The following is a 55,185-nucleotide window of genomic DNA, read 5'->3' as shown; positions in this document are numbered from 1 at the left end:
GCCAGGTGGGCGGGCGCGTGCTGGCCGAGCAGCCGCTGATGCAGAACGTGCTGGCCGACCTCGCCCTGGAAAGCGAAGCCGCGCTGGCCCTGACCATGCGCATGGGCCGCGCCCTGGACCGCCCGCACGACGAGCAGGAAGACAAGTTCGCCCGCCTGGTTACCGCCGTGGGCAAGTACTGGATCTGCAAGCGCGCCCCCGCGATGATCAACGAGGCCGCCGAATGCCTGGGCGGTGCCGGCTACGTCGAGGACACCATCCTCCCGCGCCTGTACCGCGAGGCACCGGTCAACTCCACCTGGGAAGGCTCGGGCAACGTGCAGTGCCTGGACGTGTTGCGCGCGCTGTCGAAGGAGCCCGGCGTGCTCGACGCACTGTTCGCCGAGCTGGGCGATGGCCACGGCGATGCGCGACTCGCTTCCTTTATTGGCAACCTCAAGGCGTCCTTCGCCGACACCCACGACATCCAGTACCGCGCCCGCCAGCTCACCGAAAACGTGGCGGTCGCTCTGCAGGCCAAGCTGCTGCTGGAGGCGGGCAACGCGACGGTGTCAGATGCCTTCATCGCCAGCCGCCTGAGCGACGGCGGCCGCGTCTACGGCACCCTGCCGCGCGGGGTGGATGTGGAAGCGCTGGTGGCGCGGGCGACGCCGCATCTGGCGTGAGGAAAAATCCCCGCACAGGCGGGGATGGCTCGCACAGGCGTATCAGTTGCGTCAGTTCTTCAAATTGACCAGAATAAAGACCGGTTTGGAGACTGATTTCATGCAAAATATCCTCGCCAATGTTGCCGTCAGCGTCTCGGAGCTGAAGAAGAACCCGTCCGCCGTACTCAGTGGCGCGGAGGGGGAGGCGGTAGCCGTGCTCAACCACAACCGGGTGATGGGTTACATGGTCCCTGCTGAGCGTTACGAGGCCATGCTCGACTACATCGAAGATCTGGAGATGGCCAAGCTGGCTCGCGAGCGTATCGAGGCTGGCGAACCCACCATCAAGGCGCGAATCGAAGGTGACGACATCGTATTCGAGGATTCGGATGCCTGAGTTCCGCCTGGAGTTCGAGACTTCAGCTCAGCGCGAGTGGAAGAAGCTCGACCAGGACATTCGCCGTCAGTTCACTCGCAAGCTGGCTGAACGTCTGGTGCACCCTCGCGTTCAGGCCGACAAGCTGCATGGCATGAAGGACTGCTACAAGATCAAGTTGAGTTCGGCGGGCTATCGGCTTGTTTATCGGGTCGAGGATGATCGGGTGGTAGTACTCGTCCTGGCCGTTGGTAAACGCGAGCGCTCCGCCGTATATGAGACCGCGAAAAAGCGTTGAGCGCTTTTAGCGCTCGGCTGCTACGCGCGTTGTATGCGCCGGTGGCCGCTCCGGGGATGTCCGGGATGCCGATGGCCGTTTCATGGTCGCCCCACTCGATGGCGCCTGGGCAACCAGGCACCGCCGGCAGCTTGGGACGCCCCGTCACGCGATATACGAGAGCGGAACAGGCATCGGTTCATTGGCGCTGCCATCCGCACTCACGGTCGCGGATTCTGTCATAAGGTTGATTCCACCTTTCCGCTCATCCTGCCGGTAGGGAATCTGTCATCCCTTTCTGTGACGGAAGCAGGCAAGATGGAGCTGATCGTTTAGACAGGATGCCCACCATGAGTCTTTCGACTGGCGACGAATGCTTCGTCGCCCAGACCGCCGAAGAGGCCGTCGATCAACTGGCCGTGCTCCACGAGCGTGCCACCGGCGCCCTGAACCAGGCGCTCAAGCGCTACCTGAAGGAGCGCACGGTGCCTGACGCCGAGCAGCGCAGCCTGTTCCGCTACCCGGAGTTGCGAGTGGTCTACCTCTGCCAGGGCGAGGTGCCGTCTACCACCCGCGCCTATGCCAAGGTCCAGGTGCCGGGCACCTACGCGGTGACCATTACCCAGCCCAAGGCCTTCCGCAAATACCTGCTGGAGCAGCTGCGCCCGCTGATGGAGGACTTCACCGTGCGGGTGGAAGTCGGTGTCAGCGACCAGAACATTCCCTACCCCTACGTGGTGGAGCAGGGCGATGAGCTGGGCGGCTCGGGCGTGACCGCCGCCGAGCTGGCGCGGGTGTTCCCCAGCACGGACCTGTCCGCCACCTCCGATGGCATCGCCGACGGCCTCTATGAATGGGAGAACGCCGACCCGATGCCGCTGTCGCTGTTCCACGCCGCGCGCACCGACTTCTCCCTGCGCCGCCTGGTGCACTACACCGGCAGCGACTGGCGCCATGTGCAGCCGTGGATCCTGCTGACCAACTACCACCGCTACGTCGACCAGTTCATCCACCTGGGCATCGAGCGCCTGCGCGACGACCCGCGCTTCGTGCGCATGGTGTTGCCGGGCAACGTGATCATCGAGCGAGGCATGGACGAGGGCGAGGCCAACGCTATCGTCGCCAGCGTCGAGTGGCACCGCTTCCAGATGCCGGCCTACCACCTGATCGCCGAGGACGGCGACGGCGTGACCCTGGTGAACATCGGCGTCGGCCCGTCCAACGCGAAGAACATCACCGACCACCTGGCCGTGCTGCGTCCGCACTGCTGGTTGATGGTCGGCCACTGCGGCGGCCTGCGCCAGTCGCAAACCATCGGCGACTACGTGCTGGCCCACGCCTATATGCGCCGCGACGGCATCCTCGACCGCGTGCTGCCGCCGCACATCCCGATCCCGGCGCTGGCCGAGGTGCAGGTGGCGCTGCAGGAGGCCGCGGCGCTGGTGACCGGCGAACGCGGCGAGCAGCTCAAGCGTCGCCTGCGCACCGGCACCGTGCTGACCTACGACGACCGCAACTGGGAGCTGCACTGGGCCCAGGAGCGCCCGCTGATCAACCTGGCGCGGGCCATTGCGGTGGACATGGAGAGTGGCACCATCGCCGCCCAGGGCTACCGCCTGCGGGTGCCCTACGGCACGCTGCTGTGCGTCTCGGACAAGCCGCTGCACAGCGAGATCAAGCTGCCCGGCGCGGCCACGGCCTTCTACCAGCGTGCGGTGAGCCAGCACCTGTCGATCGGCATCGCCGCCGTCGACCTGCTGCGCACCCAGCTCAATTCGCTGCACTCGCGCAAGCTGCGCAGCTTCGACGAGCCGCCGTTCCGCTGATCCCAAAGCGCGGCGGGGCACCGGCTGCCCCGTCGCCAGCCGCAGGAGGTGGCTACCGATGACCGATCCCCGCAAGATCCCGGCGGGCCGTGTGCTCGCCCTGTTGGACCTGACCTCGCTGAACGCTGGCGATGATCTGCAAAGCACCGTCGATCTCTGCCGGCGGGCGTTGACGCCCTACGGCGAAGTGGCGGCGGTGTGCGTCTGGCCGAAGCTGGCGCATGTTGCCCGGCGCACGCTCAATACCCTGGGCGGACGCGGTGTGAAGGTCGCCAGCGTGTGCAACTTCCCCGCCGGCAACGCGCCGCAGGCCGACGTGACGGAGGAGGTGCGCAAGACCCTGGCAGAAGGCGCCGACGAGATCGACCTGGTCTACCCGTGGCGCCGGCTCAAGGCGGGCAATCCGACCGGTGCGGTGGAGCTGATCCGCGCCTGCAAGGCGCTGTGCGGTCCCTATCACCGCCTCAAGGTCATCCTCGAAACCGGCGAGCTGGATGATCCGGAGCTGATCCGTATGGCCTGCCGCGAAGCCATCGCCGGTGGCGCGGACTTCCTCAAGACCAGCACCGGCAAGGCCTCGGTCAACGCGACCCCGGAAGCGGTGCGGGTGATGCTCGAATGCATCGAGGAGGACGGCGGCAAGGTTGGCTTGAAGGTGTCCGGCGGCCTGCGCACCCTGGCCGACGCGCTGGGTTACCGGGCGCTGGTAGAAGAGCGCTTCGGCGCTGGCTGGATCACCCCGGAGCACCTGCGCTTCGGGGCTTCGTCACTGCTGGATGATCTGCTGCGCGAGCTGGGTGTGGATGCGCAGCCGGTGTCCACTCGCGACTACTGATTGTTTGGTGGTCAATCGCGGACAGAGTCCGCTCCTACGCCGGATGAACCTGTAGGAGCGGGCCATGCCCGCGATTCGCGAGCAAGCTCGCTCCTACAAGGTCACCCACGACAGTGGTGCGATGTGCCACTGGTCCCCCGGCTTGGGCGCCCGGAAGCGCTGCGGCTCGACACCGTGCTGCTCCAGCGCCCGGGCCAGGTCGCTGACCGGCGTGAACTGCCCTTCGTCGCTCAGGCGGAAGGTGCCGAAGTGAATCGCCATGCTGCACTGCGAGTCCAGCTGCTGGTGCGCCTGCACGGCGTCGTCCGGGTTCATGTGGTGATGGCGCATGAACCAGCGCGGCTCGTAGGCGCCGATGGGCAGGGCGGCGAAACGCATCGGGCCGAAGCGCTGGTGCATCAGCTTGAATTCCTCGCCCAGGCCGGTATCGCCGGGGAACAGCACCGGGCCGTCCGGTGACTCCAGTACGAAGCCCAGCCAGAGCGTGCGGTTGGTATCGCGCCGCGAGCGCGCCGACCAGTGCTGTGCCGGCACGCCGGTGAGCAGCATGCCTTCGGGCAGCGGCAGGCTCTGCCACCAGTCCAGTTCCGCCACGTCGGTGAAGCCGCAGGCGCGGATCAGCTCGCCGTTGCCCAGTCCGGTCACCACCTTGGCTTCCGGGAAGCACCGCGCCAGTTCGCGCAGGCTGCCGATGTCCAGATGGTCGTAGTGATTGTGGCTGACCAGGATCAGGTTGATCGGCGGCAGCTCGTCCAGCGCCAGTCCCGGCGGATGATGGCGACGCGGGCCGAGGAAGCTGAACGGGCTGGTGCGCTCGCACCACAGCGGGTCGGTGAGAATGTTCAGCCCGCGATGCTGGATCAGCAGGGTGGCGTGGTTGATGTAGGTGACGCGCAGTTCCTGGCCGCTGACCTGGGCTGCCACGTCCGGGCGTATGGCTGGACCCGGTTGGTCGACCCAGGGCGTCTGCCGGCCGCGCTCGCGCTGCCACTTGAGGAAGGCGCGCAGGCCGTTGTGCGGCTGGCGGTCGAGGTTATGGAAGCGTTGGCCGTCGAAGTTCGCGGTCTGCGGGCCACGGTAGCGGGCACCGAGGCGGCCGCTGAGGTTGCGCAGGGTGATCAGCCAGGTGGGGGGGCTCATGGGTGTGCTCTTGCAGGGAGGGCTCGGCACAACCTAGCATGCCGGGCATTCGCTTCACCCCCATCTCCGGTTACCAGTCTTTTCGCCATGTCCCGTCCGCCTCGTTCCGCTTCACGTCGTCCCGCCTCCCGTCCTGCGCCACGCCGCGTGGCCAAGGCGCCGCCGGCACAGCCGCGGCTGATCCTGCTGAACAAGCCGTTCGACGTGCTGACTCAATTCAACGATAGCGAGGGCCGGGCGACCCTGAAGGATTTCGTCGAGGTGACGGGCGTCTATCCCGCCGGACGGCTGGACCGCGACAGCGAAGGCCTGTTGCTGCTGACCAACGACGGTCGCCTGCAGGCGCGTATCGCCGATCCCAGGCACAAGTTGCCGAAGACCTATTGGGTACAGGTGGAAGGGGAGCCCAGCGACGAGCAGCTCGAACAGCTGCGCAAGGGCGTGCAGCTCAATGATGGCCCGACCCTGCCGGCCGAGGCGCGACGGCTGGACGAGCCGCAGCTGTGGGAGCGCAACCCGCCGGTGCGCTTCCGCAAGTCGGTGCCGACGGCCTGGCTCGAACTGGTGATTCGCGAGGGCCGCAACCGCCAGGTGCGGCGGATGACGGCGGCCGTCGGCCTGCCGACCCTGCGCCTGGTGCGCGTGCGGATCGGGCCGTGGAGCCTGGACGGTTTGCAGCCGGGGCAGTGGCGGGACGTCAGCCCCGACCTCTGAGAGCCGGGGCGGGCGCGGGAGAGGGCGTCAGAAGCCGCCTTCGAGCCCCGCGACGACGACGGACTTGATCAGGAACCCGAGTACGCCCAGGCCCAGGGCGAAGAACAGCACCATGGTACCCATGCGGCCGGCCTTGGACTTCTTCGCCAGATCCCAGACGATGAAGGCCATGAACAGGATCAGGCCGCTGACCAGGCCGTACATCATCCAGTCTTCGAAACTTTCGTTCATTGCTGCTCCTGCCCGGTGCGGAGGTTGTCCGAGGGACGCCGGGGCTGAAGGTGGTGGTGGAGAAGGCGCGCATTATACGCATCTGGATGATTACTGATCAGTGGTGTTCATAAATTGATCAGTTGTTGTCGTAATGGAGGCGAATGGCCGGGGAAGTTCGCGTTGCGGGGCGGTTGGTGGGGAAATTTCCGGGTTCGGATGCGGCGGGCGTGATGGTAGGTGCGCTGCTATGTCGCAGGGGCCTGGTCCTGCTTGCGAGTTGCGGCTGATCGCGGACGGAGTGCGTTCCTGCGTCGGCGCATACCACAGGTGTTCACAGAGAGAACGGAGCTATCCGCGATGGATTTCGCGGACAAGGTCCGCTCCTACGAAAGCATACGCACCGCATAGCCCTGGCTCTGGATTTAATGACTTCCAGAGAGACCTCCGCACGCACCGGAGCGCCCCTTCAGGAGGCCGAGTGGAATCGGAGTTTCAGGGGTTGAGCGACATGGATGTCGCGAGAGCCGCGATGGGCCAGGGATGGCCCTTCGCGGCGGGCCCCTGAAACTTCGATGTAGCGAGGGAACCCCGGCGAAGCCGGGGCCGGATGATGGGGCAAAGACCTTTGGTTACTTTCTGTCGTTTGAGAAAGTAACTCGCCCGAGGGGGCGAAACAAAAGCTCTCAGCACACGCCGAAGCGGCGCAGAAACGCCTAACTAGACGGCGGATAACGCCTTAGGCGTTATGCGCCCTACTAAGCACTTGCGAACAAAGTTCCCTGCCTACATCGGCGTTGGGCGGTTCGCGAGCAAGCTCGCTCCTACGAACAGCAAAAATCAAACCCGCAAGTGATCCAACGGCAGCTCGGTACTGGCCAGCACGTTGCGCAGCACGAAGCTCGACCGCACGCTGGTCACCCCCTCGATGCGGGTCAGGGTGCCCAGCAGGAAGTGCTGGTAGCGCTCCATGTCCGGCACCATCACCTTGAGCTGGTAGTCCGCGTCCATCCCGGTCACCAGGCTGCATTCCAGTACTTCCGGGCACTTGCCGATGATCTGCTGGAAGTGCTCGAAGCGCTCCGGGGTGTGGCGGTCCATGCCGATCAGGACGAAGGCGGTCAGGCTCAGGCCGAGCTTCTTGCTGTCCAGCAGGGCGACCTGGCGGACGATGTAGCCGTCGTCTTCCAGCTGTTTGACCCGCCGCGAGCAGGGGGAGGGCGACAGGCCGATGCGTTCGGCCAGCTCCTGGTTGGAGATGCGCGCGTCGCGCTGCAGTTCGGCGAGAATGCGCAGGTCGTAACGGTCCAGCTTGTCCATGAAAGCCTCGTATTTCTATTGAATTGCGCTTGTGGCTTAATTTTTAGTTATTTGTTGCTGTAGTGATGCCTATGTGAGCAATATTAGCAATCATTTCCTCGCTCTGTCGCCGTAGTATTTCTTCCAGATTCACAGCCCGGACATCACGTCCCCTGCGATCCGCCCAATCAGGCGTTTCGTGGCCCGCCGACCCAACAGGATCGCGCCGGCCACCGGGCTACGCACTGCCCAGAAGGCGGAGCGAGGTGAGCCGGCGCCAACAGCGACGAGCAGGACGAGATTCCGGAAGGGAGGCTGACGAGCCTCCCTTTTTTCTTGCCCGCGATTTCTCTGCCATCTTTACCCTGACTTTACTCAGCGCCTTGCAATACGCGGTCTGCACCGTGGTCTATGGCAATGTCACATCACTGTTTCGGCCCAGGCCGAAGTGAGGAGTCCATGAAGTCGGGCATCTGGCCGTTCGCCGGGGTTGCCGTGCTCTCCCTGGCCATTGCCGCCCAGGCCTTGGCGGCCGAGCCACCGGACCTGTCCGGTCCGTCCCAGGGGCGACCCGCCGCCAGCCAGGGCAACACTGCCGGCGGCGGGCGGACGCCGATGTCCCACGAAGGGCCGGCCCGCCCCATGGGCAACTGGCAGCAGCGTCCGGTGCAGGAGACCGGCGGGCAATGGCAGGGGCATCCCCAAGGCAACGCCAATGGCCAGTGGCAGGGCCGTCCGCAATGGAACGGCAATGGTCAGTGGCAAGGTCATCCTCAGGGGAACGGCAACGGTCAATGGCAAGGCCACCCGCAAGGTAACGGCAACGGCCAGTGGCAAGGCCATCCTCAGGGAAATACCAACGGCCAGTGGCAGGGGCGCCCACCCGCCAACAATGGTGGGCAATGGCAGGGCAATCCAGGGCGCGATCACGACTGGCATGGCAACCCACCGGGCAACAACGGTGGGCAATGGTCGGGGCGTCCTCCGGCCAATAACGCCAATCCGGGGATTCCCCCGCCCAGCGGCAACGACCAGTGGAAAGGCCGTCCCATCGGTGCCGGCACCACCCAGTGGCAGGGCGAGCATTCCGACCGGCCAGGCTGGCAAGGCGGCTCGCGCCCGCCGCCCGGTGGCTGGCAGGGGCGTCCGCCGCCGTACCACGGCAACTGGGGGCCGCACCCGTCGTACTGGCGTCCGGGCTATGTGGTGAGCAGCGTGCCGGCAGGGCATTACCGGGTGCCGTATCGCGGTGCCGATTACTACTTCGATGACGGCTACTGGTACCGCCCCTATGGCTCGCGCTACGTGGTGGTGACGCCGCCCTATGGCGTTCGGGTGCGCTACCTGCCGTCCTACGCCGAGCAGGTGTGGATCGGCAGCATCGGTTACTTCCTGGTGGCGGGGACCTACTACCTGTGGCAGGCCAGTTCGCAGGACTACGAGGTGGTGGCGCCGCCGATGGAGCAACCGCTGGTGGCGCAGTCGTCCTACGACGTGATTGCCTCCCCGCTGTATGGCCAGGGGCAGGATCAGCAGGCTCGCGACCGCTATGAATGCCATCAGTGGGCCGCCAGCCAGAGCGGCTTCGACCCGGCTTCGGCCAGCTATGCGCCGCCGGCCTATGTCGCCGACAACTATCGCCGCGCCCTGGGCGCCTGCCTGAGCGGACGCGGCTACAGCGTCAACTGATGCTCTTCAACTGATGGTCTCTTTGCCCACTACTTCCTGTGGGTCGGCGTGCACCAGCACCTCGGCCCGCGGGAACTCCTTGTGGATCGCCAGCACCGCCTCGTCGCATAGCAGATGGGCCTTGGACAGCGTCAGTTCGCCGGGGAGCTCCAGGTGCAGCTGGACGAACCAGTGGGTGCCGGAAATCCGCGTGCGCAGGTCATGGGCGCCGAGCACGCCGGGCACCTCGCGCACCAGTTCGAGCATGCGCGTACTGACGTCCGGCGGCAGCTCCTCGTCCATCAGCACGGCCACGGATTCGCGGGCGATCTGGAAGGAACTCCAGAGGATGTACAGGGCGATGCCCAGGCCGAAGATCGCGTCCATCTGCTGCCAGCCGAACTGCGCCAGCAGCAGGGCGACCAGGATGCTGCCGTTGAGCAGCAGGTCCGAGCGGTAGTGCAGCGAGTCCGCGCGGATGGCGTTGGAGCCGGTGATCTTCACCACGTGCCCCTGCACCATCAGCAGGGCGGCGGTGAGCGCCAGGGACAGCACCATCACCGCGATGCCCCAGCCGGCGGCTTCCACCGGTTGCGGATGCTGCAGGCGGTCGATGGCCTGGGTGCCGACCAGCAGCGCACTCACCGCGATGAACAGCGCCTGGGCCAGTCCCGAGAGCGATTCGGCCTTGCCGTGGCCGTAGCGGTGGTCGTCGTCCGCCGGGCGGATGGCGTAGTGCACCGCCAGCAGATTGAGGAAGGAGGCGGCGCCGTCGAGCAGCGAGTCGGTCAGGCCGGCAAGCAGGCTGACCGAGCCGCTGAACCACCAGGCGATGGCCTTGGCCACCACCAGGGTGATGGCCACGCCGAGCGACGCGAAGGTCGCCAGCCGCATGAGGTGGGAGTGGCTGGCGTATTTGAGCATCAGGTGTCCAGGCGGTTGGGCAGGAAGTAGATGTAATCCAGCAGCGGTGCCTTCTGGCCCATAGCGGTCAGCGCCGCGCTCATCTGGCCACGGTGGTGGGTGCCGTGGTTGACCAGGTGCTGGACGATATTGGCCAGGCTCTGGCGATGTTCCTGCCCGGCCATGTTGCGGTAATCCAGCTGGGCGCCGAGGGTGGCATCGCTCTGCTTGCTCAGCCACAGCCGCCAGGCGTCGCCGCCGTCCTTGAGGAAGGCGGCGAGGCTGGCGCGGTCGGGCGCTGCTTCGGCGTCAAGACGTTCGAACTGCCAGGGCTCTCGCTGCACACGGGCGAACCAGATGCGATCGACCACCGCCAGGTGGTTGAGGGTGCCGTGCAGGCTGTCGAAGAACAGCCCGCGCGGCGCGCGGTAGGCCGCCTCGTCCAGGGGCGCGACGGCCTCCAGGATGCGGTCGTAGGCCCACTGGTGGTACGCCAGGAGTTGCTGAAGGTGTGAAGCGAGAGCGCCGTGCATATCAAGCCTCCGGGTGCAGACCCAGGCTGGCGAGTTGTTGGAGGCTGCCGCTGCGCTGGATCAGACGCGGGTCGTCCAGCGGCAGGCTGCGGCCGGTTTCGTGCTCGATGATCGCCTTGAGTTTAGCCTTGTCGACGGTACCGTCTTCACTCACTGCATCCTTGAGCTTTTCCGGCGCGACCGAGTACTTGGCATCGGGCAGGTAGATCGCGCCGGTGGCGAAGTCTACGCCGAAGGCGATCAGGCCCGGGATGATGTAGAACAACAGACCGATGGCATCGAACACCGCGATGGCCGGGTCGATGCGGCCGTCGATCTGGCCGCGGCGGTCGGGGTAGAAAATCGTGCCGCAGGCCGTCAGTTGGCTGAACAGGGTGGCGCAAAGAACCGCGCAGGACACACGGGTAGCGAGACGCATGGAGAACCTCCGGGAGGATGATGCCGGTAACTATATCAACGAGCCCGCTTCCACTGCTGGCGTATTCGCACTATGTGGCGAGCTCGTTGCTTCTAAGACTGCCGAGTTGACCTTGCGGTTCGCCCGGTATAATCGCCGCCCTCCCGCGTAAGCCGGGTTACCGCCTTGTGAAGTTTGATTCTTACGGAGCCGGCATGAACGCCCTTCCCATCGACAGCGTCCTTCCTGCCCTGCGCCAGGCCCTGGCCGCGCGCCATGAAGTGGTGCTGGAAGCGCCGCCCGGCGCCGGCAAGACCACCCGCGTGCCGCTGGCGCTGTTCGATGAGCCCTGGCTGGCCGGGCAATCGATCCTGATGCTGGAGCCACGTCGCCTGGCCGCCCGCGCCGCTGCCGAGCGCCTGGCCGCCGAGCTGGGCGAGAAGGTCGGCGAAACCGTCGGCTACCGCATCCGCCTGGACAGCAGGGTCGGCCCGAAGACGCGTATCGAAGTGGTCACCGAGGGCATCCTCGCCCGCCGCCTGCAGGATGACCCGGCGCTGGACGGCGTCGGCCTGGTGATCTTCGACGAATTCCACGAGAGGTCGCTGGATGCCGACCTCGCCCTGGCGCTGACCCTCAACGGCCGCGCGCTGCTGCGCGACGAGCCGCCGCTGAAGGTGCTGGTGATGTCCGCGACCCTGGAGGGCGAGCGCCTGTCCGCGCTGCTCGACGACGCGCCGGTGGTGCGCAGCGAGGGGCGCATGTTCCCGGTGGATATTCGCTGGGGCCGCCCCTGGCAGGCCGGCGAGTTCATCGAACCGCGCGTGGTGCAGACGGTGCAGCAGGCGCTGGCCGACGAGTCCGGCAGCCTGCTGGTGTTCCTGCCCGGCCAGGCGGAGATTCGCCGGGTCGCCGAACAGTTGGGCGAAGCCCTGGCCGGTCGTCCGGAAATCCTCATCTGCCCCCTGCACGGCGAGCTCGATCTCGACGCCCAGCGCGCCGCCATCGAGCCGGCGCCGGCGGGCAAGCGCAAGGTGGTGCTGGCGACCAACATTGCCGAGACCAGCCTGACCATCGACGGCGTGCGTGTGGTGGTGGACGCAGGTCTTGCGCGGGTGCCGCGCTTCGATCCGGGCAGCGGCATGACCCGCCTGGACACCCAGCGCATCTCCCGTGCCTCAGCCACCCAGCGCGCGGGCCGTGCCGGGCGCCTGGAGCCGGGTGCCTGCTACCGACTGTGGTCGGAGGCGCAGCACGACCAGTTGCCGGCCTATGGCACGGCGGAAATCCTCCAGGCCGATCTGGCCGGTCTCGCCCTGCAGCTGGCGCGCTGGGGCGTTGCCCCGCAGGAGCTGGCTTGGCTCGACCTGCCGCCCGCCGCCGCATACGCACAGGCCCTCGATCTGCTGGAGCGCCTCGGCGCCCTGGCGTCCCGCACTGGCGGCGGCAGCCTGACGCCCCACGGCCAGGCGATGGCCGAGCTGCCGGCGCATCCGCGCATTGCCCATCTGCTGCTGCGCGGCCATGCCCTGGGCCTGGGGCCGCTGGCCTGCGACCTCGCCGCGCTGCTGGGGGAGCGGGACATCCTGCGCGGCAGCGACGCCGACCTGCACCACCGCATCGCCCTGCTGGCCGGCGAGCAGAACGCCCCGCGCGCCAGCCGTGGCGCGGTGCAGCGGGTGCGGCAGCTGTCGCGGCAATTCAAGGGTTACTTGCGCGGTCCGGCCCGCGAGCCGGTGAGCGATCCGGATCATCCGCGCTGGCTCGGCGGGTTGCTGGCCTTCGCTTACCCGGACCGCATCGCCCGCCAGCGTCGTGCCGGTGGTGGCGAATATCGACTGGCCAACGGTCGTGCCGCGTTGTTCGGCGAGCCGGATGCGCTGATGAAGGAGCCCTGGCTGGTGATCGCCGACCTGGGCAGCCGCCAGGGCCAGCGCGAGGAACGCATCTATCTGGCGGCGGCGCTGGAGCCGGCGTTGTTCGAGTCGATCCTCGCCGAGCAGGTCAGCGTCCACGACGAGCTGGACTGGGACGAGCGCGAAGGCGTGCTGCGTGCCGAGCGCCAGCGCAAGGTCGGCGAGCTGGTGCTGGCCACCGAAGCCTTGCCGTCGCTCGACGAGGAAGCGCGCAGTCGCGCGCTGCTCGGGCTGGTGCGACGCAAGGGCCTGGAGTTGCTGCCGTGGACCCCGGAGTTGCGCCAGTGGCAGGCGCGGGTCGCTTTGCTGCGTCGGCTGGACCTGGAAAGCAAGGGCGAGAGCGAATGGCCGGACGTCAGCGATACCGCCTTGCTGGATTCGCTGGAGGATTGGCTGCTGCCGTACCTGGGCAAGGTTTCGCGGCTGGCGCACTTCGCCAACCTGGAACTGGCCGGGATTCTACACAACGTGCTGCCCTGGCCGCTGCCGCAGCGCCTTGACGAGCTGGCGCCACGCACACTGCAGGTGCCGTCCGGGTCGAACATCCGCCTGGACTACACCGAATTCCCGCCAGTGCTCGCGGTGCGCCTGCAGGAGCTGTTCGGCCTGGCCGACACCCCTCGCATCGCTGGCGGGCGGCTGGCGGTGAAGCTGCACCTGCTGTCGCCGGCGCAGCGGCCGGTGCAGGTGACCCAGGATCTGGCGAACTTCTGGCGCAGTACCTATGCCGAGGTGAAGAAGGACTTGAAGGGGCGCTATCCCAAGCACTATTGGCCGGATGATCCGCTGATCGCCGAGCCGACGGCGCGGGCGAAGCCGCGCGGGACGTGACCGCTGTGCTCACTGTAGGAGCGGGCCATGCCCGCGATCGCGCCCATGGGGCGCTCCTGCAGGTTGAGCGCCAACTCATCCGTGAAGTTCGGGCACGGTGCGGGGCAATCGCGGACGGAGTCCGCTCCTACGCAATGCCCGCCTTCCCAGTTCAGGGCAACTCCATCTCATAGCCTTCCGCCTTCAACGCGTCGTAGGCGTTATCCAGCTGTTCGCGCAGTCGTTCGGCATCGGGCGCGCGGCGGGAGACGATCAGCTTGGTCGGCACGCTGTACAGCCGGTCGAAGGCCAGCGGCGCCATCCCCAGTTCGCGGCGGGCCTGCTCCACCGGCGCCTGGTAGTCGATCAGGTAGTCGCCACGCTGCAGGCCGAGCATCTGCAAGGCCGCCACATGGGTGCTGGTGCGGTGCAGTTCCAGTTGCAGGTGCGGATCGTCCAGCAGGTCGGTGACCGGCTTCCAGTAGCTGTAGCCGCTGATCAGGATGATCCGGGCGCCGCTCAGGCCCTGCGGCAGTTGAGGCGCTGCGCGAGACGCCAGGCGGTAGAGGTTGAGGTCGACGTGGCCGAGCGTGCGCTCGCACTCCAGGGTGCTGCCGGCCAGTTCAGGCTTGCCGGGCGCGCCGGCCCACAGTTGCACGCTGCCGTCCTGCAGGCCGAGGTACAGGCGCGCGCTGGGCAGCGAGCGGAAGCGGGCGCGGTAGCCGGCCTTGCGCAGGATGTGCCGGACCATCTCGGCGCCGCTGCCACGGGTGCTGCCGTCGGAAGCAGTGTAGGTATAGGGCGGGAATTCGTAGTAACCCACCTCCAGTACCGGCAGCGGGCGCGGCAGGCGGTCGGCCAGGCTCGGAGTGCCACTGGCATGGGCGTGTAGGCAGAACAGCATGGCGAACAGCCAGGCGATACGGCGAAAAAGCATGGCTACCTGCGGGGAGTCTTGTCGTTATTGTGCGCGGCGGGCGCAGCATGCGTCGATGCCGGCGTGCTTGTCCAGCGCCGGCCGGCGAGGGCGTGCCGCAGCCCTCAGTGCGGCAGCAGGAAGCGCCCGTTGAGCGGCAGGTGGTTGGAGATGCGCAGGGTGTCGTCGCGTCGCACTCCGGCATCGAGGCGGCTCAGGCGGGGGCTGTAGATCAGGTAGTCGAGGGTGCGATCGGGGGCGTGCACGCGCGGGTCGTTGGGGAAGTGGGTGTACCACTGCGCCTGCTCGGCGCCGCTGGACTCCTGCACCGCCGGGATCACCGGGAAGCGGGCCGCCAGCAGGTTCAGCTCGCTGTTGGCGCGGTAGGGCGCACGCAGTACCTCGGGCAGGTAAGGATACTGACCCAGCGGCAGCAGGCCGAGGTCGCCGCCCAGCAGCCAGGAGCGGCCGGCGGCCTCCAAGGTGCTCAGGTGGGCTTCCAGCGCTTCGACCTGGCGCTGCGGGGTGTCGTCGCCGTTGGGACGCTCCAGGCGCGTGTTGATCACGCTGAGCTGGCCGCCGCCGCGGATCGGCAGGTCGCTCTGCAGCAGTGCCGGCTGCGGGGCGAACAGGCGCAGCAACGGAATCGATGAGCGCTGCGGCAGGGCGATGCGCTCGCCGCTGGCGATCTGGAAGCGACTGAAGGTCACCAGCTTGCGTCCGGCGCTGCCGAACACGTGGGGATTGGGATCGAAGCGCGCCTTCCAGTCGAAGGCGGCGGTGGAGCAGGGGTAGAGGTCGGTCAGGCGGTCGCCGATCAGCGCCTGCTGGTCCTGCTTGCCGGTGGCCGCCGCGCCGTCGTCGACTTCCTGCAGCAGCACGATGTCCGGCGCTTCTTCGCGGATCACCCGCACCACTTCATCGAGGCTGTAGGCGATGTCCTCGGCGCTGGGCTTGTCGTCCGGGCCGGTGGTGTCGGGCAGGTCGTCCCAGAAGATGTAGCGCTTGCCGGCCAGGTACTGGACGTTCCAGGTCATCACCTTGAGCGTCTGCCCCGGTTGCAGTACGGGGGCCGGTGCGCGGCACTGCGCGGCTACCGCCTCACGGTCGGCGGGGTGCCAGGCCGTCAGCCAGGCGCCGGCGGTGGCGGCGAGCAGCAGGACGATGAGCAGCAGGAACAGGATGCGGCGCGGCAACGAGAGGTTCATTCAGCTTAGGGACTATCCTTGATGTGCGAGAGGATAGTGTCTGTGACCGCGCATTTCACCTGTGCGTTTCCTTTGGCGAGTCATTCTGCACCTTGAGGCGCGACGGCGCCGGGAGGTTCATCCCATGACCGAGGCGCTGATCGCCCAGCGTGGGCCCTTTGCGGTGGAGGTCCATGCCGGCGAAGACTATTTCTGGTGTCGCTGCGGCCGTAGCGCCAACCAGCCGTTCTGCGACGGCTCGCACAAGGGCACCGGCCTGTTTCCGCTGAAGTACCACGCCCCACGCGACGAGCTGCTGTTCTTCTGCGGCTGCAAGCACACCCACACGCCGCCGTGCTGCGACGGGACCCACGCATCCCTCTGAGGACGAGCCCATGCCGCGCAAGCTCTTCACCCACCAGGCCTATCGGCACAAGGTGGTGCTGGTCACCGGCGGCTGCTCGGGGATCGGCCGCGCCCTGGCGTTGCGCTTTGCCCAGGCCGGCTCGCACCTGGTGATCCTCGACCTCGACCAGGCGGCGCTGGACAGCCTGGTGCAGCACCTGCGCGAGCACCACAACGTCGAGGCGCTCGGCCTGCGCTGCGACATCGCCGAACCCGAGGCCGTAAGCCGCGCCGTGGCGCTGGCCATCGAGCGCTTCGGCGGTATCGACGTACTGGTGAACAATGCCGGCATCACCCACCGCAGCCTGTTCGCCGACACCGATCTGGCGGTGTTCCAGCGAGTCATGGCGGTGAACTTCTACGGCGCGCTGCACTGCACCCAGGCGGCGCTGCCGAGCCTGCTGGCGCGGCGCGGGCAGATCGTCGTGCTCAGTTCGCTGACCGGCTTCGCGCCGCTGCTCTACCGCAGCGCCTACAACGCCAGCAAACATGCGCTGCATGGGCTGTTCGACACGCTGCGCATGGAGCTGGACGGCACGGGCGTGGCGATCACCCTGGCGTGCCCGGGTTTCACCGCCACCGACCTGCGCAAGAACGCCCTGGTCGGCGACGGCTCGGTGATCCGCCAGCCGGCGGTGGTACTGGGCGCCGAAGTGGCCTCGCCGCGCGACGTGGCCGAGGCGATCTATCAGGGCGCGCTGCGCCGCAAGCGCTTGCTGGTGCTGTCCAACGTCAACTGGCGCGCGCGTGTCCTGGCGCGGTTTTTCCCGCGGCTGTTCGAGAAGCTGCTGGTGCCGAAGATGTCCGGGCTCAAGCCGGGGCATTAGCTCTTTGTAGGAGCGAGCTTGCTCGCGAAGCTTTTGGAGCGCCAGTTGGCGCTGTTCGCGAGCAAGCTCGCTCCTACAGGTAGGGCTGCTCAGTGCGCGTGCGAGTCGTGGGCGTTGCCCGCCAGTTCCATGTCCCAGAACGCCGCCTCGATCTTGTGCCCGTCCAGGTCGCGGATGAAGCAGCCGTAGTATGGGTCGCCGTACAGCGGGCGCGGACCGGGCGCCCCTTCACTGCTGGCGCCAGCGGCCAGCGCGGCCTGGTAGAAGGCGTCCACCGCCTCGCGGGTGTTGGCGATGAAGCCGAAGTGGGTGCCGTTGCCGACGCTGGCGGGGTGGCCGTCGATCGGTGTCTGTACCCAGAATTCCGGGAATTCGCGGCCATAGGCCACGGCGCCGGGGTGCTCCATGATCGTCCGGCAGCCCAGGGTGGGCAGCACTGCGTCGTAGAACGCCCTGGCGCGGGCGTAGTCGTTGGTGCCGATGGAAATGTGCGAAAGGCAGCTGGGCGGATAGCTCGGTTGGTCGCTCACGGGGAACCTCCAGTCAAAAGGCGGGAGGCTCCAGCGTAGAAGGCGAACGAACCGTTCGCCGTGGGGAAGTGTTGCCGATTGCTGCGGGCCTCAGGCCTCGCGCCCTTCGTTTTCCTCGCGCCCGGGGCCGAGGATGAAGATGCGGTAGGCCGCCACCGTCACCAGCAGCTGGAAGAAGCCGCTGAGCGAGTGCAGCAGCACGCCCAGGCCGGGCGAGTCCTGGGCGACCTGGGTGATCCAGCCCTCCGCCATCCAGACCGGCGCAAGGATCACCAGGGTGGTGGTGAGCAGCAGGAAGAAGTGACCGGTGGTCAGGCGGAAGCTCTCGCGCATGGCGTCGATGGGCGAGTTGCCGCGCTGCACCAGGAGGAACTCGGAAAAGGTCATCTTGACCATGAAGAACAGCCCCGGCAGCACGTAGAGCGCGAGGCCCACCAGGATCAGCAGCGAACTCAGCGCCGAGAGCAGGGCGAAGGCCGGCCACAGCCGCAGCGCCGCATTCCACAGCTCGCGCACCCCGCGCTCGCGCCCCTCGCCGGCGTCGATCATGAAGAGGATCAAGCTGGCGGTGTACATCGGGTAGAACACCAGCCCGGCGGCCATGCCCCAGGGGGCGAAGTTCTGCGAGTCGACGGCGACGTCGATCTGCTGCTGGACCAGCGTTTCCACGATGATCCACGGCAGGCACAGCGGTAGCAGCGTGCCGATGTGACGGGTGAAGAAGAACCAGGTATCGCGCAGGACTGAGATGGGATTCATCGGCATGGGAGACGGATCGACGGGCCTCGACTCTAACTTAAGCAAACCTTCAGTTGAAGGTAGGACATTTCAGTCGGCGGAACTTGTTTTTTGCCGTCCCGATCCAATCTTCTGTTCCATACCCCGCTCACTCGAGGCCTGCCATGAATTCCGAAGAGCAATCCCTGATCGATGGTCTGTTCGCCCGCCTGCGCGATGCCGAGGCGCAGACCGCGCCGCGCGATGCCCAGGCCGAGGCGCAGATCAACCGGCACCTGGTGCAGCAGCCGGCGGCGCCGTACTACATGGCCCAGGCGATGCTGATCCAGGAAGCGGCGATCAAGCGCCTGGACCAGCGGGTCAAGGAACTCGAAGCCCAGGTCCAGCAGAATCGCCCCAGCAGCGGCGGCTTCCTCGCCGGGCTGTTCGGCGGCGGCCAGGGCCAGGAACCGCGCCCCGCGCAAGCGCAGCAGCGCCCGGACGGCTGGGGCCAGACACGTTTCTCCCAGCCCGGTGGCAATGCGAGTTACGCCAGCAACCCCAATGATTTCCGTCCTGCTTCCGCGCCCGCCCAGACTGCCCCACAGGGCGGCGGCTTCATGCGCGGCGCGCTGCAGACCGCGGCCGGCGTGGCCGGTGGCGTGATGGTGGCGGACCTGCTGACCAGCATGTTCCACCACAACCAGCCGCAGGAAATCGTCGAAGTGATCCAGGAGCAGCCGGTGCAGCCGGAACCCTCGAACTTCGATGACTCGCTGGGTGGCGGCGATCGCTACGCCGACAATGGCGGCAACTACGACGATGGCGGCGATTCCGGCTTCTTCGACGACGACGGCGACATGTTCAGCTGATCCCGCCCGCCGGGACTGGCGGGGGCCGCGCGCTGTGCCGATAATGCGCCCCCGCTGTTCGTGTCCCGGAGTCATCGTTGAAGACCATCGCCCTGTTCGCTGACGTGCAGAACCTCTACTACACCGTGCGTCAGGCCTACGGCTGCCACTTCAACTACGCCGCGCTGTGGGCCGAGCTGAGCGCCCAGGGCAGCATCGTCCAGGCCTACGCCTACGCCATCGACCGGGGCGACGCGAAGCAGCAGCAGTTCCAGCAGATCCTGCGCAAGCTCGGCTTCACCGTGAAGCTCAAGCCCTACATCCAGCGCGCCGACGGCTCGGCCAAGGGTGACTGGGACGTGGGCATCACCATCGACATCCTCGACGCCGCGCCCAAGGTCGACGAGATCGTCCTGGCCTCCGGCGACGGCGATTTCGACCTGCTGCTCGACCGCGTCCGCGCTGGTGGCACCGACGCCACCGCCTACGGCGTGCCGGGCCTCACCGCCCAGGCGCTGATCCGCGCCGCCAGCCGCTACGTGCCCATCGAAGGCTCGCTGCTGCTGCGTTCCTGACCCTTGCGGCTACAATGCCGCCCATTCCGAATCGTTTCTGCGAGCGCTCCATGACCTTCGCCAACCTTGGCCTGATCGACCCCCTCCTGCGCGCCCTCGACGGGCTCGGCTACCAGAACCCGACGGCGGTGCAGGCCCAGGCCATCCCGGCCGTGCTCAAGGGACGCGACCTGCTCGCCGCCGCCCAGACCGGCACCGGCAAGACCGCCGGTTTCGCCCTGCCGCTGCTGCAGAAGCTGCTGCAGGAAGGCCCGCAGGTGGCCGCCAACTCGATTCGCGTGCTGGTGCTGGTGCCGACCCGCGAGCTGGCCGAGCAGGTGCACGAGAGCTTCCGCGCCTACGGCCAGCACGTACCGCTGCGCACCTCCGTGGCCTACGGCGGCGTGAGCATCAACCCGCAGATGATGAAGCTGCGCAAGGGCGTCGACGTGCTGGTTGCCACCCCTGGCCGCCTGCTCGACCTGTACCGGCAGAACGCCCTGAAATTCACCCAGCTGCAGGCCCTGGTGCTGGACGAGGCTGACCGCATGCTCGACCTCGGTTTCGCCCGTGAGCTGGACGAAGTCTTCGCCGCGCTGCCCAGGCGCCGGCAGACCCTGCTGTTCTCCGCGACCTTCTCCGATGCCATCCGCCAGATGGCCCGCACCCTGCTGCGCGACCCGTTGACCATCGACGTGGCGCCGCGCAACACGGCGGCGAAAACGGTGAAGCAGCACCTGCTCACCGTGGACAAGAAACGCAAGGCCGAGCTGTTCCTGCACCTGCTGCGCGAGCAGGGCTGGCGCCAGGCGCTGGTGTTCGCCAAGACCCGCAAGGGCGTTGAAGAGCTGGTCGGCCTGCTGCAGGAGGAGGGCATCCGCGCCGATTCCATCCATGGCGATAAGCCGCAGCCGGCACGCCTGCGCGCCCTGGCGCGGTTCAAGGCCGGCGAAGTGGACTTCCTCATCGCCACCGATGTCGCTGCACGCGGCCTGGATATCGAGGAGATGCCGCTGGTGGTCAACTTCGACCTGCCCATCGTCCCCGAAGACTACGTGCACCGCATCGGCCGTACCGGCCGCGCCGGCGCCAGCGGCCAGGCGATCTCGCTGGTGTGCGCCGACGAAGTGCAGCAGCTGGCGGCCATCGAGACGCTGATCGGCCAGACCCTGCAGCGCAAGGAAGAAGACGGTTTCGAGGCGGAGCACCGGGTGCCCGTCACCGCACCCGGCGGCCAGGTCATGAAGAAGCCGAAGAAGCCCAAGCAACCCAAGGTGCCGGAAGGCAAGCCGGGCAAGGTGCACCTCGGTTCGCTGCTGGACGACAAGCCGCAGGTCAAGGCGGTGCGCAAGGCGCCGGGTTTCGGTCTCGGTGGCAAGCCTGCCGGTGGCAAGTCGTCCTCTGGCAAGCCGGGCGGCAAGGGCGGTCGTCGCCCCTGAGCCGACAAGGCGCGCGCCTGCCTCATCGCGGTGCGCGCCGGAGGCTGAATCTGCTGCTGTCGCCAGGCGTGGCGGGGCTTTGCGGGGTGTGGCGCAAAAGCTGCATTTCCGTGTGGAATCCCGAACGCCTATAGTGTGCCCATCGCGCACACAACAAGAACGACAGCCCATGCGCCACAAGGAACTCAAAGCCTGGACCGGCGGAGTCGCCCATCTGCTCCCGCTGGCCCCCGGTCGTCCGCGTCTGCTCGGTCTCAGCCAGTGGCTGCAGCAGGTCTGCACGGTGGATAACTTCGTGCTCTTCGTCTACGAGGGCAACCACCGGCCGCTGGACCTGTTCGACACTTTCCCGGCCGATGTCCGTCATGTCTATGTCGAGGACTACCAGGTCGGCCCCTACCTGCTCGATCCCTTTTACCTCGCCTGCACCCGCCAGCAGGCGCCGGGGCTGTGGCGCCTGCGCCAGTTCGCGCCGGACCACTTCTACCTGGGCGAGTACTACCAGACGTATTACCAGCAGACCGGCCTGACCGAGGAGATCGCCTTCTTCATCGACCTCGCCGATGGCGCCACCGCCGTGCTCTCGCTGATGCGCAAGACTTCCAGTCCGGCCTTCAGCCGCGACGAGATGCAACTGCTGGAGTGCGCGCGGCCGGTCGTGGAGCAGGTGGTGCGCGAGGCCTGGGAACTGCGCCGCGCGCAACCGCGCCCGGAGCAGGACCTGGACTACCAGATCCGCGAGGCCTTCGACCAGTTCGGCGCGCAGGTGCTCACCGCCCGCGAGCAGGAGATCGTCCAGCTGCTGCTGCGCGGCCACTCCAGCGCCTCGGTGGCCGAGCAACTGGACATCAGCCCCGGCACGGTGAAGATCCACCGCAAGAACATCTACGCCAAGCTCGGCATCGGCAGCCAGTCGGAACTGCTCGGGCTGTTCATCCGCGAACTGGCGGGGCGCGATGCGGCGGGTGGGATGCGGGCGGTGGGCTGACGGTAGGGCGAATAACCGTTCACGGTTATCCGCCGTTGCCTCTGGTTGCGTCGCTCGCGGCGGATAACGCCTGGGGCGTTATGCGCCCTACGTGACCGCTCAGCGCCGGAGCTGCCGGAGGATCTCTTTTGCAGGAGCGAGCAAGCTCGCTCCTACAGTTACCCTCAGCTCGGGGTGCCCGTTGTAGGAGCGGGCCATGCCCGCGATCGCGCGCATGGCGCGCTCCTACAGGGAGAGCCCATTGCACGAGTGCGTAGCGAGGAGCCCAATCCCGCCATCTATCCCCCGAGGGATATATACACTCCGAAACCCCCATTGCTAGCGTGAGCCCCAACAAGAACAAAGTGGGAGCGCGGTGATGGAGAGCGGTCAGGACTTCGATATCGAATTCCGTAACGTGGTCAAGCGCTACGGCAGCGTGCCGGCGGTCAACGGGCTGAGCTTCCGGGTGAAGCGCGGCGCCTTCCATTCCTTCCTCGGCAGTTCCGGCTGCGGCAAGACCACCACCCTGCGGATGATCGCCGGCTTCGAGCAGCCCAGCGAAGGCGAAGTGCTGCTGGCTGGCCAGTCGGTGGCCGGGGTGCCGGCGCACCAGCGCCCGGTGAACATGGTGTTCCAGCATTACGCGCTGTTCCCGCACCTGACGGTGGCCGAGAACATCGCCTATGGCCTGCGCTACCGCACACCGCGTCCGGACCGCGCGCAGCAGCGCCGCATGGCCGACGAGGCGCTGGAGATGGTGCGCCTTTCCGGCTTCGGCACACGCAAGCCGCACGAGCTTTCCGGCGGCCAGCAGCAACGCGTGGCGCTGGCCCGCGCGCTGGTGAACAAGCCCACCGTGCTGCTGCTCGACGAGCCGCTGGCGGCGCTGGACCGCAAGCTGCGCAAGGAGATGCAGTCGGAACTGCTGCGCCTGCAACGCGAGGTCGGCATCACCTTCGTGCTGGTTACCCACGACCAGGAAGAAGCGCTGTCGATGAGCGACAGCATCAGCATCATGAAGGACGGCCTGATCATCCAGACCGCCACCCCCGAAGCGCTCTACGAAACCCCGGCGAGCCGCTACGTGGCCGACTTCATCGGCGAGTCCAACCTGTTCTCCGGCACTGTGCGCCGCCTCGATTCCGGCCGCGTGGTGCTCGGCACCCCGGCCGGGCTGGAACTGAGCAGCCCGGCGACGCCCACCGGCCCCTCGCTCGCACCCCAGGCCGAGGGCTGCATCGCGGTGCGCCCGGAGCTGGTCGGCATCGCCGCCGCCGACTCCGAGTTGCAGCGCGACGTGCGCCTGAAGGGCCGCGTCGAAGACCGCATCTACCTGGGCAACCTCACCGAATACCGCGTGCGCACCGACGCCTTCGGCATCGTCTGCGTGCGCGTGCCGCGCAAGGCGGGCGGCGAGGCGGAAGCCTTCGAGCATGGCGCGCCGGTGCAGGTCGGCTGGAACCAGGCGAGCGCCCTGGCGATGGCGCTCTGAGAACGATCCAACCCTAACGACGAATAATCAGCAGACAGGCGGGGAGTGACGATGGACAAGAAGAGTTTCATCAAGACGATGCGCAGCTGGGAAAACGGCTCCATCACGCGGCGCGAGTTTCTCGGCAGGACCGGCCTCGGGCTGGCGATGGCGGTGGTCGCTGCCAACACCCCCGGTCTGCTGAGCGGCAAGGCCTACGCGGCCGAGGGCAGCAACATCGGTGACCGCCTGGCCCTGGCCACCTGGCCGAACTACCACAGCCAGGAGAACTTCGATGCCTTCGCCAAGGCCACCGGCGCGCGGGTGCAGATGAACGTGTTCGGCTCCAACGAGGAGATGCTCGCCAAGCTGCAGGCCGGCGGCAGCGGCTGGGACGTCTTCGTGCCGACCAACTACACCATCAGCACCTACGTGCAGCTCGGCCTGATCGAACCGCTGGACCTCTCGCGCATTCCCAACTTCGACCCCAAGGCCTTCGAGGAACGCTTCATGGCCCAGGGCACGGTGGACGGCAAGGTCTACGCGGTGCCGAAGAACTGGGGCACCACCGGCATCGTCTATGACGCCAGCCACGTGAAGGGCAACCCGGATTCCTGGAAGCAGTTCTGGGACCTGACCCTGACCAGCGCCTCGGGCCGCACCATCGTCCACGACTACCAGCTCACCGCCATCGGCAATGCGCTCAAGTACTACGGCTACAGCTTCAACTCGCTGGACCCGAAGGAGCTGGCCGAGGCCGAGAAGCTGCTGATCCAGGCCAAGCCGCACCTGTTCGCGATCAACTCCGACATCCAGCCCTCGCTGCGCAACGGTGACGCCTGGATGGCCATGGCCTGGACCGGCGATGCCTCCCAGCTGCACCGCGACAACCCGGAGATGACCTTCGTGCTGGGCAAGGAAGGCGGCGAGATCTGGAGCGACTTCTTCGCCATTCCCAAGAGCGCCGAGCACCGCGATGCCGCCTACGCGTTCATCAACTACCTGCTCGACCCGCAGCACAACAAGCTGGAGGTGCTCTCCCACGGCTACCCGAGCGGCGACAAGCGCGTCGATGCGCTGCTCTCGAAGGAGATGCTCGACGACCCGATCATGTACCCGGCGGCCGAGCGCCTGGCGCCGCTGGAGTTCGGCGCCGCGGCGACCCTCACCAGCCCGGCGCGCGCCGAACTGATGGCGCGGTTCAAGGCGGCCTGATCGGCTCTTCGTAGGAGCGAGCTTGCTCGCGAACCTGCCCAGCACCTGAGCTGCCGGGAGACTCGTTCGCGAGCAAGCTCGCTCCTACAAAAAAGGTCCGTGCAATCCCATGCGTAGGGAATCGAACATGAACATCGCTGTCAGCGCACCGTTGCCGCAGACCCGGGCGACGCCCCCGGTCTCGCGCGCGAAAAGCCTCGGCCGGCGCGTCACGCTCCTGCTGCTGTTGCCGTCCACCCTGTGGTTCCTGCTGCTGCTCCTGATGCCGCTGGTGATCATCCTGGTCTTCAGCGTCGGCGAGCGCAGCGCCGTGGGCGGCTATGGCGGCGGGCTGACGCTGGAGAACTACCTGAACCTCGGCTCCCGCGCCCAGGCCTTCTGGAACACCCTGACCCTGGCGCCGCTGGGCACCCTGGCGTGCCTGCTGGCGGCCTACCCGCTGGCCTACTTCTTGGCGGTGAAGGTGCGGCGCAACAAGTCGCTGCTGCTCACGCTGGTCATCGTGCCGTTCTGGACCAGCTTCCTGATCCGCACCTACGCCTGGATCTTCCTGCTCAGCGGCCGCGGCATCCCGGCCCTGCTGGAGACCTTCGGCATTGCCGACGTGCGCCTGATCAACACGCCCTACGCGGTGCTGATCGGCATCGTCTACGGCTACCTGCCGCTGATGGTGTTCCCCATCTACGTGACCCTGGAGAAGCTCGACAAGCGCCTGCTGGAAGCCTCCGGCGACCTCGGCGCGAGCGCCTTCGAGACCTTCCGCCGGATCACCCTGCCGCTGTCCGCGCCTGGGGTGATCACCGGGGTGATGCTGGTGTTCATCCTGCTCATGGGCGAGTTCCTGATCCCGGCCATTCTCGGTGGCGGCAAGGTGTTCTTCGTCGGCAACGCGCTGGTCGACCTGTTTCTGCAATCGCGCAACTGGGCATTCGGCAGCGCGGTGGCGATGACCCTGGTGGCGATGATGCTGGTGATCATCGGCGTCTACCTGAAACTCGTGGCCCGCTACGGCGGCTCGCGCAACGACGGGGTGCTCTGACATGTGGCTGCGCAGTTATTCCACCTCGGTCTACCTGTTCCTCTACGCGCCCATCGCGCTGATCATGCTCTTCGCCTTCAACGCCGGGCGCAGCGGGTTGAGCTTCCAGTGCTGCTCGGTGCAGTGGTTCGGTCGCGCCTTCGGCAATCCGTTCATCATGGAGGCCCTGGGCAACAGCGCGCTGATCGCCACCTGCTCGGCGCTGATCGCCACCCTGTTCGGCACCCTCGCGGTGTTCGGCCTGCAGCGAGTCGGCAAGCGCGTGCGCCTGCTGTTCGACGCGCTGACCTACTGCGCGATCATCGTGCCGGGCATCGTCATCGGCATCGCCACGCTGATCGCCTTCATCACCCTGTTCGACGTGCTCAACCCGCTGCTGGCGCTGCTGGACATCGGCCTGCCGAAACTCAACATGGGCTTCGGCACCGTCATGGCGGCGCACTCGCTGTTCACCATGGCGCTGGTGATGGTGATCGTCCGCACCCGGGTCGAGGCGATGGACAAGTCGCTGCTGGAAGCCTCCGCAGACCTCTACGCGCCGCCGCTGGACACCTTCTGGCGCGTGACCCTGCCGCAGATCGCCCCGGCGATCCTCGCCGGCTTCCTGCTGGCGTTCACCTTCAGCTTCGACGATTTCATCATCGCCTTCTTCGTCGCCGGCTCCGAGACCACGCTGCCGATCTACATCTTCTCGTCGATCCGCCGGGGCATCACGCCGGAGATCAATGCCATCTCCACGGTGATCATCTGCGCCTCGCTGGCGTTGCTGTTCACCTCCCGCTACCTGCAGAACCGCCGCACCGGCGTTCAGGCCGCCTGAGGGCCGACTTCAAGGAGACTGAAGGATGCGCGACCAGCTCTACATCAACGGGCAGTGGGTCAGGCCGGACCTGGGTGGCCGCTTCACCACGTTCGACCCCGCCACCGGCCAGCCCCTGCAGGAAGTACCGGCGGCGACCGAGGAAGACGTCGATCACGCGGTGCGCGCCGCACGTACCGCGTTCAATCGCGGCTGGGGGCAGAGCCGTGGCGCCGAGCGCGCCGAATGGCTGGAGGCGCTGGCCGGCGAACTGGAGCGCAACCAGGAGGCCCTGGCCGAACTGGAAGTGCGCGACAACGGCAAGCCGCTGCCCGAGGCGCAGTGGGACGTGGCTGACGCCATCGGCTGTTTCCGCTATTACGCCGAGCTGGCGCGGGAGCTGGACGAGCGCCAGGACCAGGTGCTGCCGCTGCCCGACGAGCGTTTCCGCTGCCGCATCCGCCAGGAGCCGGTGGGCGTGGCGGGGCAGATCATTCCCTGGAACTACCCGCTGCTGATGGCTTCGTGGAAAGTCGCGCCGGCCTTGGCGGCGGGGGCGACTTGTGTGCTCAAACCCTCCGAGCTGACGCCGCTGAGCGCGCTGGAACTGGCCGCCGCGGCGGATGCCGTGGGCCTGCCGGCGGGCGTGCTCAACGTGCTGCCCGGCCTCGGCGCGGAGGCCGGCGGGCCGCTCAGCCAGCATCCGGGCGTGGACAAGCTGGCCTTCACCGGCAGCGTGCCGACCGGCTCGCGGATCATGTCGGCGGCGGCCCAAGACATCAAGAACGTCAGCCTGGAGCTGGGCGGCAAGTCGGCCTTCATCGTCTTCGACGACAGCGACGTCGAGGCGGCGGTGGAGTGGATTCTGTTCGGCATCTTCTGGAACCAGGGCCAGGTGTGCAGCGCCACCTCGCGCCTGCTGGTACAGGAAGGCATCGCCCCGCGCCTGATCGAGCGGCTGGTGGAGGCGACCCGCGCCATCAGCATCGGCAACGGTATGCAGCCGGGTGTGCTGCTCGGCCCGCTGGTCAGCCAGGGGCAGCATGAGAAGGTGCTCGGCTTCGTCGACAAGGGTCGCGCCGGCGGCGCGCGCTTGCTCACCGGTGGCAACCGTCCGGCAGGATTGGACGAGGGTTGGTTCATCGAGCCGGCGATCTTCGACGAGCCGGCCGAGGATGCGCTGATCTGGCGCGAGGAAATCTTCGGCCCTGTGCTCTGCGTGAAGCGCTTCAAAACCGAAGCCGAGGCGCTGCGCCTGGCCAACGACAGCCGCTTCGGCCTGGCCGGCGCGGTGATGTCGGGCGACCCGCAGCGCGCCGCGCGGGTGGCCGACGGACTGCGCGCGGGGATCGTCTGGGTCAACTGCTCGCAACCGACCTTCACCCAGGCGCCCTGGGGCGGCATGAAACAGAGCGGCATCGGCCGCGAGCTGGGCGTGTGGGGGCTGGAGAACTACCTGGAAGTAAAGCAGGTGACCGAGTACATCTCGGAGCAGCCGTGGGGGTGGTACCTGAAGGGCTGACGGCTTCCCCTGAAAAGCGTCGCGGGCATGGCCCGCTCCTACAAGAGCTTGCCGAAGCCCCCTGTAGGAGCGGGCCATGCCCGCGAACGCTTGTACACCCTATGTCCGGGGCCGGCTCACAACGGCCGCTGCATGTAGCGATGGCTGGCAACGCCCGGCAGCGTCGAGGTGCGCTCGGCCTGCACGCTGAAGCCGAAACGTTCGTAGAGCGCCTGGGCCCTGGGGTTGGCCACCGACACATCCAGCGCTGCCATCGGCAGGCCGGCATGGCGGCCGTACTGCAGGAAGTGGTCGATCAGTTGGCTGCCGAGCCCTTCGCCGCGCAGATCCTGAGTGACGCCCAGATGCGCGAGATATAGCGTCTTGCGAGGTGGCGGGCAGATGATCCTTTCCAGTTGCAGGCCCCGCACTATCACTCTCGGCGCGCCCAGCCCGAAGTAGCCGAATATCTGCCGTGTGGCCGCGAGCATGTAGCCCAGGTTCACCTCGCCGCCGAACACCGTTCCCGCCGCCACCACTTCGCCGTCGCGCTCGCCAACCCAGTGCTGTCGCCAGCCGAACTGGCCGCCGCCCTGGAGGAAGGCGTAATGCAGGAAGTCCTGGGCGCTGTTGCGGCCGGGGCGGGCGAATGCATAGTCGAAGGCGTCGGGGCCGGAGCTGTAGATCAGCGGGATGGCGGCATCGACATCATCGGGGCGGGCACGGCGGAAGGTCAGCGGCATACAGAGGACTCCTGGGTGGGAGTCTGAAATCTAGCACTATCGTCCCAGCTTCGCAGTGCTCAGTTATTCCGCTGCAACCACTGCAAGGCGCCGAGCCCGGCGGCGCGGCCGCTGGCGAAGCAGGCGGTGAGCAGGTAGCCGCCGGTGGGCGCTTCCCAGTCGAGCATCTCGCCGGCGCAGAACACCCCCGGCAGCGCCTTGAGCATCAGGGCTTCGTCCAGGGCCTCGAAGGTCACGCCGCCGGCGCTGCTGATGGCTTCGTCCAGCGGGCGGGTGCGCACCACGGTTAGCGGCAGGGCCTTGATCAGCGTGGCCAGGCGCTGCGGATCGGCGTAGTCGGCGGCTGTGGACAACTCCCGCAACAGCCCGGCACGCACGCCGTCGAGGCTGAGGCGGCCACGCAGGTGGTTGGCCATGGACTTGGAGCCGCGCGGCTGGGCCACGGCCTTCGCCACCTGTTCCAGGCTGCGGTTGGGCAGCAGGTCGAGGTGCACCGTGGCGCTGCCGGTCTGCTCGATGCGTTCGCGGATGGCCGCGGACAGCGCATAGACCAGGCTGCCCTCGATGCCGCCGGCGGTGACCACGAACTCGCCCTGGCGCGGTTCGCCGCCGGCCACGCACAGGGCCACCGGCTTGACCGGAGCGCCGGCGAACTTGTCGCGGAAGAACTCGCTCCAGCCCTCCACCTCGAAGCCACAGTTGGCCGGGCGCAGCGGCGAAATATCCACAGCGCGTCCGGCCAGCAGCGGCACCCAGGCGCCGTCGGAGCCCAGGCGCTGCCAGCTGCCGCCGCCGAGGGCGAGCACGGTGACGTCGGCGGCAAGACTGTGCTGGCCTTCCGGACTGTCGATCAGCAGGGCTCCGTCGGCGTTCCAGCCCAGCCAGCGGTGGCGGGTGTGGATAACCACGCCAGCCTCGCGCAGACGCTTGAGCCAGGCGCGCAGCAACGGCGCGGCCTTCATGTCGGTGGGGAAGACGCGGCCGGAGGTGCCGACGAAGGTGTCGATGCCCAGGCCATGAATCCACTGGCAAAGCGCCTGGTTGTCGAAGGCGTCGATCAGCGGCGCCAGGCTCGTGGCGCGCTGCCCGTAGCGCGACAGGAACGGCTCGCGCGCCTCCGAATGGGTGATGTTCATGCCACCCACGCCGGCCAGCAGGAACTTGCGCCCGACCGAGGGCATGGCGTCGAACAGCTCGACCTTCACCCCGGCGCCGGCCAGGACTTCGGCGGCCATGAGGCCTGCGGGGCCTCCGCCGACGATGGCAGCGGTACGGGAAGCGGGTGCGGAGGTGTGGATCATGCGGTGGCCAGGCGGGAAGGGCGGTCGGGGCGCAATTCTAGCGCAGCGGCTTCGCTTGCCGGCTGAACATTTTCCAACCAGTGCCGCCGAAGGCCGTGTGCATCGGCGCTGCATGTGCTTTCCCGCAGCTTATCCACAGGCTGCTCCACAGTTGCCGTGGACAACCGCGGGAGCGGGGCCGAAGCATTCATGGGAGCTGCGTATCGCGCTGCCTTCTGGTTCTCACGCAGTAGTGATTGCGACAATTCCTACAGGGGATGAGGAGAGCGCCTGATTCTGGCGCTTTTGTGAATCCGTCAGCATGCCGGCCAGTTGCAAATACGGTCCTGTCTGACGATGAAAGTGCGTGATTACCTCCGTGCCCATGAAGCCCACCTGTGGGGTGAGGGCAACGATACCCGAGTGCGCGTCAATGGCGTTGATATCGTCATCCGACGGCTGCCCAGCGAAGAGATTCGTGACCTGCTGAACGAAGCCGTGGCGCACATGCTGGTGCGCCTGGAAAAGAACATCCGGCAGTCGAAGCTGAAGTTCGAGCAGAAGCTGCTCGAACGCATCTCGCTGCAGGTGGCGCTGCACAACCTCTATGTGTTCACCAACTGGAGCCGCTTCCTGCCGCGTTACCTGGAGTACGCCGGCCCGCTGCGCGCCCAGGAGCTGCTCAAGCACCACGTTCCGGAGCAGGTAATGGCGGTCTGCGAGAAGGTCTTTGGCGCGGACGCCCGGCAACGTGCGGCGGTCCTGCTGGGGTTCTCCGAGCAGGAACTGGCGCGCTGGGAGCAGCAGCGCCTTCCCTCGCGGATGGACACCAGCAACTCGCGCTACCGGATCAGCTGAAGCTCCGTCGCCACCCGACTGGCGCTGTGGTGCAGGATGCCATGGCGCCGCGCCAGGGCCTGGCGGTCCTTGTCGTAGCCGCCGCCGATCACACCGACCACCGGGATGTCGCTGGCCAGGCAACGGCGGATGACGTGCTCGTCGCGGGCTGCCAGCCCGGCGTCGGTGAGTTGCAGGTAGCCCAGGGTATCGTCCTTGTGCACGTCGACGCCGGCGTCGTAGAGCACGATGTCCGGCTGGTACAGCGGCAGCAGGTAGTCCAGCGCTTCCTGCACGACTTTCAGGTACTCGGTATCGCCCAGGTGCAGCGGCAGGGGAATATCCCAGTCGCTCTGTGCCTTGCGTGCCGGGAAGTTCTTCTCGCAGTGCAATGACACCGTCACCGCGTCCGGGACGTTCTCCAGGATGCGCGCGGTGCCGTCGCCCTGGTGCACGTCGCAGTCGAAGATCAGCACGCGATTGGCCTTGCCGCTTTCCAGCAGGTACAGGCTGATCACCGCCAGGTCGTTGAAGATGCAGAAGCCCGAGGCGTGGTCATGGTGCGCGTGGTGCGTGCCGCCGGCCAGGTGGCAGGCCAGGCCGTGTTTCAGAGCCAGTTCCGCGCTCAATACTGAACCGCCGACCGCACGCATGGTGCGCCGGGCTAGGGCCTCGCTCCAGGGTAGGCCGAGGCGGCGCAGTTCCTCGCGGCTCATCTCGCCGCTGCAGTAGCGCTCGATGTAGTCGCGGTCATGGGCCAGGGCGAGGACGTCCGGCGGGCAGAGTTCCGGGCGCAGGAGCTCGGCGTCACGGGTCAGTCCGCTGTCGACGAGGTGATCGCGCAGCAGGCGGAACTTCTCCATCGGGAAGCGATGGTTGTCCGGAAAGGGCGGACTGTAGTCGTCGTGGTAGACCAGGGGCAGCGGCATGGCGTCGGCAGATCGGAAGAGACGCCACAGGGTACGTCGGCGGAGCGCGCAGACGAAAGGGCCGGCATTGCGCCGGCCCTCTTGCATTCAACCTTCGCTGGACAGCGCCGTGTCGCGCTGGGCGCTGCGACTGGTGGCCATCGAGACCGACCACAGCACGAAGCCGCCGATGGCCAGCAGGCTGCCGACCCAGCCCGGCGAGGTCCAGCCGTAACCGGCCGCCAGGGCCAGGCCGCCGAGGTACGGGCCGAGGGCGTTGGCGAAGTTGAACGCCGAGTGGTTCAGTGCGGCGGCGAGGCCCTGGGCGTCTTCGGCGACGTCCATCAGGCGGGTCTGCAGCACGGTGCCGAGGGCGCCGCCGAAGCCGACGAAGAACACGCAGATCGAGATGGCCCAGATGTTCCCCGCGGTGAACGGGAAAATCGCCAGTACCACCGCGCTCCACACCAGCAGGCCGCCGGCGGTGGGCATCACGGCGCGGTCGGCGAGCACGGGGATGAACAGGTTGCCCAGGGTCATGCCGATGCCGAACACGGCCATGACCAGCGGCACGATGCTCGGCGAGACCTGGGTCACCTCGCCGAGGATGTCAGCGAGATAGGTGTATACCGCGAACAATCCGCCGAAGCCGATGGCGCCGATGCCGAGGGTCAGCCAGACCTGGCCGCGCTTGAGGGCACCCAGCTCACGCAGCGGGCTGGAGTCCGGCTCGGCCGGCGAGTAGGGCGCGAACAGGCGCACGCAGAGCATGGTGGCGATGCCCAGTGCGGCGACCAGGGCGAAGCTCCAGCGCCAGCCGACCGCCTGGCTCAGCCAGTTGGCCAGGGGCACGCCGATGATCGTGGCGACGGTGAGGCCGAGGAACATCCGCCCGACCGCCACGGTACGCCGGTGCGGCGGCACCACCGAGGCGGCGACCAGCGCGGCGATGCCGAAGTAGGCCCCGTGGGGCAGGCCGCTGATGAAGCGGAACAGCAACATCCAGTGATAGGTCGGCGCCAGGGCGCTGAGACCATTGCCGATGGCGAACAGACCCATCAGCAGCACCAGCAGGGTGCGCCGTGGCAGGCGCGCGCCGAGCACCGCCAGCAGCGGCGCGCCGACCACCACGCCCAGGGCGTAGGCGCTGATCACGTGGCCGGCGGTGGGGGCGTCGATGCCCAGGGCCGGGGCGAAGTAGGGCAGCAGGCTCATGGTGGCGAATTCGGTGGTGCCAATGGCGAAGCCGCCGACGGCAAGCGCGAAAAGCACCAGGGCCGTACTGCGGTGCAGTCCGGTGGTGGAGGTCGTCATGGATTTTCCTTGGTCTTTTTCGAGGTGCGCCGTGGCGGCGCGGCTGTCTGCGCGAAGCACGGTCAAGGCAGTGACCGACAGCGGGGGTGGGACAAAAATACCAGAAGCGGACGGCCCTGTGCTGAAACGATTACGCTGGCCGGACGGGCTGCCTCTGTCAGACCTTTCTGCGGGTATCATAGTGCTCCCGATGAAAACCCAAGGCCCGTCGATGGATATCCCCAGCCTGACCACCGAGCGCCTGCGGCTGCGGCCCTGGCGCGCCACCGACCTGCCGGCCTTCGCTGCGCTGAACGCCGATGCCGAGGTGATGCGTCACTTCCCCGCCTGCCTGAGCCGGGAGGACAGCGACCTGCTGGCGGCGCGCATCCTGCTGCACTTCGACGAGCACGGCTTCGGCCAGTGGATTGTCGAGCGCCGTGAGGACGAAGCGTTCATCGGTGTGCTCGGGTTGGCGCGAGTGTCCTTCGACGCGCCTTTCACCCCGGCGGTGGAAATCGGCTGGCGCTTCAATACCGCCTATTGGCGTCAGGGGTACGCGCTGGAAGCGGCCCGCGCAGCGCTGGCGTTCGCCTTCGAGCGCCTGGGGCTGGATGAAGTGGTGGCCTTCACCGTGCCGGCCAACCTGCCGTCCCAGGGGCTGATGCAGCGCCTGGGCATGCGGCGCGATGAGGCCGGCGACTTCGAGCATCCGCGCCTGCCGGAGGGCCATGCACTACGCCAGCATGTGCTCTACCGGATTCGTCGCCCATGAAGCCGATCGAGGGCGTGCGCGCCTATCACGAGCTCAGCAGCCACCGTCCGGAGCGCTTCGCTCCCGGTCCCGGCCAGCTCGACTGGGCGACCCAGCCAGCGCCTTTCCGCCGTTATGCCGACACGCGCCTCATCGAGTTGCTGCATCGGCCGCAGGAGGAGTCACCGGGCTACGACGAAGCGTTCGCCGGCCCCATCGGCAGGCCGGCGCCGCTGAATCTGCACAGTGTTTCGCAGTTGCTCTACGACAGCCTGGCGATCTCGGCCTGGAAAGAGGCAGGCGGCAATCGCTGGGCGCTGCGGGTCAACCCGTCTAGCGGCAATCTGCACCCGACCGAAGCCTATCTGCTGCTGCCTCCCGGGGCTGTGGATAACGTCGCGCTGCTGGCGCACTACAGCGCTGATGAGCATGTGCTGGAAGTGCGCGCCGAGCTGCCGGCGCCGCTGGCCGAACAACTGAACGATGCCTTGCCCTCCGGCGGTTTCCTGCTGTCACTGGCGAGCATTCCCTGGCGCGAGGCCTGGAAGTACGGCGAGCGCGCCTATCGCTATTGCAATCACGACCTCGGCCATGCGCTGGCCTGCCTCGGCATCGCCGCGGCGATCCAGGGCTGGGAAGTGCGCCTGCTGCGCGGCGTTGCCGAAGCGCGACTGGATGCGCTGATCGGCCTCGACCGCGACGGGTTCAGCGAGCACGAGTTCGCCGATGCGCTGCTGTGGATCGGCCCGGCACAATCCGACGAATTCCCGCTGCCCAATGAGCTGATCAAGGGGCTGGCCGAGCTGCCGTTGGCCGGTACACCCAATCGCCTATCGCGAGACTATCGCCACTGGCCGGAGCTGGAGCGGGTCCACCAGCTGTGTCGTGCGCCCGCGCTGCCGGCTCGCGACTGGTCAACGCGGAAAACCGAAGCCGCGGTGGATAACCCCGGTCTGCCACTGCGTCCGATCCTGCATCGTCGCCGCAGCGCGCAATCCATGGACGGCCGCAGTGGCATCCACGCCGAACTGCTGTATGCCTGGTTGCGCCGCCTGCTGCCCGAGCGCTCGCCCGTGCCTTTCGCCTGTACCGGCGAGCCGGCGCGCATCGACCTGTTGCTGTTCGTCCACCGCGTCCAGGACCTGGCGCCGGGGCTCTACTGGCTGGGCCGCAGCGGTCGTGCGCCGGGCGGCTTGCGCGAAGACTTCCAGTGGCAGCCGGTCCGCGAGTCGGGCCTGCCGTTGTATCGCCTGCTGGAAGGGGATGCGCGCGGCTTGTCGGCCTTCCTCTCCTGTGGGCAGGACATCGCCAGCGACGGCTGTGTCGCCTTCGCCATGCTCGCCGATCTCGATGCTGCCCTGGCCGAAGGCGCCTGGACTTATCCGCGCCTTTACTGGGAGACCGGTCAGGTCGGCCAGATGCTCTACCTGGAAGCCGAGGCTGCGGGCCTGTCGGGCACCGGCATCGGCTGCTATTTCGACCCGGCGCTGGACGAATTGCTCGGCGGCGGTCCGGACTGCCCGGTCAGCCTCTATCATTTCACCATCGGCCGCGCGGTATGGGATGAACGGCTCACCAGCCTTCCCGCTTATCCGTCGCCACGCCGACTCCCACTTCAGCAAGACCGCAATTGAGGAAACCACGCGCATGACCCAGATCCTGGACAACCTGGTGGCTCTGCTGAGCCTGGAACAGATCGAAGAGAACCTGTTCCGCGGCATGAGCCAGGAACTCGGGTTCCGCCAGCTGTACGGCGGACAGGTGCTCGGCCAGGCGCTGTCGGCGGCCAGCCAGACGGTGGACCCGGAGCGCCACGTGCACTCGATGCACGGCTACTTCCTGCGCCCGGGGGACGCGAGCAAACCCGTCGTCTACCAGGTCGACCGGGTGCGCGACGGCGGCACCTTCAGCACCCGCCGCGTCACCGCGATCCAGAAGGGCCAGCCGATCTTCGCCCTGAGCACCTCGTTCCAGACCGACGAGGGAGGCTTCGAACACCAGATCAGCATGCCCGACGTGGTCGGCCCGGAAAACCTGCCCACCGACACTGAGCTCAAGCGGCGCAGCGCCGAGCAGTTCCCCGAGCTGATCCGCGACAAGCTGCTGTACCCCAAGCCCATCGAGATCCGCCCGGTCACCCAGAACGACCCTTACGACCCGCTGGTCGGTGAGCCGATCAAGTACCTCTGGCTGCGCGCCGACGGCAAGCTGCCGGACGTGCCGGCGCTGCACAAGTACATCCTCGCCTACGCCTCGGACTTCGGCTTCCTCACCACCTCGCTGCTGCCCCACGGCCGCTCGGTGTGGCAGAAGGACATGCAGGTCGCCACCATCGACCATTCCGTGTGGTTCCACCGCGACCTGCGCGCGGACGAGTGGCTGCTCTATGCCATCGACAGTCCGTGGGCCGGCAACGGCCGTGGCTTCGTGCGCGGCAGCGTGTTCAACCGTGACGGCCAGCTGGTGGCTTCGGCGACCCAGGAAGGCCTGATTCGCCATCGCGAGGACTGGTCGTGAGACTCGACGAAATCCGCCACTGGGTGTTCGACATGGACGGCACCCTGACCCTGGCGGTGCACGACTTCCCGGCGATCAAGCGGGCCTTGGGGATTCCCCAGGAGCACGACATCCTCTCGCATCTGGCGGCCTTGCCAGAGGACGAGGCGGCGGCCAAGCATGCCTGGCTGCTGGAGCACGAACGCGAGCTGGCGGTGGCCTCCACCGCCGCGCCCGGCGCGGTGGCGCTGGTGCGTGCGCTGCATGGTGCGGGCTATCGACTGGGCATCCTGACCCGCAATGCCCATGAACTGGCGTTGATCACCCTGGCGGCCATCGGCATTGGCGACTGCTTCGCCACCGAGGACGTTCTCGGCCGTGGCGAGGCCGATCCGAAGCCCAGCCCGGACGGCCTGCTGCGCCTGGCGGCGCGCTGGGACGTGGCGCCGCAGCGGATGCTGATGGTCGGCGACTATCGCTTCGACCTCGACTGCGCCCGCGCGGCCGGGGCGCACAGTGCGCTGGTGAACCTTGCAGAGAATCCCTGGCCCGAGCTGACCGACTGGCACGCGCAGGATTGCGCGGAGCTGGGGCGGATGGCGGGGGTTCTGGTGTAGGCCCGGATACCGATATCCCCTGTAGGAGCGTCCCATGGGCGCGAATCGCGGGCATGGCCCGCTCCTACAGGTTGAGTCCGGTGTCATGTTGTTGGGCTATCGGCGGATAACCTGTTCCAGGTTATGCGCCCTACGATTAACGACTTCCGCGCCATTGTTCCCTGTAGGAGCGCCCCATGGGCGCGATTCGCGGGCATGGCCCGCTCCTACGGATGTTGGACATTGCGTAGGAGCGGACTCCGTCCGCGATCGATATCCGGCCGCGCCGGATCATCGCGGATAAATCCGCTCCTACGCGCATGCCGGGTTTCGGCGTGCCCGTCGCAGGCCTGGCGCGGGCCTTACAACTCCGGTGTCCAGGTCACCGCCAGCAGCGCGGTGCGGCCCGGTTCCTGGTAGGGGCGGGCTTCGCCCATGTAGTCCATCGGGCTGGTCGGGCGCAGGTAGTCGCCCAAGGCGTAATCGCGGTCCAGCGCGTTATCCAGCTTCAGGTCGAAGCGGATCTCGTCGCTGGCCAACCAGCTGGTGCGCAGGTCGAGTACGCCGTAACCGGACAGCTCGCGGGTGTTCGCCGCGTCGTCGTAGCGCTGGCTGACCGCGCGCCAGGAACCGCCCACGCCGTAGGCGCCGAACTGGCGGTCGAGGTCCAGGCTCAGGGTGCGGCGCGCGCGGTAGGGCAGGGTGTGGCCGGTGTCGCGGTCGCGCGGGTCGATCAGGCTCAGGCCCAGGTTGGCCTGCCAGCCCAGCACCTCGCGGGCGACGCTGGCCTCGAAGCCGTCGATGCGTGCCTTGGCGATGTTCTCCGGCTGGTTGCTGGTGCTGTCCCAGGCGATCAGGTCGTCGACTTCGGTGCGGTAGACCGACGCTTCCAGGTGCGTTCCGGAGAAGTCGCCGCGCCACTGCAGCTCGTAGGTCTTCGAGGTCTCGGCCTTGAGGTTGGGGTTGCCCGCGCCGGGGTAGTAGAGGTCGCTGAAGGTCGGTGCGCGGAAGCCTTCGCCGTAGCTGGCGATCCAGCTCTGGTGGTCGCCCACCGGCAGGCTGAAGGCGGCGTTCCAGCTGTTCTGGGTGCCGTAGGCCTGGTTGTCGTCGTGGCGCAGGCCGAGTTCGGTGCCGAAGGAGTCACCCTTGAAGCTGTGCTGGGCGAAGACGGCGTGGTTCTCGCGACTGTCTTCGGCGAACACGGTGCTGCCGTCGACCTTGTCTTCATACCAGTCGGCGCCCAGGGCCAGCTGATTGGCCGCGTCCAGCTGTAGGCGGTTGATCCAGCTCGCCGAGTGGCGGGTGGTTTCCAGGGAACCGTTGTTCCAGCTGTCGGCGGCGCCCACGGCCTTGTTGCGGTCGAAGCTGCGGCCCAGCTCCAGGCGGCTGCCCCAGATGTCGGTCAGCTGGCCGTCGAGGTAGGCGCTGTAGCTGCTGACGCGGAACTCGTCGCGGGGAGAACCCGGCTCGAAGTTGTAGGCGTCGTCGTACTCGTTCTTGCCGCGCTGGTCGTTGAGGTTCAGGCCGGCTTTCCAGTCCTCGTTGAGGCGGTGGTTGAGGTTCAGGTGCACGGCCTTGTTGCGCTGGGCGTCGTCGTCGCTGTCGGCGCCGACGTTGTCGCTGGTGCGGTCCCAGCCATCGCTCTCGTCGAGGCTGCCGCCCAGGCTGTAGGTGGTGCGCTCATCGCCGCCGGAGAGGTTCACGCTGCGCTCGAAGGTGCCGTGGCTGCCGGCCGCCAGGCGCACTTCCGGGTGCAGTCCGGCTTCGCCGTGGCGGGTGAAGATCTGGATCACGCCGCCGATGGCATCGGCACCGTACAGCGAGGAGCGCGGACCGCGAGTCACTTCCACGCGTTCGATGTTGTCGATGCTCAGGTAGTCCAGGCGGGCTATGCCGCTGCTGGCCGAGGCGATGCGCTGGCCATCGACCAGCACCAGGGTCTGCGCGGTGCTGGTGCCGCGCACGGAATAGGAGATCACGCCGCCGGAGCTGCCGATCTGTACGCCGGGCACGCGCTTGAGCAGCTCGGGAACGCTGCGCACCTGCAACTGCTCGATCTCCTTGCGGGTGAACACGCTGTTGGCGGACGTGGCCTGGATGCGCGGCTGGGCCTGGCGGCCGGAGGTGATCACCAGTGCCGGCATGGCATAGATATCGCCGGTCGGAACGCTGGCGTCGGCCAAGGCCAGGCCGGGCAGCAGGCCGGTGGCCAGGGCGAGTCGGGTCAGTTTCATGGAACGTCCTCAAAAGCGGGCGGATGACTTTCGAGGAGGGCGTGGCAAGGGCGGCAGGCCGCACTTGACGGTGCGGCCCTCCGCAACACCTGTCGGGGCGTACGAGGGCGGTCTCCGGGCTGCCGACACTCACGCCTGCGGCCTTCCCATGCGGATGCACAGTGGCGGTTCGCAGCGCGGCAGGCCGGGGCCTGCGGTCGGTTACCGTTGCGGGGGCAGCGCAGGTCTTCCACCTGCTTCCCGTTACCTCGAACGAAAACGGGCGCACCTTACTCAGGTGCGCCCGTCACTGGCAATACTCCGGGAGAGGCATGCGCTCAGCGGTTGCCGAGCGCCTCCAGGCGAGCGCTCACCGAGCGTTCGATGCCGGCGGCGTCAAGACCGCACTCGGCGAGCATTTGCGCCGGCTTGGCATGCTCGACGTAGTAGTCCGGCAGGCCCAGGTGCAGGACCGGCTGCAGGATGTTCTCGCGGGCGAGGAATTCGCTGACGGCGGCGCCGGCGCCACCCATCACCGCGTTTTCCTCGATGGTCACCAGCAGTTCGTGGCTGGCGGCGAGCTGGCGCACCAGTGCCTCGTCCAGCGGTTTGACGAAGCGCATGTCGACGACCGTGGCGTCGAACTGTTCGGCGACCTTCAGCGCTTCTGCCAATTGCACGCCGAACACCAGGAAGGCGACCTTGCCGGCCTTGCCTTCGCGGCGGATCACGCCCTTGCCGATTTCCACCGGATCCAGCGTCGGCTCGATGGGCGCGTTGGGACCGGTGCCACGCGGGTAGCGCACCGCCGCCGGGCCTTCGAAGTGATGGCCGGTGGTGAGCAGCTTGCGCAGTTCGTTCTCGTCGCTGGGGGTCATCACCAGCATGCCGGGGATGCAGCGCAGGTAGGAGAGGTCGAAGCTGCCGGCGTGGGTCGGGCCGTCTTCACCCACCAGACCGGCGCGGTCGATGGCGAACAGCACGTCGAGGTTCTGCACCGCGACGTCGTGGATCAGCTGGTCGTAGCCGCGCTGCAGGAAGGTGGAGTAGATCGCCACCACCGGCTTGGCGCCGTCGCAGGCCATGCCGGCCGCCAGGGTCACGGCGTGCTGCTCGGCGATGGCGACGTCGAAGTAACGGTCCGGGAACTTGTCGGCGAAGGCCACCAGGTCGGAGCCTTCCTTCATCGCCGGGGTGATGCCGACCAGGCGCGGGTCCTGGGCTGCCATGTCGCACAGCCACTGGCCGAACACGCTGGAGTACTTGGGCCCGGACGGCTTCTTCGGTTCCGCCGGGGCCTTGATTGGCTCCAGCTTGGTGATGGCGTGGTAGCCGATCGGGTCGACCTCGGCCGGGCCGAAGCCCTTGCCCTTCTTGGTCACCACGTGGAGGAACTGCGGGCCGTCCAGGTCGCGCATGTTGCGCAGGGTGGCGATCAGGGTCGGCAGGTCGTGGCCGTCGATGGGGCCGACGTAGTTCCAGCCCAGCTCTTCGAACAGGGTACCGGGGACCAGCATGCCCTTGGCGTGTTCCTCGACCTTGCGCGCGATTTCCCAGGCGCCGGGCAGGCGCGAGAGGATTTTCTTGCTGCCCTCGCGCATGCTCGAATAGGTGCGGCTGGAGATGATCTTCGCCAGGTAGTTGGACAGGCCGCCGACATTCTTGGAGATCGACATGTCGTTGTCGTTGAGGACCACCAGCATGTTGGCCTTGACGTCCGACGCGTGGTTGAGCGCCTCGAAGGCCATGCCGGCGGTCATTGCGCCGTCGCCGATCACCGCCACCGACTTGCGGCCCGAGCCCTGCATGCGCGCGGCGATGGCCATGCCGAGGGCGGCGCTGATGGAGGTGCTGGAGTGGCCGACGCCGAAGGTGTCGTACTCACTCTCCGAGCGGCGCGGGAAGGCCGCGAGGCCGTCCTTCTGGCGCAGGGTGCCCATGCGCTCGCGGCGGCCGGTGAGGATCTTGTGCGGGTAGGCCTGGTGGCCCACGTCCCACACCAGGCGGTCGTCCGGGGTGTCGAAGACGTAGTGCAGGGCGACCGTCAGTTCGATCACGCCGAGCCCTGCGCCGAAGTGGCCGCCGGTCTGGCCGACGCTGTACAGCAGGTACTGGCGCAGTTCGTCAGCGAGGGTCAGCAGCTCCGCCTCGCCCAGCCGGCGCAGCTCGACCGGCGTGCTGGCGCGGTCGAGCAGGGGCGTGGCAGGGCGCTCGCGGGGAATCTCGTGGAACGTCGTGGGCATCAGGCTGATCGTTATGAGAAGGCAAAGATGCGGAAGTTTACCTGATGCTCCGGATTGGCCCAAGCAACGTAGGGCCAACGGATGAATGGTCGCGTCGAATTACAGGGCTCTGCGCGGCAAAAGTCTGCCTGAGCGCCGTACGGCAAGGCTTGTATGAAAGTTGGGGGAGCGGTAAAGCGCCGCAGGGGACCTTCACCGAAGGCCCGCTGCGGCGCCGATTGTTACACCACGGCGTGCAGGGCGTTCAGCGCGTCGAAGCTGGCCGGATGGAAGTCAGCTGCCGTGAAGTGCGAGGCGCTGGTTGCCGGAGCGCTGTAGCTGGCGTTGCTGCCGACCAGCGGCAGGTCGCTGGAGCCGTGCTCCAGAACGTGGCTCAGCGACGGCAGGTTGGCCTTGCCGCTGGTCGCGTTTTTCTGCACCTCGGTGCGCACCAGGTTGCCCAGGTCGAGTTCCAGGCCGTGGTTCAGCACGTTCTGGTGGCCACCCTCGACGATGGTCTGGTCGGTCCAGGCGCGGTCGATGACCAGGTGGAAGGCCGAGCTATCCGTGGTGCCCTGGCTGACATGGAAGTTGAAGGCGCCGTCGGCCAGGGGGTGTTCGGGCGTGAACTGCCAGGTGCCGTCCTGACCAACGATGGCCTTGCCGAGGTCGAGTTTGGCGATGGGATTGCCGTCGTTACCCAAGGCAACCGCAAAGACGCTTACCAGGCTGTTGGGCATGCCGGTGCCGTGCAGGGTCGGGCGGGTATCGTCGGTGGTGGCGCCCATGGCCAGTTCGCCGGTGACGGGGCCTGCGTGGTCGACTGCGCCGGTCAGGGTGAGTGCCTTGGCGACCGGTTGCTCCGGCTGCTCCGGTACTACCGGGTCGACCGGCAGGGTCGGCTGGTCGGGTTGAACCGGCTGTACGCCGTCGGTCCAGGCGCGGTCGATGACCAGGCGGAAGGCCGGGCTGTCCTCATTGCCCTGGCTGACACGGAAGTCAAAGGCGCCGTCGGGCAGGGCATGATCGGGAATGAACTGCCAGGTGCCGTCCTGGCCGACGATGGCCTTGCCCAGTTCGAAGTTGGCGATCGGATTGCCGTCGTTACCCAGGGCGACCGCGATGACATTCACCAGGCTGTTGGGTGCGCCGGTACCGTGGAGCTCCGGGCGAACGTCGTCGGTGATGGCGCCGCTGGCCAGCTCACCGGTGACTGGACCTGCGTGGTCGACGGCGCCGGTGATGGCGACGCTGCCGTGGACCGGTTCCGGTTGCGGCTCGGGCTGCGGTTCCGGTTGGGGCTGCGGTGCTGGCCAGGAGTTGTCGATGGTCAGGCGGAAGGGGTCGCCTTCGATGATGCCGTGACCGACGTAGACATCGTAGGTGCCCTGCTGGATCGGGAAGGGAGCGGTGAAGTGCCAGGTACCGTCCGGCTGTACCAGCGTCGTGCCGAGGCCGAGGATGATGCTGGAAGCCTGGCCATCGGCGCCCACGGAAATGGCGTTGACCATGAGCAGCTCGCCCGGCGTACCGGTGCCGTGGAAGGTCGGACGGGGATCTTCGGTGGTGGCGCCGCTGGCCAGTTCACCGGTTACCGCCGCGCTGTGCGCGGTCGCGCCGGTGATGCCGGTGTCGTGGTGCACCGGTTCGAGGGTCGGAACGTCGGAGATGTTCAGGCGCAGGCTGGCCGAATCACCGTGAGCGGAAGTTACCTGGAAGTCGTACCGGGCGCTCTGCGGGACCGGCGGGACATCGAATTGCCAGGTGCCGTCGGCCTGGACCACGGCGCTGCCCATCGGGTAGCTGTCGAGCATGACACCGGTCGGGTCCAGCGCGGTTGCCCAGAACTGCAGGGTTTCACCTGGGGTGCCGGTTCCGAAGAGAGTGGGAGCGGCGGAGTGGGTGGTCTGGCCGTCGCTCAGGCTGGCCGACGCACTGTCGTGGCCGCCGAGGATAACGGTGGGCTGCAAGTTGGCAGCCGAGAGGGGCGCAGTGCCGAACGAAGGTGCAAGGCTGTAGGCGGACGAGGAGTAGGCGTCGCTGGCGTAAGTCGGGCTGGCAGAGAAGGGCCGCTGGTAAAGAGAACGCGAGGTAGTGCTCATGATGGAGTTCCATTAGAAGAAACGTGGTCGATGAATGACCAGAACTAACCGGGAGAAAAGCGGTTTCGGACTGGATTTCCACGCGCAAATGCTAGGGATTGGCGGCGTATGGACCATCTCCCGCCCGACGGCAGTACGACTTTGGTCGTAAAAAGTGAACTGGTAGCGAAGCACTGGCGGGACGGTTTTCTGGTGCAGCAGAAACGCAATGAGGAGTTTTCTGAAGACCCTGTCGGAGGCTATGGCGTCGAAGTCGCTCCCAGGCCGTCGCGCGAAAACGAAGTCCGGGAAATTCTGCGCGGCAGCTGGATCAAGCCGGCCGTGATGCGGCTGTGCCGAATTCGTCTCGCCCCGGCGGGAATACACTCAAGCGCGGGCCGGCCTGAGCGGTCACTGTGACGGGTGTCATGGAGACCTTGCGTGCTGGAGGTCTCCGCCTTTCTTCAGCGGATAAGGAATCGAACCGTGGCCAGACTGAGCCTGGATGAATTGCGCGAACTGTCGGTGGCGATCCTGCGCCACAACGGTTTCAGCGAACCCCACGTGCAGGCGGTGACCGACACCGTGCTGGCGGGCGAGCGCGATGGTTGCACGTCCCACGGCGTGTGGCGGTTGCTGGGCTGCATCCATACGGCGCGTTCCGGCAAGGTGGTGCCCGATGCCGTGCCGGAGCTGTCCGAACCTGCGTCGGCGCTGGTGCGTGTGGATGCCAGGGGCGGATTCTCGCAGTGCGCCTTCGACCTCGGTCTGCCGAAGCTGGCGGAGAAGGCGCGCAGCCAGGGCATTGCCGCGCTGGCGATCAACCATTGCGTGCATTTCTCGGCGCTGTGGGTGGAGATCGAGCGGATCACCGCCCATGGTCTGGTCGCCCTGGCGGTCACGCCGGCCCAGGCCTACGTGGCCCCGGCCGGCGGCACGCGGCCGTTGTTCGGCACCAATCCCATTGCTTTCGGCTGGCCGCGCGGCGAGCGTGATCCGTACGTGTTCGACTTCGCCACGACTGTCGTGGCGCGGGGGGAAATCCAGCTGCACGAGCGCGAGGGCAAGGCGATTCCGCTGGGCTGGGGCATCGATGCCCAGGGCAATCCCAGCACCGACCCGAGCGCCGTGCTCGACGGCGCCATGCTGACCTTCGGCGGGCACAAGGGCTCGGCGCTGGCGACCATGGTCGAGCTGATCGCCGGCCCCCTGATCGGCGACCTGACCAGTGCCGAATCCACGGTCTTCGATGCCGGGACCAAGTCCTCGCCGTACCATGGCGAACTGCTGATCGCCCTCGACCCGGCGCGCTTCCTTGGTGCGGACGCTGCGCAGCATCTGGCGCGGGCGGAAACCCTGTTCGAGTCCATCGTCGACATGGGTGCGCGCCTGCCGTCGCAACGGCGCTTCGCCGCGCGCAAGCGCAGCCTCGCCGAAGGCGTGGAGATCAGCGATTCGCTGTATGCCGACCTGCGCAGGCTGCTGGAATAATTCATATCCCTGTAGGAGCGGGCCATGCCCGCGATCGCGCGCATGGCGCGCTCCTACAGGTTGGCGCGGTGCCTGAACGGTAGGAGCGGACTTCGTCCGCGATGGGATCCGGCGCGTCGTGGAGTCATCGCGGACGGAGTCCGCTCCTACGAAGAGCCGTTTGGCCAGAATCCCGTGCATAAAAAAGCCCCGGCGCAAGGCCGGGGCTGAGCATCGGCAGGGACTGGCCGACAGTTCACTCCCTCACCAACGAACCCTCAGCGGGTAATCGCCTCCCGCGTTGTCTCGCCATCCACCAACCGGGCGATGCCCAGCGGGTTGGCGTCCTTCAGCGCGTCGGGCAACAGCGCATCGGGGTAGTTCTGGTAGCACACCGGGCGCAGGAAGCGGTCGATGGCCAGGCTGCCCACCGAGGTGCCGCGGGCATCGGAGGTGGCCGGGTAGGGGCCGCCGTGGACCATGGCATCGCAGACTTCCACGCCGGTCGGGTAGCCGTTGAGCAGCAGGCGTCCGGCCTTGCGTTCGAGCAGCGGCACCAGCGTGGCGAAGTGTTCGAGGTCGGTGGGCTCGGCGATCAGGGTCGCGGTGAGCTGGCCGTGCAGGCCCGCGAGCGCACGGCGCAGTTCGGCCTCGTCGGCGACTTCCACCAGCACGGTGGTCGGGCCGAAGACTTCCTCCTGCAGCAGCTCGTCACCCTCCAGCAGCAGGCTGGCATCGGCCTGGAACAGCTGCGGCCGTGCCTGCCGGCCCTCCTGCGCCTGCCCGGCGAGGTGGCGCACGCCGGGGTGGGCGTGCAGGCGTGCCAGGCCCTGCACGTAGCTCTTCAGGGTGCCGGCGTTGAGCATGGTCTGTGGCGGACGCTGGCCGAGTTCGGCGATCAGCTGGGCGGTGAACAGGCTGAAGGCCGGCGAGGCGATGCCGATGACCAGGCCGGGGTTGGTGCAGAACTGGCCGCAGCCGAGCACCACCGAGTCGGCCAGCTCGCGGGCGACTTGCTCGCCGCGCGCTTGCAGGGCGGCCGGCAGGACCAGCACCGGGTTGATGCTGCTCATCTCGGCGAACACCGGGATCGGCTGCGGGCGTGCGGCGGCCAGGTCGCACAGGGCACGGCCGCCCTTCAGCGATCCGGTGAAGCCGACCGCCTGGATCGCCGGGTGCTTCACCAGCGCCTCGCCGACACCGCCGCCGTAGATCATGTTGAATACCCCGGCCGGCATCCCGGTGGCTTCGGCCGCGCGGATGATGGCTTCACCCACGAGTTCGGCAGTCGCCATGTGGCCGCTGTGGGCCTTCACCACCACGGGACAGCCGGCCGCGAGCGCGGCGGCGGTATCGCCACCGGCGGTGGAGAAGGCCAGGGGGAAGTTGCTGGCGCCGAACACCGCCACCGGGCCGATGCCGCTGCGGTACTGGCGCAGGTCCGGGCGCGGCAATGGCTGGCGCTGAGGCAGCGCGCGGTCGATGCGGGCGCCGAGGAAATCGCCACGACGCAACACCTTGGCGAACAGGCGCATCTGGTTCGCGGTGCGGCTGCGCTCGCCCTGGATGCGCGCGGCGGGCAGGGCGGTTTCGCGGCAGACGGTGGCGACGAAGCCGTCGCCCAGCGACTCCAGCTCCCCGGCGATGGCGTCGAGGAATTCGGCGCGGCGCTCGGCGGACAGGCGGCTGTAAATCGGGAAGGCGGCTTCGGCGGCAAGCGCGGCGGCGCCCACCTCCTCGGGGGTGGCCTGGACGAAGACGCGGGGCAGGGCTTCGCCAGTCGTGGCGTCGAGGCTTTGCAGGTGGAGGCTGCCGGCGCCGCTGCGGCGGCCGGCGATGAAGTTGCAGGCGAGTTCGGCTGTCATCGGGGACTCCGGATCAGGATTGGGTGTGGCGGGCGGCGGCTTCGGCGTCGACCTCGCGCAGCGACTTGCCGCGGGTTTCCCGGGTCAGGCCGACGGCGACCAGGGAGATGAGCGAGGCGCCGACCAGGTACCAGGCGATCGGGGTGGAACTGTTGTATTGCTTGAGCAGGCTGACCGCGATCAGCGGCGCCAGCGAGCCGGCGAAGATCGGCGCCACCTGGTAGCACAGCGACAGGGCGGTGTAGCGCACGTGGGTGGGGAACAGCTCGGCCATCAGCGCCGAGTAGGGCGCGTAGGTCATCGACTCGATGGCCAGGCCCAGGGCGATGGCGGCCATGATCAGCCAGTCGTTGCCGGTGTCCATCATCGGGAAGCCGACGAAGCCCCACAGCGCGGTGAGCAAAGCGCCGGTCAGGTACACCGGCTTACGCCCGACGATGTCGGACAGGTAGCCCATCAGCGGGATCATGAAGAAGTGCAGCAGGTGCGCGCCGAACATCAGCAGGAGGATCTGCGAGGTGTCCTTGTGCACCACCAGCTTGAGGTAGGTGATCGAGAAGGTGACCACGGTGTAGTAGAGGATGTTCTCGGCAAATCGTGCACCGATGCCGACCAGCACCGCCCGCCAGTGGCGGGTGACCACTTCCACCACGCCGAGCTGGGCCTGCTGGACATGCTGCTGGCGCGCCTGGGCTTCCTTGAAGATCGGTGCGTCATCGACCCGGCTGCGAATCCAGTAGCCGATCAGCACCACCACGGCGGAGAACCAGAAGGCCACGCGCCAGCCCCAGTCGAGGAACTGCTGCTCCGAAAGTCCGGTGGACAGCAGCAACAGGGCGACGGTCGCCACCAGGTTGCCGGCCGGCACCCCGGCCTGCGGCCAACTGGCCCAGAAGCCCCGGCGGTCGTCCGGGCTGTGCTCGGAGACGAGCAGGATCGCGCCGCCCCATTCGCCGCCGAAGGCGAAGCCCTGGATCAGCCGCAGCAGCACCAGCAGGACCGGCGCGGCGTAGCCGATGGTCTCGAAGGTGGGCAGGCAGCCCATGAGGAAGGTGGTGATGCCGACGACGATCAGGCTGATCTGCAGCAGGTGCTTGCGGCCCAGCTTGTCGCCGTAGTGACCGAACACCAGGCCGCCCAGCGGCCGGGCGAGGAAGCCCACGGCATAGAGGGCGAACGCGGCGATGATGCCGTCGATGGGGCTGTCGGTCTGGCGGAAGAACAGCTGGCCGAAGACCAGCGCCGAAGCGGTGCCGTAGAGGAAAAATTCGTACCACTCGGCCACGGTGCCGGCCATGGCGGCGGCGACCACGCGCTTCAGGCCGGCGGGTGCATGGGTGGTTTCGCGGGACAGGTCACGGGATGCGGCGGTAGTCGTGGAGGTCATGGCGGTGGGGCTCCGTTGGTCCACGGTGGAAAGAGGGGAGGTTGTCTGCGCCTCTGTTCTGTCGGAGGGAGGAGCTGTTCATGCCGGCGAGGACAAGGCGCTCAGCCGGCACGAACAGTCCCCTCTCCCTCTGGGAGAGGGCTGTTTCGAATAACTCAGAGCCCTACGTCAGGCAGCTTCGGCCGGGTGGCCAGGGCCTTGGCCATGATCCGCTCGACGTGCTCGCGGTCGGCGCCTTGCAGCGCCAGGCGCGGCGGGCGGGTGAGGGCGGTGCCGCGGCCGGCGATCTCCTCGCAGAGCTTGATGCACTGCACCAGGTCCGGACGGGCATCGAGATGGAGGATCGGCATCAGCCATTCGTAGATCGGCATGGCCTCCTCGAAGCGGCCGGCCTTGCACAGGCGGAAGATGGTCTCGCCTTCTTGCGGGAAGACGTTGGACATGCCCGAGATCCAGCCTTCGGCGCCCACCGCGATGCTCTCCAGCACCACGTCGTCGAGGCCGGCGAAGAGGATGAAGCGGTTGCCCACTTCATTGCGCACGTCGATGAAGCGGCGGGTGTCGCCGGAGCTGTCCTTGAAGCAGACGATGTTCTCGCAGTCGGCCAGGGAGATGAGGATGTCCGGGGTGACGTCGTTCTTGTAGATCGGCGGGTTGTTGTAGACCATCACCGGCAGGTCGGTGGCGGTGGCTACGCTGCGGAAGTGCGCGGCGGTCTCGTGGGGCTTGGAGGAGTAGACCAGCGCCGGCATCACCATGAGGCCGTCGACGCCGACCTTCTGCACCGCCTTGGCCACCTGGGAGGCACCGTGGCTGGTGAACTCGGCGATGCCGCAGATCACCGGCACGCGGCCGCCGGAGGCGTCCTTGGCGACTTCGGTGACGGCCATCTTCTCCTCGATGGTCAGCGAGGTGTTCTCGCCCACGCTGCCGCACACCACCAGCCCGGACACGCCGTCGCGCACCAGGTTGGAAATCACCTTGTGGGTGGCGTCCAGGTTGACCGAGAAATCGTCGTTGAACTGAGTGGTGACCGCAGGGAATACACCGCTCCAATTAACCTTCTTGCTCATGTTGCCTCCAATTGGCGTATTTCGTATACGAAATGGGCTGGAGATATCCGCTGCATTTCGTCGTTCGACCCGTTGCGCGGGTCCGTTGGGTGCCGCTACGCGGCGAAAGGGGTTGGGTTCAGTAGCCGTTGGGCCAGGTGTCGGAGAGCCGGTAGCCTTCGGGCCACGGATCGTCCGGGTCGAGCAGGTGCTGGTGGGTGCCGGTGATCCAGGCACGCCCGGCAATGCGCGGGTGGATGGCGGGCTTGCCGCCGACGTCGGTGAGGCCGTCGATGCGGCAGTGGAACTGCGAGCCGATGATCGAGTGGCCGACGAAGCGCTCGCCGTCCTTCAATTGGCCCTTGGCATGCAGCACCGCCATGCGCGCCGAGCAGCCGGTGCCGCAGGGCGAACGGTCGATCTTGCCGGGGCGGATCACCACGGCGTTACGGCCGTGCAGCACGCCGTCGATGCGCTCCACCGGGGCGGCCAGCTGGCAGAAGGAGATGTGCGCCCAGTCGTGGTTTTCCGGGTGCTTGAAGCCCAGCTGCTGGTTCGCCGCATGAGTGATCTTCAGCCCGGTGGCGACCAGGTCGGCGGCCTCCGAGGCGTGCAGGCTGAAGCCCAGGGCCTGGGCGTCGGCGATGACGAAGCTGTCGCCACCGTAGGCGGTGTCGACTTGCAGCGAGCCGATGCCTTCCACCTCGATCCAGGCGTCGAGCTTGTCGGCGAAGGAGGGCAGGTTGCGCACTTCCACGCGCTGCACCTTGCCGTCCTTGCAGTCGGCCACGGCCTCGATCAGCCCGCCGGGGGCTTCCAGGGTCAGGCGGGTCTGCGGTTCCTGCATCGGCAGGATGCCGCTGTCGAGCAGCACGGTGCTCACGCACAGCGAGTTGGAGCCGGACATCGGCGGGGTGTCCGCCGGCTCCATGATGATCCAGGCCATCTGTGCGCGCGGGTCCTTCGCCGGGACCAGCAGGTTCACGTGGCGGAACACGCCGCCGCGCGGTTCGTTGAGGACGAAGTTGCGCAGCGTGTTGTCGCTGGCGATCCAGCGCGACTGTGCCCAAACCGTGTCGCCCGGCGGCGGGGCGACGCCGCCGACGATGACGTCGCCGACCTCGCCTTCGGCGTGGCAGCTGACCACGTGGATGATCTTGCTCGAACGCATTTCTCTCTCCCTTTGCGATTGGGCCAATGGATGGGGTCAGTTCACCGAACGAAGAAACTCCGCCGTTTCCGCCCGCTGCGGATTGCCGATCACCTGCTCCGGCGCGCCGATCTCGTGGACCAGTCCGTTGCGGAAGAACGCCACGCGGTCGGATACGTCGCGGGCGAAGCGGATCTCGTGGGTCACCAGCACCATGGTCATGCCTTCCTCGGCGAGCAGGCGCATGGTGTCCAGCACCTCGCCCACCAGTTGCGGGTCGAGAGCCGAGGTGGCTTCGTCGAACAGCATGTAGTCCGGCGACATGGCCAGTGCGCGGGCGATCGCCATGCGCTGCTGCTGGCCGCCGGAAAGCTTGTTGGGGAACACCTTGAGCTTGTCGCCCAGGCCCACGTGCCTGAGCTGCTTCACCGCCATCGCCTCGGCTTCCTCCTTGCTCTGGCCAAGCACCTTGCGCGGGGCCAGCATCACGTTCTCCAGCACGGTGAGATGCGGGAAGGCGTTCCACTGCTGGAAGACGATGCCGATCTTCTGCCGCAGCTTGTTCAGGTCGGTGCCCTTGGCATGCACCTCGGTGCCGTCGACGCGGATGCTGCCCTTCTGGATCGGCTCCAGGCCGTTGATGCACATCAGCAGGGTGGACTTGCCCGAACCCGAGCCGCCGATGATCGAGACCACTTCGCCCTTCTTCACGCTCAGGCTCACGCCCTTGACCACTTCCAGATCGCCGTAGGCTTTGTGCACGTTGTCGATTTCAATCATTTTCCTGCCACCTTCTTTCCAGACGGGTGCCGAGGCGCGCCACCACCCAGCTCATGAGGTAATAGATGATCCCGGCGATGCACAGCACCAGCAGGGGCTCCTGAATGCGCGTGACGATGGTCTGAGACGCGCGCAGCAACTCGACGATGCCGATCCACATGACCAGCGCGGTGTCCTTCATCACCCCCAGCACCAGGTTCAGCCAGCCGGGGAAGGCCACGCGGGTGGCCAGCGGCAGGACGATGTAGCGCAGGTCCTGCCAGTAGGAGAGCCCCAGCGAACGGCTGGCGCGGCGCAGGTTAGGCTGCACGGCGAGGATGCCGCTGCGGACGATCTCGGTGCAGTACGCCGCCGCGTAGATGCCCAGCACCAGGCAGCCAACGGAGAAGGCGCTCCAGTTCAGCCCGGCGATGCTTTTCAGCGAGTTGAACAGCACGAACTGGATCAGCAGCGGTACGCTGCGGAACAGGTCGAGGAACCAGCCCAGCGGCAGGCTGGCGCGGGGCAGGGTGGCGCGCAGCCAGCCCAGCAGCACGCCGGCCAGGGTGCCGATGAGCATCGCGGCGACGGTCAGCTTGACGGTGACCCAGGCCCCCTGAAGGAGGAACTGCAGGTCATTGGCGGTGAAGCTCGTTTCGAACATGCCGTGCCTCCCTTAGTAGCGGAACAGACGCCAGCCCAGCAGGCGGGCGGCCGCCACGATGACCTTGGCGATGACGTAATAGAGCACCGCGGCCAGGGCGAAGTATTCGAAGGTGCGGAAAGTGCGCACGTTGAAGTCCTGGGTCACGCCGGTGAGGTCGTTGTTCAGCCCCACCACCACGCCCAGGGAGGTCATCAGCACCGCCCAGACCATCTGGTTCGTCAGCGGATAAAAGACGACGCGCAACAGCTGCGGAATGACGATCAGCCGGTACGCCTGGAAGGCGCTCATGCCCAGCGAGCGCGCGGCGCGCATCTGGGTGTCCGGCACGGCCTTGAGGCCGCCGCGGAAGTTCTCCGCGAGGTAGCCGGCGTTGTTGAAGGTGATCCCCGCCAGCAGCGCCACCCAGGAGCTGACGTGCAGGCCGAAGGAGCCCAGGCCGAAGTACAGGATGTAGATCTGGAACAGCGACGGCGTGTTGCGTGCGATGGATACCCAGGTGTCGGCGAAGCCCTTCAGCCACGGGTTCTTCATCTGCCGCATGACGGTCAGCAGCAGGGCGATGAGCACGCCCAGCAGCATCGACAGGGCGGCGGTTTCCAGGGTCACCAGGGCGCCGCCGAGCATGTCCGGCAGGGCCTGGAAGGCCGAGCGCCAGTGGAAGCTGTAATTGAACATCAGCCTGCCTCCCCGCCCAGCCAGGCCGGCACGCCGCCGTCGCCACGGCCGCTGCAGGCCGCTTCGGCGCAAGCGGCCAGGCTGCCGAAGTGCACCTGCCGGCCAGCCAGGCCAGGACCGTAGTGCGCGTACTTCGCCGAGTTGGTGATCAGCGTGGTGCAGTGCGGCGGGATGATCGGCTCGCCGAGCATGCACCAGCAGGTGTCGTTGACCAGCAGCGCGCCGAAGTCCTGCAACACCTGCACGTGGCCCGCCGCCCGCGCCTGCTCCTGCACGGCGCGGCCGAGGGTGATGACCAGCGCCACGTCCGGGTGCTTGCGGCGCCCGGCCAGCAGTGCTGCGAGGCTGGCGCATTCGCTGGCGGAGAAGTGCGGGTTGCCCAGGGATACCAATTGCACGGTCGGCTCGCTGGCGCGGTCCAGCTCGCGCCAGGTGGCGACCAGGTCCGCCGGGGTGACGCGCAACTGCAGGCGCGGCGTCTGTCCGCCCAAGGCGGTGGCCACGTCCGGCGCCTCCGGGGTGACGCCGGCGATATGGAACATCGGCGCAGCCGAGGTGGTGGCGAAGGCCGCGCCGAAGGCTTTCAGCGCGTCGCTGTCCGGGGCCAGCGGTTGCAGGCCGTCGACCACCGGGATGCGGCTGCCGCACAACGAACCGATGTGGTAACCGAGCAGCGGATAGATCGACTCGTCGTGCGCCGCCGGCAGCTGGACATCCACCCGCAGCGTGGCCAGCCGGCCTTCGTCGCGGTGGCTGCCGACGTTCGGCGCGCGGCCGGTGAGGGCGATGCAGATGTCGAGGTAGTCCGGGTACTTCAGGGTGCGCGCGCCGAGCACGCTGTTGGCGTATACCACGGCGTTGGACTCGGCCCAGACCACCTGGTCACCAAGACCGGGGGCGGTGTCCAGCAGGTAGGGCGCGCAGGTGTAGCTGAGCTGCGCGCCCATCGCCATGTAGGCGTCGCCCACCGCGCTGGCGGGCTCGCCGAAGTCCTTGTCGACCCCCAGCTCGCGCCAGCGGCGATGGTCCACGGAAATCGAATTGAGGGTGGTCGGCACGCGTACCTTGGCGCCCCATTCCACCAGCTGGCGAGCGAAACGCAGGCTCGCGGGGCCGGTATAGATGCAGCCGTCGATATGTGCCTGGGTCACGTCCAGCAGGTCCTTGGCGCCCTGCAATGCGGCCATGCGCAGGAGAATCTGCATGGCGGCTTGTGCGGCCTTGCCGTGCGCGCCGTCGAGCAGCGCGCGGTCATCGGTGTCCAGCGCCAGGCCCTCGGGCAGCGGCCCGGCATCGCTGGCCATCACGCCCCGCCAAGCGTCGGCGGGGCGTTGTGGATGAAGTGTTACCCGACCGTCTTCGATGCGCGCCCAGACGCCGCCGGCAAGCCGTTCGAAGCCTTCGCGCCCCAGGCACAGAACCGGGATCGCGCGGCCGAACAGCACCTGCGCCACCAGTACGCCGAGGGTGAGGATTTCGTCCGGCTCGGCCAGCAGCAGGGCCGATGGTGCGTGGCCGTTGAGCAGCATTTCCAGCATGACGCTGCTGCCGGTGCAGGAGCCGCGTCCGCTGGGGATCGCCAGCACCCGGCCGGACAGCAGGCTGCCGCTGAGCGGGTGGTGGCGGTCGATGACTTCGCTCGTGTAGGGATCGACGCCCCCCCACAGGCTCAGCCCCGTCCCCGCGTACAACAACGCCCCCTCGGCGCTGCCGCCCATCAGGACACGGCCGGCGAGGGCCACGTCCGCAACGTCTGATGTGTGCATCGAAGACATCGTCGGTCCGCCGTCAGTAGTACACGTGGGGAACGGTGAGCTCGACCGGGTTGCCGCCAACCCACTTCTCGTACAGCTCGGCGTAGCGGCCGGTGCGCACCTGCTGGTTGACGAACAGGTTGAGGTAGTTGATCAGGCCGAACTCGTTGCGCTGGGCGGCCAGCGACACGTAGTCGATGACGTAGGGCGCGTTGCCCGCCACCTTCAGGCCCTTGTACTTGCCGGATTTCAGGGTGGAGGCGGCGACGGTGTTGGTGACCACGGTGGCGTCGATATGGCCCTGGGCAACGGCGAGGATGGTGTCGTTCTGGGTCTGGTAGGCGCGGAAGCTGCCGGTGCCCCACTTCTTCACGTCCTTCTCCAGGGCGATGGCTTCGTAGGTGCCGCTGGTGTTGCCCACCGGGCGGCCCTTGATGTCGTCGTAGCTCTTGATGCCGGTGTCGTCGCGGGTCAGCACGACCATCTGGAAGGCGAAGTAGGGCACGGTCATGCCCACGGTCTTGGCACGCTCCAGGGTGTCGGAGGTGGAGGCGACGATGACGTCGGCGCGGCCGGAAACCAGCGCGGGAATACGGTCGGGGAAGGGCGTCTCGACGACCTCGGCGGTCACGCCGAGGACTTTCGCCAGGTCGTTGCAATAGTCGACGTCGAAGCCCACCGGGTTGTTCTGCGCATCGCGCGAGCCCATGGGCGGGAAGTCCAGGGTTACCGCGCAGCGCAGCTTGCCGGATTCGATGATGTCGTCGAGCTTGTCGGCCTGGGCCTGACTGATAAGGAAGGTACTGGCAACAGCGGTGAGGGCTACAGCGATTCGACTGAATTTCATGGGGGCCTCTCTGGGTCTGTGTTGGGCAGTGATTTTGTATTAGGGATTTCGTATACGATATTTTCTAGAGCAAGGCATGTGCCAGAAATCGCCTGAAGGGGAGTCGAGGGGCGCAGGCCCCGCCGTTGAGGGGCGGGCCGTTCGGAGGTGGGGAGAGGCGGCTG

The 55,185-nt window shown here is 67.4% G+C and carries 52 protein-coding genes and 1 riboswitch (1 of these 53 running past the window's edge); of the genes, 26 read left to right on the top strand and 26 right to left on the bottom strand.

The genetic code is table 11. The features are described 5' to 3' along the window. The 5 genes from J5M67_RS07260 to deoC form a co-directional block, all read left to right on the top strand. Positions 1-665, top strand: partial view of an acyl-CoA dehydrogenase family protein gene (locus tag J5M67_RS07260; protein ID WP_207884638.1) — the final stretch only. 985 nt of this gene lie to the left of the window's left edge; only the last 665 of its 1,650 coding nucleotides appear in the window; its start codon lies off the left edge, out of view; it ends in the stop codon at positions 663-665. Positions 666-765: 100 nt separating this feature from the next. Further along, entirely contained in the window at positions 766-1,044 is a 279-nt protein-coding gene (locus J5M67_RS07255) for a type II toxin-antitoxin system Phd/YefM family antitoxin (RefSeq protein ID WP_207884637.1), read from the top strand. Then, positions 1,037-1,321: a type II toxin-antitoxin system RelE/ParE family toxin gene (locus J5M67_RS07250; RefSeq protein WP_207884636.1), complete on the top strand. Its 285-nt coding sequence runs from the start codon at positions 1,037-1,039 to the stop codon at positions 1,319-1,321. The genes J5M67_RS07255 and J5M67_RS07250 overlap by 8 nt, the downstream gene beginning before the upstream one ends. Positions 1,322-1,650: 329 nt before the next feature. After that, entirely contained in the window at positions 1,651-3,126 is a 1,476-nt protein-coding gene (gene amn / locus J5M67_RS07245) for an AMP nucleosidase (RefSeq protein ID WP_207884635.1), read from the top strand. 58 nt (positions 3,127-3,184) lie between these two features. Next, positions 3,185-3,961 carry a deoxyribose-phosphate aldolase gene (deoC, locus tag J5M67_RS07240; protein ID WP_207884634.1) on the top strand — a complete coding sequence of 259 codons (777 nt, stop codon included), beginning with the start codon at positions 3,185-3,187 and terminating at the stop codon, positions 3,959-3,961. Positions 3,962-4,054: 93 nt separating this feature from the next. Here the strand turns inward: deoC and J5M67_RS07235 are convergent, their stop codons facing one another. Then, positions 4,055-5,101, bottom strand: coding sequence for an MBL fold metallo-hydrolase (locus J5M67_RS07235; protein WP_207884633.1), 1,047 nt, complete (start codon positions 5,099-5,101; stop codon positions 4,055-4,057). A gap of 147 nt (positions 5,102-5,248) precedes the next feature. On the opposite strand from J5M67_RS07235, the gene J5M67_RS07230 reads away from it, so the two are divergent. Further along, positions 5,249-5,815: a pseudouridine synthase gene (locus J5M67_RS07230; protein ID WP_207884747.1), complete on the top strand. Its 567-nt coding sequence runs from the start codon at positions 5,249-5,251 to the stop codon at positions 5,813-5,815. Between the two features lie 27 nt (positions 5,816-5,842). Here J5M67_RS07230 and J5M67_RS07225 read toward each other — a convergent pair whose 3' ends face one another. Then, entirely contained in the window at positions 5,843-6,046 is a 204-nt protein-coding gene (locus J5M67_RS07225; RefSeq protein WP_207884632.1) for a DUF2788 domain-containing protein, read from the bottom strand. 819 nt (positions 6,047-6,865) lie between these two features. After that, on the bottom strand, positions 6,866-7,345 hold the full coding sequence (locus J5M67_RS07220; RefSeq protein ID WP_152220126.1) for an Lrp/AsnC family transcriptional regulator: 480 nt from the start codon (positions 7,343-7,345) through the stop codon (positions 6,866-6,868). A 438-nt stretch (positions 7,346-7,783) separates the two neighbouring features. Here J5M67_RS07220 and J5M67_RS29560 point away from each other — a divergent pair, with 438 nt between their 5' ends. After that, positions 7,784-9,013 carry a DUF6515 family protein gene (locus tag J5M67_RS29560; protein ID WP_243434552.1) on the top strand — a complete coding sequence of 410 codons (1,230 nt, stop codon included), beginning with the start codon at positions 7,784-7,786 and terminating at the stop codon, positions 9,011-9,013. 6 nt (positions 9,014-9,019) lie between these two features. On the opposite strand, the gene J5M67_RS07210 is transcribed toward J5M67_RS29560, so the two are convergent. From J5M67_RS07210 to J5M67_RS07200, 3 genes are read right to left on the bottom strand one after another with little or no spacing between them, the layout of a single operon-like run. Beyond that, complete coding sequence (locus J5M67_RS07210) at positions 9,020-9,916, bottom strand: cation diffusion facilitator family transporter (RefSeq protein ID WP_207884631.1); 897 nt, start codon at positions 9,914-9,916, stop codon at positions 9,020-9,022. Continuing rightward, positions 9,916-10,428, bottom strand: coding sequence for a DinB family protein (locus J5M67_RS07205; protein ID WP_207884630.1), 513 nt, complete (start codon positions 10,426-10,428; stop codon positions 9,916-9,918). Before J5M67_RS07205 ends, J5M67_RS07210 begins: the two co-directional genes overlap by 1 nt. Position 10,429: 1 nt before the next feature. Beyond that, positions 10,430-10,846, bottom strand: a complete 417-nt coding sequence (locus J5M67_RS07200; RefSeq protein ID WP_207884629.1) for a polyribonucleotide nucleotidyltransferase — start codon at positions 10,844-10,846, stop codon at positions 10,430-10,432. 194 nt (positions 10,847-11,040) lie between these two features. Here J5M67_RS07200 and hrpB point away from each other — a divergent pair, with 194 nt between their 5' ends. Next, positions 11,041-13,572 carry an ATP-dependent helicase HrpB gene (gene hrpB, locus J5M67_RS07195; protein ID WP_207884628.1) on the top strand — a complete coding sequence of 844 codons (2,532 nt, stop codon included), beginning with the start codon at positions 11,041-11,043 and terminating at the stop codon, positions 13,570-13,572. Between the two features lie 151 nt (positions 13,573-13,723). Here hrpB and J5M67_RS07190 read toward each other — a convergent pair whose 3' ends face one another. Beyond that, positions 13,724-14,488 (bottom strand): ABC transporter substrate-binding protein, encoded by a 765-nt coding sequence (locus J5M67_RS07190; RefSeq protein ID WP_207884627.1) that lies wholly within the window; start codon positions 14,486-14,488, stop codon positions 13,724-13,726. A gap of 104 nt (positions 14,489-14,592) precedes the next feature. Next, positions 14,593-15,675, bottom strand: a complete 1,083-nt coding sequence (locus tag J5M67_RS07185) for an endonuclease/exonuclease/phosphatase family protein (RefSeq protein ID WP_207884626.1) — start codon at positions 15,673-15,675, stop codon at positions 14,593-14,595. A 124-nt stretch (positions 15,676-15,799) separates the two neighbouring features. Here J5M67_RS07185 and J5M67_RS07180 point away from each other — a divergent pair, with 124 nt between their 5' ends. Both J5M67_RS07180 and J5M67_RS07175 read left to right on the top strand, forming a co-directional pair. Continuing rightward, a complete protein-coding gene (locus J5M67_RS07180; protein WP_207884625.1) occupies positions 15,800-16,039 on the top strand; it encodes a CDGSH iron-sulfur domain-containing protein in 240 nt (79 codons plus the stop codon). 10 nt (positions 16,040-16,049) lie between these two features. Then, a complete protein-coding gene (locus J5M67_RS07175) occupies positions 16,050-16,886 on the top strand; it encodes an SDR family oxidoreductase (RefSeq protein ID WP_207884624.1) in 837 nt (278 codons plus the stop codon). Positions 16,887-16,975: 89 nt separating this feature from the next. On the opposite strand, the gene J5M67_RS07170 is transcribed toward J5M67_RS07175, so the two are convergent. Together J5M67_RS07170 and J5M67_RS07165 are read right to left on the bottom strand one after the other, a co-directional pair. Next, positions 16,976-17,416, bottom strand: a complete 441-nt coding sequence (locus J5M67_RS07170) for a VOC family protein (RefSeq protein ID WP_207884623.1) — start codon at positions 17,414-17,416, stop codon at positions 16,976-16,978. Positions 17,417-17,506: 90 nt separating this feature from the next. After that, positions 17,507-18,175, bottom strand: a complete 669-nt coding sequence (locus tag J5M67_RS07165; protein WP_207884745.1) for a YciC family protein — start codon at positions 18,173-18,175, stop codon at positions 17,507-17,509. Between the two features lie 143 nt (positions 18,176-18,318). Here J5M67_RS07165 and J5M67_RS07160 point away from each other — a divergent pair, with 143 nt between their 5' ends. From J5M67_RS07160 to J5M67_RS07120, 9 genes are all read left to right on the top strand, one after another. Beyond that, on the top strand, positions 18,319-19,005 hold the full coding sequence (locus tag J5M67_RS07160; RefSeq protein ID WP_207884622.1) for a DUF2076 family protein: 687 nt from the start codon (positions 18,319-18,321) through the stop codon (positions 19,003-19,005). A 77-nt stretch (positions 19,006-19,082) separates the two neighbouring features. Further along, positions 19,083-19,559 (top strand): NYN domain-containing protein, encoded by a 477-nt coding sequence (locus J5M67_RS07155; protein WP_207884621.1) that lies wholly within the window; start codon positions 19,083-19,085, stop codon positions 19,557-19,559. A gap of 50 nt (positions 19,560-19,609) precedes the next feature. After that, positions 19,610-20,977: a DEAD/DEAH box helicase gene (locus J5M67_RS07150; protein ID WP_207884620.1), complete on the top strand. Its 1,368-nt coding sequence runs from the start codon at positions 19,610-19,612 to the stop codon at positions 20,975-20,977. A 169-nt stretch (positions 20,978-21,146) separates the two neighbouring features. Further along, the gene (locus J5M67_RS07145) at positions 21,147-21,965 is read left to right on the top strand and encodes a LuxR C-terminal-related transcriptional regulator (RefSeq protein WP_207884619.1); all 819 of its coding nucleotides are present in this window, start codon (positions 21,147-21,149) and stop codon (positions 21,963-21,965) included. A gap of 358 nt (positions 21,966-22,323) precedes the next feature. Next, on the top strand, positions 22,324-23,439 hold the full coding sequence (locus J5M67_RS07140) for an ABC transporter ATP-binding protein (RefSeq protein ID WP_207884618.1): 1,116 nt from the start codon (positions 22,324-22,326) through the stop codon (positions 23,437-23,439). A 51-nt stretch (positions 23,440-23,490) separates the two neighbouring features. After that, positions 23,491-24,633 carry a PotD/PotF family extracellular solute-binding protein gene (locus J5M67_RS07135; protein ID WP_207884617.1) on the top strand — a complete coding sequence of 381 codons (1,143 nt, stop codon included), beginning with the start codon at positions 23,491-23,493 and terminating at the stop codon, positions 24,631-24,633. Between the two features lie 127 nt (positions 24,634-24,760). Continuing rightward, a complete protein-coding gene (locus J5M67_RS07130; protein ID WP_207884616.1) occupies positions 24,761-25,672 on the top strand; it encodes an ABC transporter permease in 912 nt (303 codons plus the stop codon). Between the two features lies 1 nt (position 25,673). After that, on the top strand, positions 25,674-26,492 hold the full coding sequence (locus tag J5M67_RS07125; protein ID WP_207884615.1) for an ABC transporter permease: 819 nt from the start codon (positions 25,674-25,676) through the stop codon (positions 26,490-26,492). Positions 26,493-26,517: 25 nt separating this feature from the next. Further along, positions 26,518-27,993 (top strand): aldehyde dehydrogenase family protein, encoded by a 1,476-nt coding sequence (locus tag J5M67_RS07120; protein WP_207884614.1) that lies wholly within the window; start codon positions 26,518-26,520, stop codon positions 27,991-27,993. 116 nt (positions 27,994-28,109) lie between these two features. On the opposite strand, the gene J5M67_RS07115 is transcribed toward J5M67_RS07120, so the two are convergent. Together J5M67_RS07115 and J5M67_RS07110 are read right to left on the bottom strand one after the other, a co-directional pair. Next, entirely contained in the window at positions 28,110-28,715 is a 606-nt protein-coding gene (locus J5M67_RS07115) for a GNAT family N-acetyltransferase (protein ID WP_207884613.1), read from the bottom strand. 59 nt (positions 28,716-28,774) lie between these two features. Then, complete coding sequence (locus J5M67_RS07110; RefSeq protein WP_207884612.1) at positions 28,775-30,016, bottom strand: TIGR03862 family flavoprotein; 1,242 nt, start codon at positions 30,014-30,016, stop codon at positions 28,775-28,777. Positions 30,017-30,352: 336 nt separating this feature from the next. Between J5M67_RS07110 and J5M67_RS07105 the strand changes: the two genes are divergently transcribed. Next, positions 30,353-30,853 carry a hypothetical protein gene (locus J5M67_RS07105; RefSeq protein ID WP_207884611.1) on the top strand — a complete coding sequence of 167 codons (501 nt, stop codon included), beginning with the start codon at positions 30,353-30,355 and terminating at the stop codon, positions 30,851-30,853. On the opposite strand, the gene J5M67_RS07100 is transcribed toward J5M67_RS07105, so the two are convergent. Next, entirely contained in the window at positions 30,838-31,761 is a 924-nt protein-coding gene (locus J5M67_RS07100; RefSeq protein ID WP_207884610.1) for a histone deacetylase, read from the bottom strand. The genes J5M67_RS07105 and J5M67_RS07100 overlap by 16 nt on opposite strands. An 87-nt stretch (positions 31,762-31,848) precedes the next feature. Next, a complete protein-coding gene (locus J5M67_RS07095) occupies positions 31,849-33,054 on the bottom strand; it encodes an MFS transporter (protein ID WP_207884609.1) in 1,206 nt (401 codons plus the stop codon). Between the two features lie 211 nt (positions 33,055-33,265). On the opposite strand from J5M67_RS07095, the gene J5M67_RS07090 reads away from it, so the two are divergent. From J5M67_RS07090 to J5M67_RS07075, 4 genes are read left to right on the top strand one after another with little or no spacing between them, the layout of a single operon-like run. After that, entirely contained in the window at positions 33,266-33,808 is a 543-nt protein-coding gene (locus J5M67_RS07090) for a GNAT family N-acetyltransferase (RefSeq protein ID WP_207884744.1), read from the top strand. Further along, the gene (locus J5M67_RS07085; RefSeq protein ID WP_207884608.1) at positions 33,805-35,421 is read left to right on the top strand and encodes a nitroreductase family protein; all 1,617 of its coding nucleotides are present in this window, start codon (positions 33,805-33,807) and stop codon (positions 35,419-35,421) included. Before J5M67_RS07090 ends, J5M67_RS07085 begins: the two co-directional genes overlap by 4 nt. Positions 35,422-35,434: 13 nt before the next feature. Further along, complete coding sequence (gene tesB, locus J5M67_RS07080; protein ID WP_207884607.1) at positions 35,435-36,304, top strand: acyl-CoA thioesterase II; 870 nt, start codon at positions 35,435-35,437, stop codon at positions 36,302-36,304. Then, complete coding sequence (locus tag J5M67_RS07075; RefSeq protein WP_207884606.1) at positions 36,301-36,900, top strand: HAD family hydrolase; 600 nt, start codon at positions 36,301-36,303, stop codon at positions 36,898-36,900. Before tesB ends, J5M67_RS07075 begins: the two co-directional genes overlap by 4 nt. A 341-nt stretch (positions 36,901-37,241) precedes the next feature. Here J5M67_RS07075 and J5M67_RS07070 read toward each other — a convergent pair whose 3' ends face one another. From J5M67_RS07070 to J5M67_RS07060, 3 genes are all read right to left on the bottom strand, one after another. Beyond that, on the bottom strand, positions 37,242-39,113 hold the full coding sequence (locus tag J5M67_RS07070) for a TonB-dependent receptor (protein ID WP_207884605.1): 1,872 nt from the start codon (positions 39,111-39,113) through the stop codon (positions 37,242-37,244). A gap of 87 nt (positions 39,114-39,200) precedes the next feature. After that, positions 39,201-39,400, bottom strand: a riboswitch (cobalamin riboswitch). A gap of 30 nt (positions 39,401-39,430) precedes the next feature. Then, the gene (gene dxs, locus J5M67_RS07065) at positions 39,431-41,335 is read right to left on the bottom strand and encodes a 1-deoxy-D-xylulose-5-phosphate synthase (protein ID WP_207884604.1); all 1,905 of its coding nucleotides are present in this window, start codon (positions 41,333-41,335) and stop codon (positions 39,431-39,433) included. Between the two features lie 221 nt (positions 41,336-41,556). Next, positions 41,557-43,416, bottom strand: a complete 1,860-nt coding sequence (locus tag J5M67_RS07060) for an Ig-like domain-containing protein (RefSeq protein ID WP_207884603.1) — start codon at positions 43,414-43,416, stop codon at positions 41,557-41,559. A gap of 108 nt (positions 43,417-43,524) precedes the next feature. Between J5M67_RS07060 and J5M67_RS07055 the strand changes: the two genes are divergently transcribed. Together J5M67_RS07055 and J5M67_RS07050 are read left to right on the top strand one after the other, a co-directional pair. Then, positions 43,525-43,815 (top strand): hypothetical protein, encoded by a 291-nt coding sequence (locus tag J5M67_RS07055; RefSeq protein WP_207884602.1) that lies wholly within the window; start codon positions 43,525-43,527, stop codon positions 43,813-43,815. 66 nt (positions 43,816-43,881) lie between these two features. Then, positions 43,882-44,886, top strand: a complete 1,005-nt coding sequence (locus J5M67_RS07050) for an Ldh family oxidoreductase (protein ID WP_207884601.1) — start codon at positions 43,882-43,884, stop codon at positions 44,884-44,886. A 257-nt stretch (positions 44,887-45,143) separates the two neighbouring features. Here the strand turns inward: J5M67_RS07050 and J5M67_RS07045 are convergent, their stop codons facing one another. The 9 genes from J5M67_RS07045 to J5M67_RS07005 all read right to left on the bottom strand — a co-directional run bounded on the left by J5M67_RS07045 (position 45,144) and on the right by J5M67_RS07005 (position 55,021). Further along, on the bottom strand, positions 45,144-46,730 hold the full coding sequence (locus tag J5M67_RS07045; RefSeq protein WP_207884600.1) for an aldehyde dehydrogenase (NADP(+)): 1,587 nt from the start codon (positions 46,728-46,730) through the stop codon (positions 45,144-45,146). 13 nt (positions 46,731-46,743) lie between these two features. Further along, positions 46,744-48,117 carry a fosfomycin efflux MFS transporter AbaF gene (gene abaF, locus J5M67_RS07040; RefSeq protein WP_279381556.1) on the bottom strand — a complete coding sequence of 458 codons (1,374 nt, stop codon included), beginning with the start codon at positions 48,115-48,117 and terminating at the stop codon, positions 46,744-46,746. 155 nt (positions 48,118-48,272) lie between these two features. Then, positions 48,273-49,190, bottom strand: a complete 918-nt coding sequence (locus tag J5M67_RS07035) for a dihydrodipicolinate synthase family protein (protein WP_207884599.1) — start codon at positions 49,188-49,190, stop codon at positions 48,273-48,275. Positions 49,191-49,308: 118 nt separating this feature from the next. Then, positions 49,309-50,340 carry a proline racemase family protein gene (locus J5M67_RS07030; RefSeq protein WP_207884598.1) on the bottom strand — a complete coding sequence of 344 codons (1,032 nt, stop codon included), beginning with the start codon at positions 50,338-50,340 and terminating at the stop codon, positions 49,309-49,311. A 36-nt stretch (positions 50,341-50,376) separates the two neighbouring features. Then, positions 50,377-51,099, bottom strand: coding sequence for an amino acid ABC transporter ATP-binding protein (locus tag J5M67_RS07025; RefSeq protein WP_207884597.1), 723 nt, complete (start codon positions 51,097-51,099; stop codon positions 50,377-50,379). Then, positions 51,092-51,742, bottom strand: coding sequence for an amino acid ABC transporter permease (locus tag J5M67_RS07020; protein ID WP_207884596.1), 651 nt, complete (start codon positions 51,740-51,742; stop codon positions 51,092-51,094). Before J5M67_RS07020 ends, J5M67_RS07025 begins: the two co-directional genes overlap by 8 nt. 12 nt (positions 51,743-51,754) lie before the next feature. After that, positions 51,755-52,420, bottom strand: coding sequence for an amino acid ABC transporter permease (locus tag J5M67_RS07015; protein WP_207884595.1), 666 nt, complete (start codon positions 52,418-52,420; stop codon positions 51,755-51,757). Further along, positions 52,420-54,186: an aconitase X gene (locus tag J5M67_RS07010; protein WP_243434549.1), complete on the bottom strand. Its 1,767-nt coding sequence runs from the start codon at positions 54,184-54,186 to the stop codon at positions 52,420-52,422. The genes J5M67_RS07015 and J5M67_RS07010 overlap by 1 nt, the downstream gene beginning before the upstream one ends. A 22-nt stretch (positions 54,187-54,208) precedes the next feature. Further along, positions 54,209-55,021 (bottom strand): transporter substrate-binding domain-containing protein, encoded by an 813-nt coding sequence (locus J5M67_RS07005; RefSeq protein ID WP_207884594.1) that lies wholly within the window; start codon positions 55,019-55,021, stop codon positions 54,209-54,211. Positions 55,022-55,185: the final 164 nt, after the last annotated feature.

It is taken from the genome of Pseudomonas sp. 30_B, assembly GCF_017491605.1.
Classification (GTDB): Bacteria; Pseudomonadota; Gammaproteobacteria; order Pseudomonadales; family Pseudomonadaceae; genus Pseudomonas.
This window is presented reverse-complemented; position numbering and strand designations above follow the sequence as displayed.

What these genes read in the sequence shown, in the direction of transcription:
- J5M67_RS07255 (WP_207884637.1), top strand. Translation starts at nt 766, where the DNA reads ATGCAAAATATCCTCGCCAATGTTGCCGTCAGCGTCTCGGAGCTGAAG.
- J5M67_RS07250 (WP_207884636.1), top strand. Translation starts at nt 1,037, where the DNA reads ATGCCTGAGTTCCGCCTGGAGTTCGAGACTTCAGCTCAGCGCGAGTGG.
- amn (WP_207884635.1), top strand. Translation starts at nt 1,651, where the DNA reads ATGAGTCTTTCGACTGGCGACGAATGCTTCGTCGCCCAGACCGCCGAA.
- deoC (WP_207884634.1), top strand. Translation starts at nt 3,185, where the DNA reads ATGACCGATCCCCGCAAGATCCCGGCGGGCCGTGTGCTCGCCCTGTTG.
- J5M67_RS07235 (WP_207884633.1), bottom strand. Translation starts at nt 5,101, where the DNA reads ATGAGCCCCCCCACCTGGCTGATCACCCTGCGCAACCTCAGCGGCCGC.
- J5M67_RS07225 (WP_207884632.1), bottom strand. Translation starts at nt 6,046, where the DNA reads ATGAACGAAAGTTTCGAAGACTGGATGATGTACGGCCTGGTCAGCGGC.
- J5M67_RS07220 (WP_152220126.1), bottom strand. Translation starts at nt 7,345, where the DNA reads ATGGACAAGCTGGACCGTTACGACCTGCGCATTCTCGCCGAACTGCAG.
- J5M67_RS29560 (WP_243434552.1), top strand. Translation starts at nt 7,784, where the DNA reads ATGAAGTCGGGCATCTGGCCGTTCGCCGGGGTTGCCGTGCTCTCCCTG.
- J5M67_RS07210 (WP_207884631.1), bottom strand. Translation starts at nt 9,916, where the DNA reads ATGCTCAAATACGCCAGCCACTCCCACCTCATGCGGCTGGCGACCTTC.
- J5M67_RS07205 (WP_207884630.1), bottom strand. Translation starts at nt 10,428, where the DNA reads ATGCACGGCGCTCTCGCTTCACACCTTCAGCAACTCCTGGCGTACCAC.
- J5M67_RS07200 (WP_207884629.1), bottom strand. Translation starts at nt 10,846, where the DNA reads ATGCGTCTCGCTACCCGTGTGTCCTGCGCGGTTCTTTGCGCCACCCTG.
- hrpB (WP_207884628.1), top strand. Translation starts at nt 11,041, where the DNA reads ATGAACGCCCTTCCCATCGACAGCGTCCTTCCTGCCCTGCGCCAGGCC.
- J5M67_RS07190 (WP_207884627.1), bottom strand. Translation starts at nt 14,488, where the DNA reads ATGCTTTTTCGCCGTATCGCCTGGCTGTTCGCCATGCTGTTCTGCCTA.
- J5M67_RS07185 (WP_207884626.1), bottom strand. Translation starts at nt 15,675, where the DNA reads ATGAACCTCTCGTTGCCGCGCCGCATCCTGTTCCTGCTGCTCATCGTC.
- J5M67_RS07180 (WP_207884625.1), top strand. Translation starts at nt 15,800, where the DNA reads ATGACCGAGGCGCTGATCGCCCAGCGTGGGCCCTTTGCGGTGGAGGTC.
- J5M67_RS07175 (WP_207884624.1), top strand. Translation starts at nt 16,050, where the DNA reads ATGCCGCGCAAGCTCTTCACCCACCAGGCCTATCGGCACAAGGTGGTG.
- J5M67_RS07165 (WP_207884745.1), bottom strand. Translation starts at nt 18,175, where the DNA reads ATGAATCCCATCTCAGTCCTGCGCGATACCTGGTTCTTCTTCACCCGT.
- J5M67_RS07160 (WP_207884622.1), top strand. Translation starts at nt 18,319, where the DNA reads ATGAATTCCGAAGAGCAATCCCTGATCGATGGTCTGTTCGCCCGCCTG.
- J5M67_RS07150 (WP_207884620.1), top strand. Translation starts at nt 19,610, where the DNA reads ATGACCTTCGCCAACCTTGGCCTGATCGACCCCCTCCTGCGCGCCCTC.
- J5M67_RS07145 (WP_207884619.1), top strand. Translation starts at nt 21,147, where the DNA reads ATGCGCCACAAGGAACTCAAAGCCTGGACCGGCGGAGTCGCCCATCTG.
- J5M67_RS07140 (WP_207884618.1), top strand. Translation starts at nt 22,324, where the DNA reads ATGGAGAGCGGTCAGGACTTCGATATCGAATTCCGTAACGTGGTCAAG.
- J5M67_RS07135 (WP_207884617.1), top strand. Translation starts at nt 23,491, where the DNA reads ATGGACAAGAAGAGTTTCATCAAGACGATGCGCAGCTGGGAAAACGGC.
- J5M67_RS07130 (WP_207884616.1), top strand. Translation starts at nt 24,761, where the DNA reads ATGAACATCGCTGTCAGCGCACCGTTGCCGCAGACCCGGGCGACGCCC.
- J5M67_RS07125 (WP_207884615.1), top strand. Translation starts at nt 25,674, where the DNA reads ATGTGGCTGCGCAGTTATTCCACCTCGGTCTACCTGTTCCTCTACGCG.
- J5M67_RS07120 (WP_207884614.1), top strand. Translation starts at nt 26,518, where the DNA reads ATGCGCGACCAGCTCTACATCAACGGGCAGTGGGTCAGGCCGGACCTG.
- J5M67_RS07115 (WP_207884613.1), bottom strand. Translation starts at nt 28,715, where the DNA reads ATGCCGCTGACCTTCCGCCGTGCCCGCCCCGATGATGTCGATGCCGCC.
- J5M67_RS07110 (WP_207884612.1), bottom strand. Translation starts at nt 30,016, where the DNA reads ATGATCCACACCTCCGCACCCGCTTCCCGTACCGCTGCCATCGTCGGC.
- J5M67_RS07105 (WP_207884611.1), top strand. Translation starts at nt 30,353, where the DNA reads ATGAAAGTGCGTGATTACCTCCGTGCCCATGAAGCCCACCTGTGGGGT.
- J5M67_RS07100 (WP_207884610.1), bottom strand. Translation starts at nt 31,761, where the DNA reads ATGCCGCTGCCCCTGGTCTACCACGACGACTACAGTCCGCCCTTTCCG.
- J5M67_RS07095 (WP_207884609.1), bottom strand. Translation starts at nt 33,054, where the DNA reads ATGACGACCTCCACCACCGGACTGCACCGCAGTACGGCCCTGGTGCTT.
- J5M67_RS07090 (WP_207884744.1), top strand. Translation starts at nt 33,266, where the DNA reads ATGGATATCCCCAGCCTGACCACCGAGCGCCTGCGGCTGCGGCCCTGG.
- J5M67_RS07085 (WP_207884608.1), top strand. Translation starts at nt 33,805, where the DNA reads ATGAAGCCGATCGAGGGCGTGCGCGCCTATCACGAGCTCAGCAGCCAC.
- tesB (WP_207884607.1), top strand. Translation starts at nt 35,435, where the DNA reads ATGACCCAGATCCTGGACAACCTGGTGGCTCTGCTGAGCCTGGAACAG.
- J5M67_RS07070 (WP_207884605.1), bottom strand. Translation starts at nt 39,113, where the DNA reads ATGAAACTGACCCGACTCGCCCTGGCCACCGGCCTGCTGCCCGGCCTG.
- dxs (WP_207884604.1), bottom strand. Translation starts at nt 41,335, where the DNA reads ATGCCCACGACGTTCCACGAGATTCCCCGCGAGCGCCCTGCCACGCCC.
- J5M67_RS07060 (WP_207884603.1), bottom strand. Translation starts at nt 43,416, where the DNA reads ATGAGCACTACCTCGCGTTCTCTTTACCAGCGGCCCTTCTCTGCCAGC.
- J5M67_RS07055 (WP_207884602.1), top strand. Translation starts at nt 43,525, where the DNA reads ATGGACCATCTCCCGCCCGACGGCAGTACGACTTTGGTCGTAAAAAGT.
- J5M67_RS07045 (WP_207884600.1), bottom strand. Translation starts at nt 46,730, where the DNA reads ATGACAGCCGAACTCGCCTGCAACTTCATCGCCGGCCGCCGCAGCGGC.
- abaF (WP_279381556.1), bottom strand. Translation starts at nt 48,117, where the DNA reads ATGACCTCCACGACTACCGCCGCATCCCGTGACCTGTCCCGCGAAACC.
- J5M67_RS07035 (WP_207884599.1), bottom strand. Translation starts at nt 49,190, where the DNA reads ATGAGCAAGAAGGTTAATTGGAGCGGTGTATTCCCTGCGGTCACCACT.
- J5M67_RS07030 (WP_207884598.1), bottom strand. Translation starts at nt 50,340, where the DNA reads ATGCGTTCGAGCAAGATCATCCACGTGGTCAGCTGCCACGCCGAAGGC.
- J5M67_RS07025 (WP_207884597.1), bottom strand. Translation starts at nt 51,099, where the DNA reads ATGATTGAAATCGACAACGTGCACAAAGCCTACGGCGATCTGGAAGTG.
- J5M67_RS07020 (WP_207884596.1), bottom strand. Translation starts at nt 51,742, where the DNA reads ATGTTCGAAACGAGCTTCACCGCCAATGACCTGCAGTTCCTCCTTCAG.
- J5M67_RS07015 (WP_207884595.1), bottom strand. Translation starts at nt 52,420, where the DNA reads ATGTTCAATTACAGCTTCCACTGGCGCTCGGCCTTCCAGGCCCTGCCG.
- J5M67_RS07010 (WP_243434549.1), bottom strand. Translation starts at nt 54,186, where the DNA reads ATGCACACATCAGACGTTGCGGACGTGGCCCTCGCCGGCCGTGTCCTG.
- J5M67_RS07005 (WP_207884594.1), bottom strand. Translation starts at nt 55,021, where the DNA reads ATGAAATTCAGTCGAATCGCTGTAGCCCTCACCGCTGTTGCCAGTACC.